This window comes from Paenibacillus sp. LS-5 (assembly GCF_056121505.1).
The window spans coordinates 288358-346028 of the sequence record NZ_JBWAVA010000004.1; the positions used below are offsets into that span (position 1 = coordinate 288358).

Below are 57671 nucleotides of genomic sequence, written 5' to 3' on the forward strand. Positions count from 1 at the left end.
CCCCGAGGTTTCAGTCAATCCCTTGAACAAGGTGCCTCCCAAGCGAAGATATGAATCTGCCTGTTCCTGGGAAGAGGCTATCAGTTCGTCTTTGCTTGTAAGTAATTGGATGTAAGAATCCATTCCCAGGTTAACCTTCTTCAGATGCTTGTCCAATTCTCCTGTATTGATATCGGCAACAGCCATATATCCCGCTGCCCCTGAATCATCAGCGATGGATTTGGCTAAATGAAACACACCCGAAGTATTCCCCTTCTTCAGCCCTTCCGTAATCCACAAACTCTGCGGCTTCTCCTTCAGCTGCTTGAACCAGGAAGCTTTCCGGATCCCATCCATAAAAGCCTCATCCTTAGTTCCCGCCGCGGACACTGGAAGTTTCTCATTCAAAGGGATCAGATACACGGCCTGTACTCCAGTGACGGAATTCATCCAACGGTTCAATTCACTATTGATCTGTTCCGCCTGATTCTGCAGTCCTTCCTTGCTGTCAACGGTCGCAATCCCCTGGTTAACTGCATCCTGAATATCCCTACTGTAAAAAAGCTGACTCAGGCTGTCTTCAAAACGCATCATGATGACATCCAGCTTCTCAGCGGTTTGCTCGACGGTCTGTTGATTGGACGTCAAAGCATTGTTCTCAATGGTTTGTTTGGCAACAGAGTACGAGATGTACCCCAGAGATAATACAATCCCCATCGTCGCAATGAAAAACACGAGAAAGAGCCGCACCCCTAGCGACTTGGAGGGGCGCAGCCGAGTTAGAAATCCTTTACTGCCTGCTGCTGGTTTAACCACAAAAATCACCGCCAGATCTACAATATTCTTGTACGGTTTCCCGTTACAAGGTCATGAAGGTCTGTAACGTCCGATCAGAAAGATATGGAAGATACTCATGACCGTATTCATGATATACTAATAGATCTTTTGCTGCTGTGATTTTATTGTATGCGGCAAATTGTGTCGAAGGTGGACAGATTGTATCCACCAGTCCGGTTACCCATAGCACTTTAGCACGGATCCGGTCTGCCAGATTCTGAATGTCGATGTATCCGAGACGGTTAAAAACCTCTTCCTCCCGCTCATGATGCGGATCAAAAAAGCGGAAATAATAATTAATTTCCTCATAAGCGGAAGTTGTAATATCCAGCTCCCATGCCCGTTTGTAATCGGAAAGGAATGGATAGACCGGCACGGCCAGCTTAATCCTCGGTTCAAGGGCAGCACAGGCTACGGTAAGCCCGCCGCCTTGGGACAGGCCGAATGCGCCCACCCGCTCCGGGTCTACTTCCGGCATATTCATCAGAATCCGTGCCGATTGAGCGGTATCCAGAAATACGTTCCGGTAATACAGCTTGTCCGGATTCGGATCATCGATCCCACGGATGATGTGGCCGCGGATTGTTGTACCCTGAACCGTAAGGTTGTCTTCGGACAAGCCGCCCTGTCCGCGGCAATCCATAGCAAGTACACTGATGCCATGCGCCGCATAGGTGACCTTCTCCATCCAATCACCGCTATCGCAAGAATAGCCGTGGAACATAACCACACCAGGCCCTTTCGCCTGCTCCGTCTTTTTGGGTCTCACATATTTGCAGTGCACTTTGGCACCGCCTACTCCGGTAAAATACAGATGAAAACACTCCGCTAGCTCACTGGTGAATTCCGCAGGCACCAGTTCATAATCCAGAGTCTGGGCATCGAGGTCAGCCAGGGCACGATCCCAGAATGAATCGAAATCAGCAGGCTTCGGGCTGGAGCCTTCATAGGCTTTTAGTTGGGGCAGGGATCTTTCGGATGTCATAAGAAATCCTCCTTAGGGTTGGATTGAATTGTGTTGGCAAAAAGTGAGTGGAGGGGCGTGGGGAGTGTACGGCGTAACTGCGGGGAATGTTGGTTCCGATCGCTGTTGTTCCCGGATTTCCTGATTTGTACCGCTAGGCGGTAGAAATCCGGGAACTGCATATGCTTTCGAAGCGAGCTTTCCTTCGGAAAGCTTTCAGGCGAACGCTCCGCTTCTCCACTCAACATTCCCCTCCGTTACTCCCCACTCCCCCTCTCCACCACAGGGTTTGCAAGAACAAGTTAAATCCAATAAGTCGGATTTAACCTTTAAAAGCAAAACTTTAAGAGCAAAACTTTAAGACCTAAACCTTAGATCAAAACAAAATGAAAAACCCATTAAGCATGGGTTTTTAAGATCGTGCAGCAACGTGGCGGCCACGGAGGTGGCCGCCACTGGCTGCAAAGGCGTAGCTGCAAAGGCAATGTTTAGATCTTGCCCAAACCAGCATCGTCGCCGACTTCCTCATGGGTGTCGATCACATAGTTGACGATTTCTTCAACTGTGGTATAGGCAACACCTACATAGGTGTCAGCTGCGCCATAGTAAATGGCAATACGGCCGGTTTCAGCATCATTCAGGGTGGCGCAAGGGAAGAGCACGTTGTTCACGAAACCTCTTTCTTCGTACCATTCTTCCGGTGTAAGCACGAAGTTCTTGGAGCGGTATTTGACCTTGGATGGCTCATCCTTGTCCAAGATAACAGCACCCATGCTGTATACGAGACCGTTGCAGGTTCCGGTCACGCCGTGATAGAACATCAGCCAGCCTTCTGAAGTCTCGATCGGTGCTGGGCCGCCGCCGATTTTGGTGCTCTGCCACCAGCCCTGTCCGCCTTTGGTCATGACATGGCGGTGTTTGCCCCAATATACAAAGTCAGGGCTTTCGCTAAGGAATACATCACCAAAAGGTGTATGGCCGCTGTCGCTCGGACGGGACAGCATCACGAAGTTGCCGTTGATTTTTTTAGGGAACAGCACGCCATTGCGGTTGAACGGCAGGAACGGATTTTCCAGGCTGGTGAAGGTCTTGAAATCCTGGGTTTTGGCCACGCCGATCGCAGCTCCGTAGAAATCTGTGCACCAGATGATGTAATAAGTGTCTTCGACCTTAACGAGACGGGGATCATAGGCATAACGAGGCATATACGGATTGCCTGCTTCGTCGGTAAATTGAATCGGAGCATCATCGATTTTCCAATCCAGCCCGTCTACACTGTGGCCCATACGCAGATGAGGGCGGGTGGTGTTGTCTTCTACACGGAATACGCCCAGAAAACTTCCTTCATAGGCAATAACCGCACTGTTGAAAATACGGGCTACCCCTTTAGCAGGATTGCGTTTGATCACCGGGTTATCGCTGTGTCTCCATACCGGATTGTCATTGCCAGCCGGTCTGTCCTGCCAGGGTATATTCGGAATATTCTGACTTGCAATCAATTTAACTTCTTTCATAATGTAAATTCCCTCCAATAGCCTGTACAGGCTTTATTTTACCGACCCTTGGGCAAAACCGTTGTAAATATACTTCTGCAAAGCTATGAAAGCGATCAGGGTAGGAATAATAGCGATCATAATGGCGGCGCAGATAACCTCCCACTGTGAACCATACGGGCCTTTGAATTTGAACAGCGCGGTGGATACCACCTGCAGGCTGCTTTTTGGCATATAAAGGAAAGGAGTGTAGAAGTCATTGTAGATGTTCACGCCCTTTACAATAATCACAGTTACAATGGCCGGGCTCAGCAGCGGAAGAATAATTCTCCAGTAAATCGTCCAGTACGAGGCTCCGTCCAGCATTGCAGACTCATCGAGTGATTCGGAAATAGAGTCCAGGAATTGCATGAATATATAGACGGCGATAATATCCGTACCCAGGTACATCAGAATAGGTGCCCAGCGGGTGTTGAATAAATCCAGCGAGTTGATGATCTGGAAGGTGGCTACTTGAGTCGTAACTCCGGGAATCAGCGTTGCGAGCAGAAAAGCACCCATCAGCAGCTTGCTGCCTCTGAACCGGAACCGCGCCAGAATGTATGCCATCATCGAACCGGTAAGTGTAGCACCGGCAATAGATATGACTACTATAATAAGAGTATTCAAGAAGCCCAGGAGCATATTCCCGTCCACAAAAGCTTTGGTATAGTTGGCGAAATTCAGCCAGTTTTCCGGCAGGGTCAGCGGACCTGTTGACGCATATTCTTTATTCGTTTTTAATGAAGCAAAAAAGACGACGGCGATCGGAATCAGGGCCATCAGCGCTCCCAAAATCAAAGTGAGGTATTTGAAGAAAGAGGCTACGTTGTATTTTAGAGTATGCATAGTTCTTACTTCTCCTCCTTAATCAGAACACGCTGCAGAATGGTGACAAGAACAACAATACCCAGGAGCACTACGGCCATGGCCGAAGCAAGACCCAGCTTACTGTATTTGAAGGCCACATCGACGGTCTGGATGACAAATGTGCCGCTGCCATTGGAACCGCCGGTCATGACATACGGAATTTCGAATACACCGATCGCTCCGCTTACCGCGAGGATCAGATTGAGCTGCAGAATACGTTTGATGCTTGGAATAATAATGTGCCGGAACTGGTGCCAGCGGTTGGCCCCGTCAATTTCCGATGCTTCATAAATATCACTGCCGATGGAGGAAATCGCTCCAAGGAAGATAATAAAGTTCATCCCCATGTATCTCCATACCGATGCAAAGGCGAGGGAGATATTGATCAGATGGGGATTCAGCAGCCACTTCTGCTGCCAGGCTCCAAGTCCAACGAGATCAAGGATGGTATTCAGGGTGCCTTCCGGCTTGAAGAAAAACAGAAAAATAAATCCAATGGCTACACCATTCAAGAGTGTCGGAAAGAACAGGATTCCTTTGAACCAGTTCTTCATCCGGACATTAAAGCTTAGGATTGTGGCAAAATACAGCGCCAGCCCCATTTGGACGAAGGTGGCAAAGAAATAATACAAGCTTACTTTGAACACGGCAAAATACTCCGGTTTGGTAAAAATCGTCTTGTAGTTATCAAAGCCGATATACTCCATGTCTTTGCTTAGACCATTCCAGCTTGTGAAGCTGTATTGGAACATTTTGAATACAGGCAAATATGAGAACGTCAGCAACAGAACTACCGGTACTAGTGAGAATAAAAATATGATCAATATCCGCTGATTTTTATAACTTAAGTTGGACAATCTCTCCACACCTCCTAAGAAGACTGCTTATCACTCCAAATCCTTCTCCATACTCGCAAAAGTGAAGGGGAAAATGCCGCTAGGGCATCTCCCCGTTCTCTGCAATCTTTCTTCACTGCTGCGCTAATACCATACTTACTTAGTTGCCGTTACTTTGGCTCTTGCAGCTTTCCATTTATCATTCAGGTCTTTCATAATGTCATCATAGGAATCTTTTCTGTTGCCAATTGCCGCTTCGATAATCACTTTCTTGAAGTCAGGCTGCCAGAGGCCGATTTCAGCTTCTTTGTCGATGGCATCAACCCAGCCCTCTTCACCGGCTTTTGCAGGGGCAAGCGTATCAAAGGTTACATCAGTGCCATCAAATTGTTTCAGGATTTCCGGAAGCTCAGCACCTTTAACTGGGCTCATACCGCCACCTTCAGTGGTAGGATAGCCGGATTCGTTGATGAACCAGTCTACCCAGGCTCTAGCTGCCTCTTTGTTTTTACTGTGAATGCTGATACCCAGATTGTAGTCATCTGAGAGCGGAACCAGAATCTTGTCTGCGTTGGTCGGGAAAGGCATGAAGCCTACATCGTCAGGGTTGGTTGCCAGCCCTTTGATCTGGCCGATAGCCCAAGATCCAAGCATCATAGTACCGATTTTACCGTTAGCCAGGTCAGCCTTGGAAGATTCCCAGTCTGTAGTCGTAGGATCTTCTTCAATCAGACCATTCTTGGCAGCGTCATACATAACTTTGTACAAGTCGTAGTGCGGCTGGCCTTGAACGAAGTTATCATCCGATGCCACTTGGCCGATATTCACATAATCACGATCGCCGGCTACGGTAGCCAGATCCGCTTCCCACTGGGTCAGAGTCCAACCGGCAGCATAGTTCGTGTAGAGAGGAACTGCATCCGTCTTGTCCTTGATACTCTTCAGCGCAGCAGAGAACTGGTCAAAGGTTCTTGGAACCTCAGTAATTCCGGCATCCTTGAATACTTGTTTGTTGTAGATGACACCGGAGAAGTTAACCGTAATCGGAATACCGTAAGAAATACCGTCAACAGTACGTTCTTCCAGCCCGGTATATTGCTTCTCCAGATCGGACATTTTACCCAGCGGTTCAAAAAAGTCCGGCAGGTCTTTAATAGCGACACTTGTAGGCAGCAGCAGAACATCGCCGTAATCATTTGTGCTCATGCGGATCTTAATCTGATCTTCATAGCTGGACAGTGCTTCGAAGTTTACTTTGACATTCGGATACTTCTCATTAAATTTGGCTGCATAGTCTTTGAATACGGTATCAACAATATCCGTTCTTTGCGTGATTACCGTGATATCTCCTTTGATATCCTTGGCTGCGTCACCTTCTGGAGATGCTGTTGCCTCAGTATTGGTTCCGGTGTTGCCTGCATTGGTTGCTGCGGCATTATCCGTATTATTGTTGTTCGATGAACAGCCTGCGAACAAACCCGCCATTAGTGTCAATGCTGCCAGACTAGTAACTGCTTTGGTTGTCTTCATTGTCTTTTGACCCCTCTCTTCATTTCGAACCTTAAAACTAATAATAACTAAACACTAACAACATTCATCACAAATCAACGATTATATTCCAGAAAAATCTACTGATCCTCTATTTCGTATGAAAAGTGGTGATGTTATCGCTTACAAACACATTATAAATCGTTTCCAACCGCAAAACGATGGTTTCAATTGCTTTTTCTGGTCTTCAATTTGTTATTTTTGTTTTTTATATTTCCTATTTGTTATCTATCTATATATAAAAAGGCAAACCCCTCATTACACGGAGTCTGCCTTCATATGAAACTATTTATTTATTATCTGCAGCGGCTCTTATAATCCTTTGGCGTCATGCCGCACATTTTTTTGAATAGCTTGTTGAAATAAACCGGATCACTGTAACCAACCTTTTCGGCAATTTCGTAGTTTTTCAAATCAGGCTGACCGAGCAGCAGCTCCTTGGCCTTGGCGATACGGATGCCTATCAGGTAATCTGTTATGGTCTGACCTGTCTTGTATTTGAACAACCGGCTGATATAGCTCGCGTTCATCCCCACGGTCTCTGCCAGTCGCTCCAGTTCAAAGTTATGACCGTATTCCTTCTCCAGAATGCTTTTGGTCTGTTCAACCACATAATGTTCCCCACCCTCGGGGGCCAGAGGAGGTGCACCCTTCAGTTCTGCTTCTATAGAATGAATTTTCTTGTTCTCTTCCACACTTTTCAGCAAATCGTATAGCTGTGTTTTCTCAATAGGCTTAAGCAAATAATCAAGCACTCCGTGCCGCATGGCCCGACGGGCATATTCGAATTCACTGAACCCGCTTAATACCGCTATAGGGAGATGCTTCAGATGCCCTCTAACCTCTTCGATCAGCTTGAAACCATCCATTCTAGGCATCTTAATGTCTGTAATTAGAAGGTCTATATCCTCCTGGCTAAGCTCCCGGATCTGATTCCACGCCTCCAGCCCGTTACCATGGGAACCGATAACTTCAACTTCCAAATCCATTCTGGAAGTAATCTTCTCAAGCCCACGGCGAATTACTTCCTCATCGTCCGCAATCATGACCCTGATCACCACCAATCGCCTCCAGTTCGTTGCTGCCACAAATGATTGCGGTATCATTATCAATTATAAGCCTCATTTATCACTTCGCATATGTGCTCAAATGTACTTTTATAGTCTTAAGTTTACTTTGCCCATTTTACCCTTGAAATCATAACCGAAAAGGGTTATAACTGAATTGTATTATTGTTATTATTTAATAACAAATTTACAATAACAATATAACAAAATACTTAAATGTTTCGTTCCCTTTATTCCTACTATTCTGACAAAGCGAGGTAGCTGAGATGTCACTGCAGAATGAATATGTCGGAGGCGTTACCTGGGGTTTCATGGGCAGGCGCGGGACCTGGGCAAATCAAGAGGCTGAAGCTTCAATGGAGCTTATGAAATCGGTCACCGGAGCGAACTGGACAGCCATCGCTTTCAGTGCGATTCAAGCCACTCCGCAATCTACGGAAATTCCTTATTGGGAGAAACCCACAGTTACTGACGATGAGGTTCTATGGGCGATCCACAAGGCAAAGTCGCTTGGTCTGAAGGTATGCCTGAAACCGATTGTGAATTGTGCAGACGGTACTTGGCGCGCGCACATCAATTTTTTTGACAGGGATGTTCCCTGCGAGCCCAAATGGTCGGAATGGTTCAGCTCTTATACTGCCTTTATTATGCATTTTGCCGCGATCGCAGAAGAAAGCGGTTGCGAGATGTTCTGCATCGGCTGCGAGCTCGTGATGTCTGACAGACGGGCCGCAGAGTGGCGAGCCTTGATTGCAGAAGTACGCACAGTGTACAGCGGAGTTCTTACCTATAATTGCGACAAATATCAAGAGGACAATGTGACCTGGTGGGATGCCCTGGATGTGATATCTTCCAGCGGCTATTACCCCGAGCTAGACTGGGAAGCACAGCTGGACCGGATTGAGGCGGTGGTGAAGCGATATGGCAAGCCCTTCTTCTTCATGGAAGCAGGCTGCCCCAGCCGCACCGGAAGTGCCGCGATTCCAAACGACTGGTCGCTGAAGGGCGAACCGAGCGAGGAGGAACAAAAGCGCTTCTATGAGGCCATGTTCCGCAGCTGCGAGCGCCGAGAATGGGTACAGGGCTTTATGCTCTGGGATTGGCCGGCACGACTGTATCCACTGGACGCCGCAGCAGAGAACGATGACTACTGCATGTACGGGAAATCTGCAGCAGATGTCATTAAGAAGTACTACGGTTCCAAGACTACTGCGATTAAGGAGTGAACAACCGATGAATAATTCAACTCAAGTATGGCTGAAAGAGCTGGAGGATGAACTGAAGGACAATATTTTACGCTTCTGGATGGAGCACACCCTGGATGAAGCGAATGGCGGCTTTGTCGGAGAGATCGACAACCAGATGAATGTGATTGAAGGTGCCGAGAAAAGTCTTGTGCTCAATGCGCGGATTCTATGGACGTTTGCGAGCGCTTACCGCTTCTATGGCACAGCTGAGTATTTAAAGATGGCTGAACGTGCCTTCGACTATTTGAACCGGCATTTCTTGGATCAGGAATACGGCGGTTTGTTCTGGATGGTGGATGCATATGGAGTACCCTCCCAGCCGAAAAAGCAAATCTATGGCCATTCTTTTGCCATATACGCACTTGCTGAATTTCATCATGCCACAGGGCGCGCTGATGCGCTGCAGCAGGCGATTGATCTGTTCCATATCGTAGAGAAATACGGCTATGATCCTATTTATAAAGGCTACATTGAAGCATTGTCCCGTGAATGGCAAATGACAGATAATCTCAGTCTCAGCTCGAAGGATATGAACGAGAAAAAGTCCATGAATACCCATCTGCATGTGCTGGAAGGCTATACCGGCCTGTACCGGGTATGGAAATCGGAAGAGCTGAAGCTCAAGCTGACCGAACTGATTGAAACTATGCTTGAGCATATCATCGATGCGGACGGCAAGCATTTCCACCTGTTCCTGGACGAAGAGTGGCATGTGAAATCCGAGAGCATATCATTTGGCCATGACATCGAAGGCAGTTGGCTGCTGGTCGAAGCCGCAGAGGTGCTGGGAGATGAAGAGCTGATTCAGCGCGTGCGCAAGGTGGCCATTTCTATGGCCGATGCCGTGCTTGCCGAGGGCATTGCCGAGGATGGCGGAATCTGGAATGAAGCAGACAAGAACGGATTTATTGATAAGTCTGAGGAGTCCAGAGACTGGTGGCCGCAGGCTGAAGCCATTGTGGGCTTTTATAATGCATATCAACTGACTGGGGATCCACGGTTCCTGCAAGCTGCCGAGAACGCTTGGGCTTTCACTGACAAATATTTGGTTGACCACCAACTTGGCGAATGGTATTGGGGGATTGACGAAGCGCTGCAGCCTCTGCCACACGCACCCAAGGTCAGTGCCTGGAAATGTCCTTATCATAACAGCAGAGCCTGTTTTGAGATGATTGAACGGCTTAGCTTGACATCTACTCTAAAGGAGACAAAATAATGAACACAAACTTTCAAGAACGCAAACAGAAGCTCACGGAGCGTTATGAGGTCCTGATTGGCCGCAAAAATGAAAAGGTTCCCTATGGTAACGGTACTTATGACCGCTACAAGTATCCTTTGCTCACTGCTGAACACGCACCGCTGATCTGGCGCTACGACTTCAATCCGGAGACCAACCCCTATTTTGCAGAAAGAATCGGAGTTAATGGTATCTTCAACCCAGGAGCCATTGAGCTGAACGGGAAGTTCTATATCGTTGCCCGTGTCGAAGGCAATGACCGCAAATCCTTCTTCGCTGTAGCCGAGAGTGACAGCGGCGTGGACGGCTTCCGCTTCTGGGATCACCCCGTGGTGCTGCCTGAAACGGAAGATCCGGACATCAATGTCTATGACATGCGTCTCGTGAAGCATGCGGACGGATGGATTTACGGCTTGTTCTGCACCGAACGCAAAGACCCCGATGCCCCTCATGGCGATCTGTCCAGCGCCGTTGCCCAATGCGGAATTACCCGGACTAAGGATCTGAAGACCTGGGAACGTCTTGCTGACCTGAAGACCGGCTCCGCACAGCAACGCAATGTAGTATTGCACCCGGAATTTGTGGATGGCAAATATGCCTTTTACACCCGTCCGCAGGATGGATTCATCGACGCAGGTTCAGGCGGCGGTATTGGCTGGGGATTGTCGGAGACTATCGAGAATGCAGTAATTACGAGTGAATCCATTATGGATCAGCGTTATTACCACACCATCAAAGAAGTGAAGAACGGCCAAGGCCCAGCGCCAATCAAAACACCACGCGGCTGGCTGCATATTGCCCACGGTGTCCGCAACACCGCCGCAGGACTGCGCTACGTGCTGTATGCCTTCCTATCCGATCTGGAAGAGCCTAATAAAGTTACGCATGCACCAGGCGGACATTTCATCGCTCCTGATGGTGAAGAGCGCGTTGGCGATGTATCCAACGTTGTATTCTGCAATGGCGTGATCGCACGGGATAACGGGGACATCTACATTTATTACGCATCCTCCGATACCCGCATCCACGTAGCTACTACTACGGTTGACCAAATGCTGGATTATGTACTGAATACACCTGAAGACCCGCTCCGCTCTTATGCATGCGTGCAGCAGCGGATTGCGATGATTGACCGGAATCTTAATATGAACCTTGAAGCTTAGCAATTCCGGGTGTTAAACGTAACTGCGGGGAATGTTTGGACTTCCGGCCGCTGTTGTCCGCAGATTTCTTGATTATTTACCGTGTATCACGGTTGAAATCCGCAGACAGCTTATGCTTCCGATGCCAGCTTTCCTACGGAAAGCTCTCAGGCGGTCGCTGTTGCTCCTTCAGTTCCAAACTTCCCCTCCGTTACTTCACCCTTAATGTACCTTCTCAAGTTCTTTTATAGAGAGTAAGCAGAATTAAAGGCGGCCTTAGTGATATCCACTGGGGCCGCCTTTGATTTTAAAGAATAGTTCGCAAGAATCATATCCTTGAGCAGATGTCCTCAGCCATCAACCATTCTATACCTTAGCCCTAACAATATAATGTTCTACCGTAGTCGGCAGGCCTTGGGCAGTCTGATGGTGAGCGAAGATCCGACTGATCTCAGGCAGACTGCTCTCCATAACCATTTCATGGACTGCAGACGTTTGTCCGAAGCAGCGAAGGCGTACGATATCTATCGGCTCATGCAGATACTGTGTACTGACGACCGTCTCGATTTCAGACGCAGAAAATCCGCTTGTATCAAGCTGCTGCTTGATCTTGTCCAGCACTGGAGTGCCTTCCTGCCGTGAGCCAAACAGCCCGGGAAACAGCAATGACAATTCAGGAGACAACCGGTCGCCGGGGTGGAGAGCGATGATCTGTCCCCCTTTTCTAATAATTCTGGCGAGTTCAGGGTATGCGGATGTGGGCCCTTTACGGTTATATGCACAATCGAACTCATCCTGCTCAAAAGGGAGCCTATGTTTGGTGTTAGCCGTAACAAAGGACACATTGGAAAGGGCAGTACTGCTCGCGGTATGTATGAAATCGGCAGTGACATCAAGCCCGACGATGTGCTGCACCACAGGGCTCCACTTGATCGTAAAATCGCCATGGCCGCAACCGACATCGAGCACTTTTTTGCCCGGAACCAGTCCGGCCACCTCCTGTGCAAACATCTGCTCCGCATCCGGTCCCATAATCGTCGAATTCCAGGGATAAGCGTATCTCCCAGTGAGACTACCCAGCCCGGCATACCACTGGAACGAATGCGGCACAATCCAATCCTTATGCATTGTAGGGTCTATGAACACTGAACGCCTCCTACTCCCGAGGTCCCGCCACCGAATCCCGGTGGACAATATCGGCGGAGATCAGAATTTTCTCCAGAGGAGCTGAAGGGTTATGGATACGGCTTAGCAGCTTCTCTACTGCGGCCCGGCCCATAGCTTCCTTTGGCACATGCACCGTTGTCAGTGGTGGAACACCGCGAAGAGCATCCTCGATATTATCAAAACCCGTGACTGAAATGTCACCCGGGATTGCCATCCCGTCTTCCCTCAGCACATCACAGACGGTCAGTGCCGTGAAGTCGTTGGCACAGATAAGAGCGGTCGGCAGGGTTTTGGCTTTTTTGCGTTTCGTCATCCAGAGCTTGAATTCATCACGGAACGAGCCGTCATCCATACCCTCCAACAGCAGCATCTCGTCGTCACCGGCTGGTGTTCTCATATCATTCTCTTCAAGGGCACTGCGGACGCCGATCCAGCGGTCACGGAAGCTCCGGGAATACCGGATATTGCCGACAAAATGAAACAGCGTATGTCCAATGCCCATCAGATGGTTGCTAAGACGCGTCATGGAATCAATGTTGTTGGCGAATACGGTATCGCTGGGAATAAGCGGGTCTTCATGATCAATAAGCACCATCGGTAGGCCGATGCGGTGCACCTCAAGCAGAAGTGAAGTGGAAATCTGCCCTACCCCCACCAGACCGAGCAGACCGTTCGGATTAAGAATGTTGATGAAGTTATCGGCGCGGTGCTCCGAGACAATAACCATGCCTAGCCCTTCCTGATCAAGAGCCAGCGCGATACCATCGATGATTTTCCCCCAATAGAGGGAATCCTGGGTCTGCGCCCGGATATTCGGCATCAGTACGAGCACAGATTGCTTGCCCCGCTCATTGCCGGATGCCGGAGACGGACGTTTCACATTTTGCACATAAGCATTCTTCTGGGTAAAATACCCCAGCTGAGACGCGGCTTGAATAACCCGCTCCCGGGTGGTCTCATTAACGCCGCCTTTGCCCGAGAGCGATTTGGAGACTACGAACTTGGATACACCGAGGTGATCGGCGATTTTTTGCATGGTCACTTTTTTTGCCATAGGAAATTCCTCCAGATTATCTTGATTGCACAGCTGCTGCCTGCGGCCCGGGAGAAGCCTGCTGGCCTGCCCGTGCTTCTTTCCATTTCTTATTGAGTTCATCAAAAGCCTTCTGTAAATCCGGTGCTGCAATTAACTCCTGCATATAATCTCCTGACCAAAAGGACAGCTTCGCCCGGTTCGACATGTCAATAAAGGCGTCAGATTGTACAGTTGCCTCAATCAACTTGGGATGATAGGAGAGAAACTCACTGTATTGCGGCATGGAGGGCTCCTCCGAGCTATTAGCGGGCAGAAATCCCGAGTTGGTCGTATAGGATGTTTCTTGTACAAAAAACTTCACCCAGGCCATTGCAAGTTCCTTGTTATCGCTGTATTTGCTGACTCCTATGAACCAATCGGGATTCAGCAGGGCATTGTGAACCGGTTGATTATCATAAGGGAACGGGAAAAACCCAATATCCTCAGTCTTCGCTCCGGCATCTATAATCTGGCGGATCGTCCAGTTGCCCTGAAAATACATACCTGCTTCCCCTTTGGCCAGCATGGTCTTAGAGATCTCCCAGTTGTTCGAGAAAAGCTGATCCTCCACATATCCTTTGGCCAGCAGGGTCCTGGAAATCTCAAGCGCCCGCCCCCATTCATTCCCGATCTTCCAAGGATTGTTCTCGTGCACCATATTGTTCAAGTAATCAGGATTGCCTGACATATAATTAACCAGGTTGTCGCCCCAATCCCGCAACGGCCAGACGGCACCATAATTCATGTATAGCGGGATAATGCCTGCCTGCTTCAGCTTGGCGCTGGCTGCATAGAATTCATCAAGCGTTTGCGGTACCTTCTCAATCCCTGCCTTTATAAAAGCCTGCTTATTGTAGACAATCCCGCTCGTAGTGGTCCCGGTAGATAACCCGTATCTTTTGCCATCATACGTGGCGAAGGTTGTGAACTTCTCCTGTGCAGCCAATTCCGCGGTTAGCGGTTCAAAAAAAAGTCCCAGCTCTTTCGCCGGCAGATTCACGGGAAGCAGCAGCACATCGCCCGCGTCCTTAGTGGACAGACGGACCAGAATGTCCGTGGCATAATTGGACAAACCCTCAAATTCCACCTTGGCCTCCGGATATTTCTTTTTGAACTTATCGGCGTAACCTTTGAACGTCCCATTCTCAATCAGATCGATCCGGTTCGTCAGCATTACGATCGTACCGGACAATTCAGACGGACTCTCGCTTCCCGCCGGAGATGTTGAAGGCACAACCTGCGGATTGCCCCGGCCTTCACAGCCGGCAGACAGCAGAAACAACAACAGGATGATATGCATAGGCCAACGTAATTTCATCCGTTTCAAGCGGACTCCTCCTCTATTCTCTTCCCTTCATTTCCTGACCTAACGGGCTCAGTAGCGGCAGTGATAAAATCACATCCGTCCCTTCTCCCGGCTCACTAAAGACCTCAATACCATAGGCCGCTCCATAATGAAGCTGAATCCGCTGATGAACATTTTTCATCCCGATGCCCCCATTGATGCTTTTTTTCGGAGGCATTTCATGCTTCAGGCTGTCATTCAGCTTATCGAGTGTGGACTGCTCCATCCCGCAGCCGTCATCCCGGATATGGAACAAAAGCTTCTGCTCTGTAACTTCACACTTAATGCTCAGATGCATTTGAGCTTTGGTATCATCCAATCCATGGTAAGCGGCATTCTCAATAATCGGCTGAAAAACCAGCTTAATCATGGAGTAATTGTCCAGCGTCCCAGGAACATCAATCTGCAATACGAACCTGCCGGGATAACGGCAGCCCAGCAGTTCGACATAATTGCGGACATACAGCAGTTCTTGCTTCATAGTCGTTATTCCGGACAACTCACTGGTGCTATAGCGCAGGAGCTTGCCTAGAATGGAGATCATATCCGCGGCCTCTACATCATCATTGATCTCTGCAGTCATACGGATGGATTCCAGCGTATTGTATATAAAATGGGGGTTGATCTGACTCTGTAGCGCTTGCAGCTCAGCCTCTTTCTTCTGTTCCTCAATCCGGTATATATCCTGAATCAGCTGCCGGATACGGGCCAGCATACGGTTGAATTGATGGCCCAGCAGGCCAATCTCATCCCGGCGTTTAACACGGAAGGTCACATCCAGATCGCCGTTCTGCACCTTTTTCATCAGCTGGATCATTTGGGTCAGCGGTTTGGTCAAGGCAAATGAGAGGATAATCGAAATAATCAGCGCCAACACAATAATTATAAGAGTAGCGGCAAAGGTAGCATTACGGGTCAATTTCACCCCGCGTGTCAGCTCATCCACAGGAATTGAAATGATAACCTTCCAGTTAGTCTTGGAGGAGCTTGAATAAATATTAAGCCGTTCCTTGCCTGATACGGTGTCATAGAAACTCCCGGCATTGCCAGAAGCCTGACGAAACAGGCTCGTATGGGAAATATCAGTCGTCAACAATCTCTGGTCGCTGTCAAAAATCACTTTGCCGTCCTCATCGACAATGATGGATTTGCCATGAGTTACGGTATCCAGCTCGGCCACCTGATTTTCCAGATTGCTGATGTTGGCTTCGACTGCAATCAGTCCAATCGGATTCCACAGCCCGTCGACAATTTTGCGGACTACAGTAAATGCATAACGGGTACTCTGCAGATTGCTGGTATAGGCTTGGGTACCAAAGAGCAGCGCTTCACCGCTAGAGTCCTTGGCCTGATCGCTCCAAAACTTGTAGCTTTGCTTCAGATCCAGACGGACACCGCCATCCTTGGCAGAATAATATCCATTGCCGTAGCCGTCAAAAATATATACCGAATTGGTTCCCCGTTTAATATTGTTAATGAAGGAGATATTCCCTTCAACCCCCCGCTGAATCGACAGCAGCAGATCGTAGTCACCGGGAGCAACCTGTGTGCCGTTCCCTTTGCTTACCATCATCTGTTTTTGTTCATAATACCGGTTCGAACGGATCAAATTCTGCTTGATATCGTTTACATAGGCAGGCATGGAAGAAATCCGTTTCATATCCTCTATGTAGTCATCAATGGAGTCCATCATCTGGTCAATCAGCTTCTCTGAATAGGCAACGGTGTTCGCCTGAATCGATTCCGAGTAGCTCTTGAAGCTGATTACACTGATGAAAGAAAGGGGAAGAGTGATAATAATCAGGAAGACCAGGAGCAGCTTGCGTTCCATGCTCATGTCCCCCACAAAGGACCACCAGGTGTGACTGCGTTTTACGTTCATACGGCCCTTCTCCTTATTCCAGCTTTTCCTAACATTTTAAGAAAAAATAACAGTTACCTAACAAAATAATTATACTTGTTAGTTCCGTGATGTACAAGGAATTTACATTCCCAAACTATGAATATCGTGCAAAAAAAAAAACATCCCGCTGCCAATGGATGGCTCCGCGGGATGCTTGTTTTACTAGCATGGCGAACTTATAATTCTCTATTTAATCGTAAACAAGGAAAGCTTGTCTTTCAGCTGGGTGGAGACACTTTCCAGTTTGCCGGACAGTGCAACGAGCTGATCGCTGACATTCTGCTGTTCATTACTTAGGGAAGCAACCTCTTCCGAAGTGGCTGAGGATTGCTGTGCCACTGCACTTACATTGCCCATGGCATCCGACAAGACGCCCTGGGAATGATTCAGGCTGTCAATGGCTCCGGTAACCGACTCCAGACTAGAAATAAAGTCTCCCATTTGCCCTTGAACGGATACGAAGATATCGCTGGTGCTCTTCACCGAACTCATCTGCTGTTTAAAGAGCGGCGCAACCTCAGACAATACTGCTACTGTCTCATTCATCTCGGTAATAATCTTATCCGTAATACCAGCTACGACAGCAATGGACTGCTTGGATTGGTCGGCCAACTGCCGGACCTCATCAGCAACAACCATAAATCCGCGCCCCGCTTCACCTGCTCTTGCTGCCTCGATCGTGGCATTGAGTGACAGGATGTTCGTCTGCTGGGTGATATTCTTCATTACATCCAGTACCTTGATGACCGAGAATACTGTTTCTTTCAGATTGTTGACCCGGTCTACCAGTGCAGTAGTCATCTCTCCGGTGCGGCTGGTCTGCGTCAGCAGCTCTTCCAGCTGCTTAGCACCTAGGCCACTGGCTTCTCCCACTCCGCGGGCGGCTTCATCCATCTCGGCGTTAGCTGCGATGACGTTCTGCATTTGAGTTCCAATCAGATCCGTAAGCTCATTGCCGCGCTCAGCTTCTTGGGCCAGACTTCCTGCACCACCGGCAATCTCTTCAGTAGCTGCCGCGATTTCCTTCGCGGAAATCGCCGTCTTGCGGGAGGCATCCCCAAGCTCACCGGCAGTCTCCAGCACTTCACGGGCAGTGTCCGTTGTCTGGGCTACAAGTTCGGTAATCCGTCCCATCATCATATTAAAGGACGCAGACAATTCACCGATTTCATCCTTGGATACATATTCGGTGCGTACGCTCAGGTCACCCTTTGCACCTTCGACCATAAGATCCTTCAAACGGGCCAGCGGCCGGGCAATCATCCGTACCATTGCAATACCCACCAGAACAGCGAGTACCGCTGCTGCCGCTGCGGCTGCAAAGGTTGTGAACAGGATTGGAGTAGCTGCCTTCACCAGTTCACCGGTAGGGACAATACCTGTCAGCTTCCAGTCCGCTTTGACCATAGGTTTGTAGACAGCCAAAACATCTTCGCCTTTTGCATCCGTAGCTTCCTGACTCTTACTGTTGGTCTTGCTCTCTTTAATAAATTTAAGCTCCGATACCTTACCATCCTCTTCAGCATTGGAAGAAGCCACTACCGTTCCATCCGGTGCAACGAGCTGAATCCGCGAGCCGTCTCCGAGTGTAACGCTCTTGAATGCTTCTTCAAGCAGTGTATTCTTGAGTTCAAGCAAAATCACATATCCCGAATTGGCTCCAAGGTTTTTAAGCGATCGGAACATCGCAATATTCTTCCCGTTTCCTCCTGTTACAGAAGTAGGGAACCAATAGTTCTGGGCCGCTTTTTCCTCTGCGGTATAATAGCTTTTGTAACTCTCCGTATTAGCAACCCCTGTTTTGAACCATTCCTGATCTCTGATATTATCCAGCTTCACGCCGGAGCTTCCGCTTGAAACAATATCAAAGTCCGTGGAAGTCGGAATCAGTGTAATCGCAACAATATTAGAGTCCGTAGTCGTCTGGCTGGATAGCTTTTTACTGATGGCATCCGTTGCCACAAACTTGTCATAACTGTTCTCTGCAGCCATGAGATCCCGCAGATTAATCTGCATTTGTGGATCAAAAAAGAGCTGCATAGCAAGATTCTCATATTGCTTGAGTGTAATATCAAGCTTCTCCGAGGTCTGGATAATCGTCTGGCGGTTAGCTTCTGACACGTTATCCTTAATAGTGTTCTTAGCTTTATTGTAGGACAACAGTCCTAGAGCCAATACAACTACTACAATTGACGACAAAAAGATCAAGAACAGTTTGACCCCAACGGACTTATTAGGATTAACTCTCTTGGCCTGACGTATCGTAGTATGCAGCATTCCTTTAACCGTAAGATCGGAGCCTATACGTTTTTTGATTGACACCGGTTCTTTGGTTGTTTCCTGTCCTGCATCCGTCTGATTTGTCTCAGATTTCTGGACGGTCGACGGCAATTTTTTGTTAGGCTTATTCTTTTTTGTGAATTTCATCTTTTTCTCTTTCTGCATTTCGCCATTACTCTCCTGTTTAGGAGCAACCATCATAATCACCTGCCAATTAGTTTAGAAGACCCATGTAAGCGTTCGCTATAAGTTATATCGGCAGTGTGGGTATTTTTGCTTAGTTTTCTTTAGAAATTACCATAGAATCTTTATATATTTTAGTCATTTTCCATTTAATGCTATAAATCAAAAAGGAATGCCCCTCATCAGAGGTGCATTCCCGCAGAATACTCTAAAAATACTATTTCTTTTTACGCATCATGTCGAAATATGCAACAGGCTGATCCACCTTCATGCGTATCCGCTGGAGCGGATGGCGCGCAGCATCAAGCGGCTGGCCTTCTTCGTCCCACAGCTCGCCTACCGTTTGTTTGAAGAACGTATTGTCAGGCCCGAAGAACTCTACTTCCTGACCCGGCTTGAAGTGGTTGCGCTGCTGAATCAGCGCAGTTCCGCTGGCCGCATCGTACTCCAGCACCAGTCCGGCAAAGTCATAAGGAGCCGCTTTTTCCTCTGGCTCATAAATATGATCCTCATGATCCGGCGTATCGTAGAAGAATCCGGTATTCAGCGGACGGTTCGCCGCCTTCTGCAGCTCCTCCAGCCATTCCGGCTTCAGCACGTACCCTTCAGGGTCGGCCATATAGGCATCGATGGCTTTGCGGTAAGCATTGACGACCGTCGCCACGTAGTGGATGGACTTCATCCGGCCTTCGATCTTGAAGCTGTCAATGCCGACTTCGATCAGCTCGGGAATACTCTCCAGCATGCACAAATCCTTGGAACCCATCGAGAATGGGTTATCCTCCGGCTGATGCAGTGGAAGCTGGGTTACCCCCGGCTTAAGCGGCTGAGGAGAATGCTGCGCCTGGGCCTGATCTTCTTCGGATACCCAATCCCCTTCAGGGCGGGCATCCTCGAACAGATCGTATTTCCAGCGGCAGGACTGGCAGCAGCCCCCGCGGTTCGAATCACGGTCTGTAAAGTGGTTAGACAGCACACAACGGCCGGAGTAGGAGGAACACATTGCTCCATGGATGAAGCTCTCGATTTCAATATCGACATGCTGCTTAATCTCGGCGATTTCCTCCAGGCTCGTTTCACGGCCGAGCACGACACGCGGCAGTCCTTCTTCTTTCCAGAAAGAAACGGCATGCCAGTTGAGTGTGGACTGCTGGGTACTCAGATGCACTTCAAGACCCGGCACCAGACGGCGTGCGGTATCCACTATGGCAGGATCTGCCACGATAATGGCAGCAATTCCCGCTTCATATAGATTACGCAGGTATTCTTCAATCCCCGCGATATCTTCATTATGGGCATAAATATTCGTAGCTACAAAAACCTTGGCACCGTATTTTTTGGCAAATTCCACACCTTCGCGCATCTCTTCAAAGCTGAAGTTATCCGCTCCCGAGCGCAGGCCGTATTTCTGTCCTCCAATATATACTGCATCCGCACCATAGTGTACGGCGAATTTCAATTTCTCCAGATTACCCGCCGGAGCTAGGAGCTCCGGTTTGTCCAGACGGTAACGTTTGCCTTTGTATTGCGGCTTGGTCATGGTTCCCATTCCTGTTCTCCCCTCCATTGTCTCATCAGTTAAAACAGCTTAAAAAGCTTACATTTTGATGTTGAACGCAGCTGCGGGAAATGTTTGGACTTCCGGCCGCTGTTAGGTTTGGATTTCCCGAACTTAACCGCTGGCCGGGGTAGAAATCCAAACCTAAAGGCGGACGCTACCGCTCCTACAGTTCCAAACTTCCCCTCCACTGCTGCACCTTAATGTTGCTTAATGATCTATTTTAAAAAGCTGAGTCATTGCTTTTTTATTATATTTTAATATACCTGTTCCTTGTAGAAAAATCCGAAGGACAATTCGCGCTCAGGATCTTGCAGCGCACGGATGCCATCCATCCAATCCTCCTGGAAGGCATAGCCTTCAGGATTAGCAGCGTACAGGTCAATCGCACGGCGGTACGCCTTGACGACAGCTTCGTTGTAGGCAACCGGCTTCAGCAGCCCTTCAATCTTCAGGCTGTGCACACCGGCCTTCAGCAGAAAATGCAGATCTTCCAGGATGCAAATATCATCGGAGCTCATAATATGCGTCCCGTTCTCATCCTCGTATATCGGAAACTTTTCATTGGGGCGCTCAGCTTCGATCAGGAACAATCCCCGCTCCTTACCCAGGCTTCCGCCATCACTCGGACGGCCCTGGTGAGACATGTAGCTTGCAACCAACTTGCGCTTGGAGTGATAAATATTCGTCATGCCATGCACCTGCACCTGGGCTTCAACTTCCAGGAGCGGTACCATTTCGGTCATTTCATCCATATTCAGCTCACGCGCCAGAACAACCCGCGAAGCACCCTTACGCCCCCAGTAATTGGCTGTGGCATAGTTAGTTGAAGTCATTTCCGCATTCCAGTGCAGCTTCAGTCCCGCTGCCTCGGATTTCACTGCAGCGAGCACGGCTGGATCACCAAATTCGATGCCATCTACACCCAGTTCCGCAATGGCTTTTATATACGCGGGAAGCTCATCCAGCAGCCGGTTGGACATTAGGCCACCCAGGCCAGCATACACTTTGCAGCCTCTTGCATGAGCCAGCTTGATCACCTTCGCAGTATCCTCCAGCGAGAAATGGCCAGCCAGACGCATGCCAAAGCGGTCATCACCAATCAACAGCGCGTCCGCACCGGCCTCCAGCAGCACAGCCGCTTCTTCCAAGGAAGCGGCTGTCGCCAGAAGCTCCGTTTTGTTATTCATGTTGCACCCTCCTAAAAGCTTTGTAAGAACTAAATTTACGTAGCAAACTAATTTAAGGGGATTCGCTCCCTCTAAATTCGTTGTAATGGATCATTTGGTGCAATTAAAGGGATTCGTACCCTCTAATTATCTCGGTTTGGTACTTAATGATAACACGATAAAGATTAGAGGGCATATTTCCCGCTAATCTTAAGAATGTGAGGATTGAAATGAATTTAGCGGCAGTAATTCCCGCTAAGTAAATAAATAAATTCATATTAACCGGATGTAGCACTTTTCTGCACCACTGCTCACTGCACCAAAGCGCACCACTCGTGTATCAAAGTGTCACGATCTGCCGCACTAAAACTCACTGCACCACTGATAATTCTACCTGTTTCTCACTGGTTTTGTTCACTTTTTTTGATATTGGCTAAATGTTCCTTATACGTCTTGCCGAATAAATGGCCCTGCGAGCCATCTTTTTTGGTTACGTAGAAATAATAATCGGAAGCTTCTGGGGTCAGGGCAGCCTGAATAGATGCAAGGCCAGGGTTGCTGATGGGTCCAGGCGGCAGACCCTCGTTAGAATACGTATTATAAGGACTATCTACCTTCAGATCCTTCTCATATAGACGTTCCTTCTGTTTGTCCAGCAGGTACTGAACCGTTGCATCAATCTCCAGCTTCTGTCCCTTATCCAGCCTGTTATAGATGACTCCGGCCACAATCGGACGTTCCTTGTCTACTACAACCTCACGCTCAACAAGCGAAGCCACCGTCAGCAGCTCATGCAGAGAGAGTCCTCGTTCGTCCAGTTTGCTTTGCCAACCTTCAATGCTGTCCAGCTTCTTCTCAAGCTGCTCCAGCATCGCTTCTACAACCTGCTCCGGAGTGCTCCCCTTTACAAGCTCATACGTCTCCGGAAACAAATAACCCTCCAGGCGATGGCGAAGCTTGCTGTCTTCGGGAATACCAAGTCGGCCTACGGCTTCAAGACCCGCACCCGAATCTATAATTTTCAGGAATACTTCGGGTTTCTGATTCCAGGCTGCAGCGAGCTTATCGGCAACCTGCTTGGCCGTATACCCCTCAGGTATCGTAAAGGAAACTGTTTCCTTTTTCACCACATCCCCTGCATTCAGGCGGGCAATCAATGAATCATACGTGTCCCCTGGACTGGCGGTATAGGTGCCTGCCTTAAAGCTTGACCCTTCTTTGACCCACTTCAGGTAGCCTTTAAAAAATAATCCTTTGCGTATGATACCATTTTGTTCGAGCAGATCAGCAATTTCCGAGCTACCCATTCCCTTCTCTATCGTAAAAGTTACCGGGGGGCCTGCCGGCTTCACCGGCTGCATGCCATTCCAGATGTACCAGGCTCCTCCGCCGCCGATTACAGCGAGCAAAAGGATGATTAGAGCCAAGGTGCGGATTGCAGCTTTCAAATGTCACTCCTCACTTTCCGACTATAAAGTATAAAATTGTACTGTCTCAAATTCAACATATATTTTTAGATAAGTATATTTTCCTTCGATCTCAAGCAAAAAGAGCGCGGGAAAATCCCGCCCTCTTCCGTGCCAAGCCTTGCTATAGCGTACATATGGAAGTTTATTCGCTTTCGTCAGCGGGAAAAGTCAGCTCGTCGTACAGCTCGTTGACATTTTCCCATTCCTCATCATCCACGATGCTCTCCAGTTCGGGAAGTCCGTCAGGGGATACCACAATCCGCAGAATCTCCTGTTCGGCGTCTTTCCCGGAGCCGGCAAGCACCGCATATGCGCGGTCACCAACTTCAAATTCGGCAATAATATCGTAAACGGAAGATTTGCCGTGCTCGTCTTCCAGTTCTACTGTTTCTCCATATACTTCTGTAAGCTTTGAAGTCCAAACCACCTGATCAGCGGAAAACTCAGTCATTCTCCGCTCCTCCGTCGAGCTCATCTACCAGCGTATTGAAGGTTTCCTCCACAATAGCCCATTCCTCATCACTCTCGATCATAAAGAGTTGAAGATCGTCGCCGTCTTCTTCATAACGGAACGCATACACCTCATCGCTCTCTTCATCCTCGGAATCCAGCGGAACTACCATCATATACTTGGCATCTGAACCGTCGACTTCAAATTTCATAATGACCTCAAATTCCTCTTCATTACCTTCCTCATCAGGAATGTAGATAATTTCCGGTTCTTCTTCTTGGCCAATCTGCTCGTTTGTCACTCCAACACACCCCTCACCTTTTACTGTTAGCATCCAAAAAATTTTGCAAAATCAGGGCTGCAGCCATTTTGTCTACAATCCCTTTGCGTTTCTTCCGGCTGACGTCCCCATCAATCAGTATCCGCTCTGCAGATACCGTCGTCAGACGCTCATCCCAAAGGTGTACGGGCATTTCGAGCTCATCCCGAAGCCTACCGGCAAACTCGATGCAGATCTCACCGCGGGGTCCTACTGAGCCATTCATATTCTTCGGAAGGCCTACAACAATCTCTCCAATCTCATGTTCCTTGACCAGTTCGCGGATACGCTTGAACTCATTTCCGTCGCCGCGCCGCTCAATCGTCTCCAGAGCTTGTGCAGTCCATCCAAAAATATCACTTGTGGCAACTCCGATCCTACGGTCGCCGTAATCCAGACCTAGCTTCTTCATCATTTCGGATGATCCGCCCGATGATTAGCGAGGTAGAAACGAACCAGTTCCTCAATCAGCTCATCACGTTCTTTCCTCCGGACCAAACTTCTCGCATTGTTATGGCGCGGAATATAAGCCGGATCTCCAGAAATAAGATACCCTACGATCTGGTTGATGGGATGATACTCCTTCTCCACCAGCGCATCGTATACCGCGAGCAGTATTTCTTGGGAAGAGGCTTCCTTCTCATCGCCCTTTACATTGAATTTGACCGTTTTGTCCATGGAGTCCATTTGTGACACCTTCCTTCTGCAAAATCACCCGCTTCTTGGGCGGCTTCGCAAAGTTGCTGCTATACAGCTGACTTGCTGCCCTCATCATAACATATTCATGGCCCAACGAGGAAATCCTTCCCCCTTGGTAACGCTTTTTTTGGTATTTCGTCTACAAAAATAGAGATTTTTTTGGGTTTTAAGCTATTGCAGATGTTCGCCGAAAGTGAATATTGACAAAAAATATACATTTTTCAGCTTTGTGCGTATAAAGCAGCGGTACTGATATATTGCTCTCAGTACCGCTGCGGCAACTCTCATTTCCGATTTCATGTACATCCGTCACTTTAGCAGCTTAAGCCAGGGCAGCTACAAGCTCCTCAGCCTTCAGAAGAGCTTCAGCCAGCTTAGAAGCGTCCTTGCCTCCGGCTTGCGCCATATCTGGACGACCGCCGCCGCCGCCGCCGCATACCGCTGCGATTTCCTTCACTAGCTTGCCGGCGTGGAAGCCTTTCTGGACGAGAACCTGAGGTACGGATACAACAAAGTTGACTTTGTCGTCCATAGCGGCGCCCAGCACGAGCACTGCATCCGGCAGCTTGGATTTCAGTTCATCTGCAGTGGAGCGCAGCGCATCCATATTGCCTGCTTGAACGGCAACAGCGAGCAGCTGTGTACTGCCGCCTATGGTTTTTACATTACCGGTCAGTTCAGCAGCAAAGGTCGCACTCAGCTTGGATTGCAACGATTCATTCTCACGGGACAGCTCACGCACTTGGGCATGCAGTGCATCAATGCGTTTTGGCACATCGTTCAAGGAAGACTTCAGCAGTCCTGCCGATTGCTTCAAAAGATCCAGCTGGCTTTCAGTGAACTGGTACGCATAACGTCCGGTTACCGCCTCGATCCGGCGAACCCCGGAACCAATGCCGCTCTCACTGACCAGCTTGAAGATCCCGATCTGGGAGGTGTTGGAAACATGGATACCGCCGCACAGCTCAAGACTATAATCACCAACCTGAACCACGCGCACGATGTTGCCGTATTTTTCGCCGAAGAGCGCCATGGCACCCATAGCCTTGGCTTCATCAATCGGCTTGTTCTCAATAACTACATCCAGGCCGCGCCAGATTTGCGCATTCACCCGGTGTTCAATGTCGCTCAGCTCTTCCGGGGTAATTGCCCCAAAGTGCGAGAAGTCAAAACGCAGACGTGCGCCTTCTACTAAAGAACCGGCTTGATTCACATGGCCGCCAAGCACTTCTTTGAGTGCCTTGTGCAGCAGGTGAGTTGCTGTATGGTTCTTAACAATGTCCTCACGCTGCTCACGGTTCACTTCAGCGCGGATACTGTCGCCCACTCTCAGCTCCCCGGCTTCTACGGTTACCAGATGAACATGCTGGCCATGCGGAGCTTTGAAAAGTCCGGTTACCTTGGCTGTCACCGAACCTCCGGTCAGAAGACCGGTATCGCTGACCTGGCCGCCGCTTTCAGCATAGAATGGCGTTGATTCCAGAATAACCTGGCAATCGGTACCTTCACCAGCGATGTCCACCAACGTGCCATCAGCTACAATAGCCAATATTTTAGACTCCGCTACGGAGTCAGTATATCCAACAAATTCACTTTTAACCGTCAGCTCAGCCAGCGGTCCTCCTTGGATCTTCATGCTGCCTCCGTCCTGACGGGCAGCTCTGGCGCGGTCACGCTGCTCCTGCATAGCGATGTCGAAGCCTTCGCGGTCGACGGTGAGACCCTGCTCGGAGGCAAAATCCTCCGTCAGGTCAAACGGGAAGCCATACGTGTCATACAATTTGAATGCATCAGCACCGGCAATGGCAGTCAGACCGTCAGCCTTTGCTTTGGCGCTGATCTCGCCCAGAATAGCCAGACCGTCGGACAACGTTTCATGGAACCGTTCTTCCTCGGTACGGATGATTTTGGCGATGTATTCGCGGTTTTCGACAACGGATGGATAGTAGACACCCATCACTTCGCCCACGGTCGCGGTAAGGTCGAACAGGAAAGGACGGTCCAGACCCAGTGTCTTGCCATAACGCACCGCGCGGCGGAGCAGACGGCGGATAATATATCCGCGACCTTCATTAGAAGGAAGCACGCCGTCGCCAACAGCAAACGTTACTGTGCGGATGTGGTCGGCGATTACTTTGAGGGCAATATCCTGTTCCAGGTTGTTCTTATAAGTTACACCCGCAAGCTTGGCTGTCTTTTGGATAATCGGCTGGAACAGATCGGTATCGAAGTTGGAGTCGACATCCTGCAGGATGGAAGCGAAGCGTTCCAGACCTGCTCCGGTATCAATGTTCTTGTTCGGAAGCGGCGTATAGCTGCCGTCTTTGTTGTGGTTGAACTGTGAGAACACCAGGTTCCACACTTCAAGCCAGCGTTCATTTTCCCCGCCCGGATACATTTCCGGATCGGACATGTCACTGCCGTAGGCTTCACCGCGGTCATAGAAGATTTCCGAACAAGGGCCGCAAGGACCTTCGCCGATATCCCAGAAGTTGTCGTCACCCAGCTTGATGATGCGCTCTGCAGGTAGCCCTACCTTTTCATTCCACAGCTTGAAGGCTTCTTCATCCTCTGCATATACCGTTACGGAAATGCGTTCCGGATCAAAGCCAATCCACTCTTTGCCGGTCAGGAACTCCCAAGCCCAGGTAATGGCTTCTTCCTTAAAGTAGTCGCCGATCGAGAAGTTGCCCAGCATTTCAAAAAACGTATGGTGGCGGCGTGTTTTACCTACATTCTCAATATCGTTGGTACGAATGCATTTTTGCGAGTTGGTCAGGCGGGGATTCTCAGGAATCTCCCGTCCGTCGAAATACGCCTTCAGCGGCGCCATCCCGGCGTTGATCCACAAAAGTGACGGGTCATTATGCGGCACGAGCGATGCGCTCGGCTCAATGCGGTGGCCTTTACTCTCAAAAAACTGCAGCCATTTGGAACGGATTTCACTTGCTTTCATCTTGTACAGCCCCTGTCTCAATGTTATTAAAAAACAAAAAAACGCCCCTGAATAAATTCAGGGACGATGATTATCGCGGTACCACCCTGGTTATCGCCATGATCCGTGAACTCACGGACAACTAGCAGACGATCGCCTTGTGCGGCTGTTAACGGGCGCCCCCGGCGGGATTTCCCCACACTCCGAAATCAGCTTTCCGCCGGCCTGTCTTCAAGGTTCTCACAGCCAATTGCGAATACTATCGCAAAGGAACCTCTTCTCTGACCAAGCCATTCTCCGGCGTACTTCATTTCATCAACGTTTTTTCCGATTTGCATTTTAACATTTCAAGTATAGCCAGCGCCCCTATTTCTGTCAATCTCAGGTACCTGATTTATTCTTCTGCATTCATTTTCTGCACGCGCTACCTGCTTGATACCCGTTCTTATTTGATTCTCGGATAAATTGGAATAGCCTAAAATAAATGTAGGTTTTTGGGGAACAGAGTTAATAAAATAATCAGATGCAGAATATATTTTAACTCCATACTGAAGAGCCTTCCCTGCAATCAATCTCTCCTCCACCGTTGTGTCCAGCTCAATGAGCAAGTGTAATCCGGCCTCGTCTCCAAATACCTTGACCCGTTTGCCGAATTCCTGATGTAAAGCGTCCACCAGACAAGCCCTGCGGGCGGCATATAGTTTGCCCATCCGGCTCACATGTTTGGCGTATTGTCCGGTTTGTATGAAATCTGCCAGCGCCTCCTGTTCCAGTGTAGGTGTCATCCGGTCCGTAATCCATTTGATCGCCAGAAAGGGCTCTATCAAGGAAGGGGGGAGAATGGCGTATCCAATGCGCAGCGCCGGAAACAGAATTTTGCTGAAGCTTCCTACATATACCACCCGGCCACAGGAATCCAGCCCTGCAAGTGCAGATACTTTTTGCCCGACATACCGGTATTCACTGTCATAATCGTCTTCAATAACGAGTGCTCCCGATCTTCTTGCCCATTCCAGAAGCTGAATTCTCCGGTTAAATGACATCGTCACACCCGTCGGGAACTGATGTGAAGGAGTTACGTAGAGAAGTTTGGGAGTTCTTGCTTCAATCTCCTGAACACATATTCCTTCTTGATCTACTCGTACAGGAATCACTTCCCCGCCTGAGTAGCTGAATATTTCCCTGAGCACATTATGGGTTGGGTCTTCAACCAGCACCTGATCCCCTTTGCTGAGACATAGCCTGGCAAGGATATCCAAAGCTTGCGTAGCTCCAGTTGTAATGACAATTTGCTCTGGCAGTGCGGGAATGGAACGGGTTGAACGCACCAATCGGGCAATCTCTTCTCTAAGTGTCAGGGAACCTTCTGCCGGTCCGTATGTAAGCATATCAGGCGTTGCCCTCCGGCATGCTTCAGTCAAAGACCGTTGCCAACGATCCATCGGGAAGACATCCCAAGCTGGCACACCATGACGAAAATCGTAAGGCACCGCTGATGCAGATTGTTCAACCGATACGAAATTCGGTGCTTTCGTTGCCACTTCACAAAGGTTGTTCACTTCAGTGCCGGGGTCTGTTTCTATACCTGCTGAAATTGCAGAAATGAATGTACCGGCTCCCTTCCTCATCTCCAGATACCCTTCTGCCTGCAGCTGCTCATAGGCTTGAAGAACAACGCTGCGGGATACTAGAATCTGCTCAGACAATAGCCGTGTTGAAGGAACCTGATCTCCGCTTCGCAAGCATCCGTTAGTAATAGCCTGTAGAATTTGCTCATAGACCTGTCTGGACAAGGATGTATCCAGTGTTTTATCGATTGTGATCAACAATTCGTATGCCAAGTAAAGCCCCTCCAACCCCTATGAGATATTTCTCTTTAAAATGGATTTAAGCCTCCGGGTCTAAAAACACCGAAGGCTTGATGTATATGGCTTTTTTCTATACTTCTTGGAGCTCAGGGCGTAACTGGAGCATGTCATATACTTGAGCAACATCCTTATCTCCCCGGCCAGAAAGACTGACCACAATGATAGCATCCTTGTTCATTGCTGGAGCAACCTTCATCGCATAGGCAACCGCGTGTGAGCTTTCCAGGGCCGGGATGATTCCCTCTGTCTTAGAAAGAGTCAAAAAGGCATCCAGCGCTTCTGCATCGGTAATGGAGACATATTCCGCCCGCTTAATATGCTTGTAATAACTATGTTCCGGACCCACACCAGGGTAATCCAGACCAGCTGCAATGGAGTGGCAGTTCTCGGCATCGTCCATGACATAACATCTGAAACCATGGATAACGTCCGGTTTGCCTGTGCAGAGTGGAGCCGCATGTATCCCGGTCTCGATCCCTTTTCCAGCCGGCTCTACGCCTACTATTGTGACACTGGGGTCATCTACGAAAGGATAAAACAAGCCTATCGCATTCGATCCCCCGCCCACACAGGCAGTGATCAGATCCGGAAGACGCTCTTCCTTCTTCAGAATCTGCTCTTTGGCCTCTCTTCCAATGATAGATTGGAAATGACGGACCATCAGCGGAAAAGGGTGAGGCCCAACCACAGATCCAATCAGATAGTAAGTATCTTCATAGTTCTGCGCGAAATCATCCAGCGCCTCATCCACAGCTTCCTTCAGGGTTCTGTTGCCGGACTTTGCAGCCACAACTTCCGCTCCCAGCATCCGCATGCGAAACACATTTAGAGCCTGGCGTTCAATATCCACCTCTCCCATATAAATGGTACAAGGGATATTAAACAAGGCACATACCGTGGCAGTGGCTACACCATGCTGTCCTGCGCCAGTCTCTGCTATGATTCTTTTGACTTTCATCCGGTGGGCAAGCAGGACCTGGCCAATGGTATTGTTAATCTTATGCGCTCCGGTGTGATTTAAATCTTCACGCTTAAGGTAGATTTTGGCCCCACCCAATTTATCCGTCAGCCGCTGAGCATAATAGAGCGGATTCGGTCTGCCCACATATTCATTCAGATAATAATGGAACTCTCGCTCGAATTCTTCGTCGTCCTTATATCGCTGAAAAGCTTCGTCAAGTTTATGGAGCGCTGCCTTCAGCGGTTCCGGTACATAACTTCCGCCAAACCTCTCCTGATCCTCTTCACCAAATACACCATCCGCAGTTACTTTGATAATACTCATAGAGTAACCTCCTATAGTTTTTGTGATGTGCAAAAAGAAGTTCTTACAAACTGGCTCTTCAATCTGTAGGGCACTGTGCAATCAAACACAACCTTGGTGGTCATGCCCGGCTTTGTAATCTGTGGAGACATGCCTGGGAATTGCGACGGGTCCAGATGGAAGCCATCAAGCCCCGGCAGAGTAATGATGTCAACATCAGCCTGAAAACGGGTAGTCATAGCCCACCACACTTCCTCTTCACTGAACAGGTTAACATCCTCATCTACCAGAACCACCTGTTTGATCATTCGGAATGACTGAAGGATCATCGTTCCGGCGAGTCTGACTGCGGAATCATCCTCTTCACTCTGTTTATGAAATTGAGCAAATAACAATAGTTGTCCTCCCCCGGCAGAACTGCAATAGGCATTCGTGATCCGGGGGGTCACATGACTGCGGACAAACTGCAGTACTCCGGCCTCCATCCCTACTGCCAATAGATTAGACTGTTCATACCCTGGACCAATCACGGTTTGAAATATGGGACTAGATGAGGAGGTGATGCCTGTAATCCTGACGACAGGCAGATGGGGATGCGCCTTCCCGTCATATCCCAGAAACTCCGGCATGGAATAGCCCCCGGGCTCTCCTTCAGGAGCGTATTCATGGGTGATTTCACCTTCCAATACATATTCCGCTTCGGACAAACAGTCTGCAGCAACAGATAAACAAGTGGAAACCTTAACAGGCTGTCTCCGTATACCGCCTGCAATAGCCAGTTCATTGAACCCTTTGGGGGCTACAGCACCCGTGCAGCAAGAGGCAATATATATAGCAGGGTCCAAACCGATGTTAATGGAGATTGGAAGCGGCACTCCCATTTCTTTTGCCGCCAGGTAGAAGCTCTCCAAATGGCGCCCGGGAACCATCCAGATCGTCAGTTCACTGCTGCTTTTCACCCATAAGCGATGAATGGAAATATTACTGTCACCCGTAAGAGGATGCTTTGCGACTACTAAGCCGAGTGTAATATAAGGCCCCGCATCCTTCACAGTCATTGTAGGAATAGGAAGCTTGGCCAGGTCAACGTCCGTATGAATCACTTGCTGACAGGGCGGTTCCTCACACTTTACAGGTTCAATAGGATGGTGTGCGGCATCCAGCAGGAAGTCTGCAATATATTGTTCATCTGCCCCCAGTAGGAGTGCACAACGTTTCCGGGTTCCAAATATTCCAACCAGCACCGGTTTGTTCACTGGCTTCACTTGTTCGAATATCACGGGTTTTCCCAGTCCTGTGGGCGAAGCGACAGGCACCCCACCTCCCTGCGCGGCGTACAGAGCAGCTAACTCATATTCAGCATCCACTGGCAGCTTATAACGCTGAGGTCCTTCACCCTGTTCATCCAAATATATAAGGGCCGATTGCAGATCATGAATGGCGGCGTTCAAACGGCAGGCTCGTCGGATTGCTCACGGTTGTGCAGATACTCAAGCTGCATATCCGTCAGAACGGTAATTAAAGTTCTGTAAGTAGCCACTGCAATCTGCGGTTCAAGACCTGCTTCCTCTGCAAGTTTGGCTACCTTATCCAGTACCTGCTGTACCCGGTCACAAGAGCGAACAGATTCTTCATCCGTTTTTAAAACCATGATTTTCTTAACGACCCGGGTTCTTTCAGCGAGCAAAGCTACAATCTGCCGGTCAATGATATCAATCTCTTGACGATGAAGTGAAAGGTTTTCTTGCAGCATATAGATTCCCCCTAGACAATTTGAGATGTAATTGAGCATGGCACATAGGTCGCAATGAAATTCTGAAAGATTTGAAATCCGCTTTCAGTACATACACTTTCCGGATGAAATTGAACGGATTCGATTGGAAACTCCCGATGCCGTAATCCCATAATATATCCATCATCTGCTGATTCTGCAGTCACTTCAAGACAATCCGGCAGCCCCTCCTGGCTCACAATCAAAGAATGATACCGCGTAGCCCGAAGCGGATGATGAAGGCCTGCGAAACAACCTTTGCCATCATGAATAATCTCGCTGGTTTTGCCATGCATGAGATGTTTCGCACCTATAACCTCGCCGCCAAAAGAAAGCCCAATGGCCTGATGTCCCAGACATACGCCAAGGATCGGAAGATATGCGCCATATTGCCTGATCAGCTCAACATAGCACGCGTCAGCCGGATGGCCCGGACCTGGACCCAGTACTACAAAATCTGGAGCCATACGCTCTACCAGACCGGGTCTTAATTGATCATTACGTACTACCTCCAGCTCCACTTCCGCTTTCATCAGATATTGGCAGATAATATATACAAAGCTATCATACGCGTCAACGACTAATGCTCTCATGCAGCACCTCCCTGCCTGTGATCGCCCAGAATAAGGCGCCCATTTTATGAAAAGTTTCACTCCATTCCTTCTCCGGCACAGAATCCGCAACCACTCCCGCAGAAGCCCGGATAGCATAGGAATGGGGTGCGCGATGAACCGCCGTCCGAATACAAAGAGCCATATTTACGTACCCGCTGAAATCAATAAACCCTACGGCTCCCGCATAAGCTCCACGACGCGTGGTTTCAAGCTCTTCTATAATTTCCATCGCCCGAATTTTCGGCGCTCCGGTCATTGTGCCTGCTGGAAAGGTGGCTGCTATAATGTCATACATGTCTTTGGAGTCCACTTGCGTACCGCTTACACTTGACACCAGATGGTTCACATGTGAGTACTTTTCGATCACCATCAGTTCCTCTACTTCCAGAGTCCCTGTCCGGCAGACCCGTCCAATATCATTACGGCATAAATCTACCAGCATAATGTGTTCTGCTACTTCCTTCTCATCCTTCTTCAAAGCCTCTATAAATCTCTCATTTTCTTCTGGAGTGGAACCCGTGGGACAAGTACCTGCAATCGGCCTCATCGAAATGTCTTGACTCTGTATTTTGATGTACAGCTCAGGACTAGCACCGATCAGAGTCATCTCTCCAAAGGAAGCCAGATACATATATGGCGAAGGATTACGGACCCTTAATCTCCGATATACGTCAACTGGGGTCATATGGCTCTCAATATTAATTTGATTACCTAGCTGAACTTGGTAGATATCTCCGGCTGAAATATACGAGAGAGCTTTCTTCACGTTATTTTGGTAGGCATGACGATCTATCGTGTATTCTACCGACAACGGCTCTATAACATCTGCTGACGTCTGGTTTACCTGCAAATCACCTTGATAAAACATATCGCAAATTTCCGCCTTGGAAATATAATCCCATCCATCGGCAGATTGGTTGAGAATTAGCCTGACCGACTTGTCGATCAAAGTATATTCAATTAACCCTTGATAAAGGGACAAGGCAAGATCCGGGACCGTTCCATCATTCGGAATATGACTCGGCAGACTTTCAACAGACCACGCCGTATCATAGCCCAAGTATCCAAAAAATCCGAAATAAAAAGCTTTTCCCTGTTCCGGAACGGAAATATTGAACCTGGACTGAACGAACCGCAAGAAATCCCATAATCCACTTCGTTCTTTCAAATGCAAAGCCCCGCCCTGAGAGATTAGCAGCCCTGCCTTCAGCGCACCCTGGCTTATCTGCTCAACAATGGACTCCATCCCCGTCAGTTGGATCTCTGTTGCAAATGCTGTAATGGTAAACAGGGGGTTAAACCCAATCAAAGTACTCTGTGCACTCTTGGATGGCCCGGATAAGGTTTCCAGAAAGTAGACATTCTGCTCGCCCAGCTGTTCCCGCAAAGATAAATAGGTCTCAAAGGGATCGTGAAACTCAATATCATGCACTTCAGTGTCTACTTGAATAGGATGCAAGATTCTTCACACTCCAATCTGATTTAGTCCATTTCATCCATAACAAACACTAGAGTCGGGCTGCCTTCCATCCCTTGTGACCGGTGCGGATCTCCATCAGGAATCACGAAGCCCATTCCAGGTCTGCAGGATACCTTCCGATCCTCGTAATGTATGGTGAATTCTCCCTGCAGTACATAACCCACATGCCCTTTCAGGCACCAGTGCTCTTCATTAAATCCCGGAGGAAGCTCTAGTAACCGCAGCCGCTTATTGCCGATATAACTGATTTTCACACGTCCGTTTGCACCCGGCTTTTCCCAACCTGTCCATTCCATGTTAGGAAAATCAATCCCTCCAAGAGCTTCCAGTTCCTTATTCGTCACAACCATCAACCTCACTTTTCATTATATGGATAACCTTATAGGGGTTATTCTCTTATACTAGCGGTGCCTGCAGACGCCGAAGCTCGTTCTCACATATTCTCCGCTCATTCTCTTCCTCACACTGCAGAAAGGAATGGTTCGTAATCTGCAAATAATGCTTCATGGCTGAGATCATATCAATCATCCGGTTGATCATTCTTCGGACAGAGTCCAGCCCCTCCAAATCACTGAATGCCTCATTAGCTTGTCCCGCATGCAGAAGAGCGGGGAAACCGCTCCCTACCATAATCATCCGATTCAGCAGAATATTGTTCACAATCTGGGAATGCACGTGCTGGTGATTGTAGCGCCGGCCAGTAATGATCGCTCCGCCTACTTTGTTTGTAAGGGGGCGTTCAAACCGGAGATAGCATACCCCTGAGCGTTCTATGAATATTTGCATGAGATGCCCCATCCCAAAGCCATGAACAGGAACCGCATAGATAATCCCTTCGGCCTTCTGCATCCTTTGCACAATATACTGCATGTCATCCGTCAGTTCGCAAGCGTTCTCCCGGTTATTGCAATCCCCGCAAGTTCCACAAGCAGAGATATTGAAGTCTCTTAAATTCAGTACAGAGAGATTTGCACCCCTTTGATTGGCAATTTGATTGCCATACTGAAGAATTTGGTCTGTATTCCCACCGATGCGGGTTGACCCGCATATTGCTAGCAGTTCTACCGGCTTAGTATCCATAGCTGAATAATCCTCCCACTATAAATAATCACAGAATTTTCACAATAACAGCCACGGTAACAGAAGCAATAATTACGCCAAACAAAGGAACCTTTCTTAGGAGTACAAGAATAATAGCGGCAATGCCCGCTGCAATCCCAACCATTGGGGCCTCTTCATCCACTTGAAAAATACCGGGAATGATTAATGCGCTGAGTACGGCCAAGGGGAGATTCTCCAGAAACCAGTTTGTCCGCTCTTCCATCTCCGGTTTCCTGACGAGCAGCAGCGGTGCAAACCGGAACAAGAAAGTAATCATGCCCATTCCCAGGATTAATAATATTGTCACAAGACTTCACTCCTGACCTTGTCTTCTTTGACAGGGAATATTCCACCTACGCATGCCCCAATGATCATGGCTACAACTACAGTTGCAGTTCCTAAGAGTGGCTGCAACAACCATGAGGAAGCAGCTGCTGTGATGCAGATCGCCAGGTTTCTTCTATCCCGCCGGATCTGGGGGATAACCAGTGCAATTAGCAAAGCGTACAGGGAAGTATTCAGCGCCGGCAGAATATCTGCGGGAATATATCCTGCGAGCAAGATTCCTGCATAAGTTGAGATTAGAGTGACGGCATATGGCGGGACCTCTAGCCCCAACAAGTAAGGAAGAGAATGATTACCTGAATCTTTCCGGTGTTTGTCTGACATCATGCTTACCGCATACACTTCTTCTGTTAGACCGAATCCAACAAGCCCCTTGTGCAAGGGGTTGGAATTCCGGTTCATCCTGGAGGAGAACGACATGCTGATAAAAAAGTATCGCAGGTTAATTACGAACGTAAGCAGTAAAATAATTGGTGCAGCGGTTCCCAATGCGAGCAGTTTGGCAGCTATAAACTGGCTTGCTCCGGCGTAGACCACAGCGGATAGAAGGAAGACCTCCAGGTCGCTTAAGGAAAGGGCTTTGCCAACCAAGCCGAAGGTAATACATGCCGGGATATATCCGATAACAATGGGAATGGAGTCAATGATACCCTTCTTCACTTGCTTCATAGGTTCTGTCACGATCCGAGAAAACCTCCCCAGTATGTAATTCAAAGGTATGCATCGGGGAATCTTTATGAATAAAAGCCCATTCAGATCGCCCTTCCCCGGTGAAAGGGTGCAGCAATTCATTTAAAAGGAACGTGGTTGCCTCTACCAGCACTCTAGCTTCTTTATGGACGGCTTCAATCGTAAACAGCATGCTTGAGGATTCCGTGGTGGTCTTAATATGGTCGCTCTGCCGCCAGTTCCAGCGCCGGGAATGGGCCCTTCCTGAATGATCCGCATAAATAATCTCACCGGCGGAAGGATTCTCATATTCTTCCACTTTCCCAATCGGCAAGAATTGCTCATTCCCCACAGCTCTTCTAATAACAAATTCTTGTACATCAGAGATATCACAGGAAGCTATGGGTGTGCGGCACTTCAAAGATATAGCATTGCATAAATTCACTAGCGTATTGATCCGTGCCAATGCCCCCTGTTCGACTACACGTCTTATGAGAGATTCTGCAGCGCAAGGGTATCTTGCGGGCTTGACACCAAATTGACTGTATACCTTACGCCAAGCAGCAATGGTGGGGATTTCGCTTACGGTATCTTTTTGCAGACCTGAGTTAATGATCTCCTGTTCCATATGAGTGAGCAGCGCATTCACTTCAGAATCCTTGTCTAAGTGTGCAATATGAGAAGTGGCGATCAGTCCAACATGTAAATCCGGGGCAATCTCAAAGACATCCTTTGAAAATTCAACCTTAAACGCTCTGCTGCTCTTATCTCTGCTAGTCTGGATTTGATTCATCTTGCTCCTCCTTCACTTTACTGCATTGCAGCGCTACATGGAATATTATACCTTATATTCACTTTATTTATAAATTACCAATTGTAAACCAATAGACCATACCAATTTTTACCTCATTATTATTTACAAACGCTTTCACAGAGGTGTATAATTTGTGTGTTTCATAGTTTCCCTGCCAGAAAATAAGGCGTTGTCTATTGTCGAGACGTAGCTCAGCTTGGTAGAGCGCTTGCTTCGGGAGTAAGAGGCCGCAGGTTCGAATCCTGTCGTCTCGATTACACAAAAAACAGCCAGTCACCGGAAAGATACCGGCGGTTGGCTGTTTTTTGTGTAAAGAATTCTTAGGTCTAAACGCTGTGCTTACAGCTTCCAAATGCGGTACACAAGGACTGCTGCTTCAGCACGGGTGAGCGGTTTGTTCGGAGCAAGCTTGCCGTTCTTGCCGTTCACGATTCCGTATTTCACCAAGGATGCCACACTCTCTTGGGCATAATCAGAGATTTGGTCCGCATCCGTATAAGCACTGAGTATTCCGGTGCCACTGCCCTTCTTGCCGGCAGCTGCCAGAGCACGGGAAGCGATCACCATCATATCCTGGCGAGAGATGGTATGATCCGGTTGGAAGGTGTTGTCTTCATAACCAGAGACGATGCCTAGCTCCTTCGCGGCAGCAAGCTCTTTGCTGTAATACGCGTCAGACGGAACATCGCGAAATACAGCTTGATCCTGGGCTACTCCTCTCAGCTCAAGGGCCCTCACAAGGAGCGCGATGAAGTCGCCTCTCTTCATAGAAGCTGCTGGAGAGAAGCTGCTCGGGGAGATGCCCTGGATAATATCACGTGCAGCTAGGGCGGACACTGCCTGCCGTGCCCAAGCTACGTTCCCCAAATCTTCAAAACCCATGGGCACATCCACTACAGCATAAGTACCAAATTGGGCGGTTTGAAAAATAAGCGCTCCACTTCCTGCGTCATATCGGCCATTAGGAATTGGGATCATGCTGCCATTATCAACGAGGTGCAGGGCCACCAGCGAATCCGGATGGCTAAGCTGTTCCCCTGTTAGTGTGTAGGGAATAGAAACCTTAACAGCCGCATTCGGGTTGTTCCATGTCATCACCTGACCGCCAGCAAGCACGTTCAGATCGATCACTGGACCACTGCCAATCTGATCCAGGGCTGCCGCAGGCAAACGGTCTTTGGAGACTTCTTTTACACGGATAGACACGTACTCCATGTTATCGGTTATGCTGGTCAGCATGTTGCTTGGAATCTCAAGGGTTGCCCGGTCTGTCTTCAGCAGTAGGACGAAGTTCTCCTGACCTTTCAAACTCGCAGCCGGCAGTTGTACTTCATACGATAGAGCATTAGCCTGCTTCGGTAAGTCGATAATAATCTGTTTCTTACCATTTGCCGCTGGAGCAGCTTGCTCAAGCGCTTGGTTCAAGACGTTGCCCGAGATCGCTGCCTTAGCCTCTCCACCCTCAGTCTTCACTTCAGGTTTAATCGTAACCACGCCGTCCTTGCTCGCAACGCTTCCTGTCCCTTTGTTGGTACCGACGGCTGCTGTTGCTGTTGGTACCGGTGTTGGGGCTGGTGTGGCTGCCGGCGTGGCTGCCGGTGTTACTGTTGGAGTCGGCTCTGAATTGGCAGGTTTACTGGATAAGGTCAGCAGACCATACACAGAGGTATCCTGATAGCCATTGCCGGTCGTATCATTCCATGCGGCAACACTTTGACGGGCGCCGTCCTTGGCATCATTGATCTGTACGTCAAATCCGATTTTCTTGTCATTGCTTGCTGTTATTGTTCTGAAAGGAATCTTCACTTCGACCGTGTAGTTGGTTCCGGCAACCTGGGTAGCGGATTGGAAACCTTCGGCGATGCTGGCCGGACTGAAGGTTGTTTCGTTGTCAAAATTCACTCGGAATTGTCCGTCATCGTCTTGATAAAACGTTGTTTTCCCGTTGTTTTCGTCCAGGAAGATTTCAACGGAATCCTGTTCCCATACGTTTGCACTGCTTTTGTCGAGCTGGGCATCGCTAACCTGGATTAATACGTACAGATTCTGATCATCCCAGAGGGTTCTGGCCACACCACTTGCACCCTGCCAAGCCATCTGGTACCGGTTAACCTGCATTGGAACTGCGTTGCTCCAGACCGCGTCCACGGTCCCGTCCACCACAGGTGTGGCATAGTTCGCGGTGGACTGGTAGGCATCCTTGGTATCTGGCTGATGCTCTCCCATGAATTTCACAGGATCAATAACGCCATAGTAAGCCGGCTTGGCTTGCAGGTTCTTATCGAACAACAGCGGATTGGATTCGGATCTCCAGCTCGTATGGTCATCCATTCCCCAGAAGGTCACGCGCCCGATATGGGTGGCATGCGCTTTGAAGATACCCATCAGTTGTGCGTAGAGATAACCTTGGGCATCCGCCAGCTTGTCAGAAAGTTGATGATTGCTGCCAGCCTGAATGTCCAGCTCAGTAATACTCACTTCTACGCCCAGGGAAATAAACTTCTCCAAGGTCAATTTAACATTCTCTGGGTTCGTATTCACATTGTAGTGCGCCTGCATGCCGATGCCGTCAATCAGGCGTTTTCCCGGATGTGTAAGCGCATATTTTACGTTGATATCCGAGACCATATTATAAATGGCCTGTGCCTTATTCTGATTATCTTCATTGTAGTCGTTGTAATACAGCTTGATATTCCAACTGGGATGTTCGTCCAGTACTTCTCTCGCCGCCAGAAAGGCCTGCTCCAAGTAGTCGGGTCCAATGGCATTATACCAAGGAGATTGACGGAGCGATCCTTTCCAATCGGAGGGATTCGCCGGGTTATCATTCATCGCTTCATTAACGACATCCCAGGAGATGACCCTGTCGCCAAAATGCTCCATGACGGTTCGGATATGGGTTCTCAAGTTAACCAATGCTTCGTCCCTTCCCAAAGGGATGGTGTTGCCTTCCGCATCCTTGCCTGTATTCATCCACACAGGAGACTGCTGATGCCATACCAGCACATGCCCATGCATCTGCATCCCTTCAGCCCGAACCTTATCTACCATGGCATCCGCTGTCTCAAAGGTGAATACCCCCTTTACCTGCTGCAGGGCATCCGGTTTCATGGCGTTGCCTGCGGTGGCCACATTGTGATGCATTGTTAGGAGCTCCAGCCGGACACCTTCCAGATCCTCGCTAGAGATCGCGTTGCCGATCAAGAAATCGTTTTGATAGGCATTTTTTACAGGAACCAGATCCTTCTGTATGGCAATGGGGCCTGTGCCGGTTTTCTCAAAGCTGATGTCGTCGATATAGAAGGACGCAGTTGCATTATTGGAGCTTTCGACATAGAGGGTCAAATACTCCCCGCCTACACTGTTATAGCGGTAGCTTCCCTCAAACTTTACCCAGCCGTCGCTGGTGCTGATGGTTTTGGGTGAAAGAGCCACATAATTGGCACTGCTGCCACTGCCGGTCTGTGTGGATAGCTGGAGCTGGGAGCTTGCGGGATCGATCAGCTTGACCCAGGCCGATATGGTATATTCGCTTCCCTTGTCTACATACTTCTCCACACGCAATGAAGGCCCGTTCCAGGTAGCAGATCTGTTCTCTACCTTTAAGGCATAAGAACCGCCCTGAGTATGGTTATCCTCCCCTGAGAGGGTCAGCTTCTCCGTCCCGGCTCTGCCCTCGAAGCCACCCGTAGTCTGGTCTTCAAAGGTAATGGTATTGAAAGGCAGCGCAGGATCTCTTGGCGGTTCTTCGCCCCCGCCCGAAGCTCTCTTTTCGGTAATCAAGAGGTCCCCGATGTAGAAAGAAACGACAGCTCCAGCTGTATTGGAATTCATGCGCAACGCCTGATCTTTACTGGTATCCACGGTAAATTCTTTAGTCAAAGTAACGGCTGAGCCTGCTTCATAAGGAGTTTCTGCATAATTCCCATAGCTGCTTACAGTTTGAAGTGCAGCATTTGCACCAACCAGTAGAGTTACCCCCTCATCTACATAGACGACAGCGGTCACTGTGTAGGTTTTTCCATTTACGAGTCCGAGACTGCTGAATTTGAAATCAGCCGCATCCCAGTTGTTCACCCTGTTGCTTACGTATAAAGCTGCTCCGTCCGCATTGCCGTCAAAAACCTTACCGGTGACAGCCGTCAGGCTTGCGCTACCCGATTGAACAGCCTGGCCTGCACCACCTGCAAAGGTTTCATGATAAACCGTTACGGTATCTTCTTGCTGCAGGGGTTCAGCTTTCACAACCGGAGCGAGCCAGCCGAACGGAATAAGCAGGATAGCCGCCAGAAAGGCTGGAAAGACCTGTTTGAACATTTTTCTCATGCGTTGCACTCCTCTGTATGGATTTGGGATGAATGAATTAAGCGCTTACAACTATGAAAGAAGACGCGCCCCCTTTCTCAACCCAAATCGTAGCATACAGAAAAAGAGGCGTCTTACTCAAAATTAAAGAATGTATCGTGGTTTTTTTAGATCATTCGCCATGGCTAGTCTGCAATAAGCTCCGTAACCTCTCTTCTCATACTCAGCGGAGTCTCCCGTGTCTGCTGGCCCATGCGGACCAGAAGCTGAATCGTCTCACCACCCGGGGCATACTCCTTGTGAATTCTTGTGTAAAGCTCTTTCATCTCAGGGTATTCCTCCAGCACCTGACTCAGCGGCTGCATCACCAGTCCTTGCTCATGACCTGCCAGTATCAGCCTGCTGTAGAACATGCCTGCCTTAACCTGGCTGGTGCGGCTATTGTCCTTGCTCAGAATCAGGGCATACGCCGGTGAGTGGTCCGCTGCTTCCCGGGCCGACTGAACGGCAAGCTTGGTGGATGCTTTCTCATTATTCATGGACGGAAAGAGGGTGATTAGTCCCTGAAGAAGATGTTTTTTCGCACCTGTGGTCCCTTGCCCTTCGAATGAGAACCCGTAGCGGTATTGATTCTTCTCATATTCATTGGAACGGAAGATGCGTGCCGATTCCTCATTCATCCGCGTAAGGCCGGTTTCAATAGCTGTGCCCTCTACTCCATAAGCTCCCAGCTTCTGAATGCTGGCTGAATCCGTCAGTATAGTTAGGCTTAAATCCTTATCGTCATTCGTCTGCTTCAGCTGTTCTATCTGCTCCGGCGTTAGCGGATCAGGCTTATAGGCCAAACGGTTCGTGTCCGGCAGAAACATGGAGTCGAACAGCAGATTCACTCTAGGCGCTGTCTTTACCAGTGTAATTTCCGCCACAGCCTTCTGCTTCATGCTCTCGCTTAAGTTCTGCTCATCATATTCCCCGTTAGGGAACAGCTTCATCTCCGCCTGATACCCAAGCTGCTCACTGGCAATCCTAAGGTATTCCAAAAAAGTACCCTGGGAGACCAGCGTCTGACGGGCGAATGGGTCTGATTCCAGTGCAAGTCCCGTATAATCTGTATATAAAGAGAGCTTAAGTGGATTGTGCTTGTCCAGGCGAATTGTCCAGGGCTGCATATTGTGTCCATTCGCTGCCAGGAGCCCGTACGCTGCCACTTGCAGGCGCGGATCTTCGAATTGGCTGGCATAATCCCGTTTCCAGGGGTCCAAATATTTCGCCTTCTTGAATGCACCGCTTGCCGTATATAACACCCCGACCAGTAACACGAACAGAACAACGACTGACAGCAGTACGATCATTGATCTTTGAGTACGCTTGCTCATAGCCATCTCCCTTATCTATCTATAATTTATGAACCTATTCCCATTCAGACGTAAGTGTCTTCCCGGTTACAATGACAAGACGCACATTTTCAAGGGTTCAGGACATGAATTGCCGCCTTCTATTCATACCGGTGTGCAATAAGTTCATTGATGTGCTACCGTTAAGAAGTGTGCTCCGGGAGACCGCTTCCGGTGAGTGAATTCACTATGCAAAGGAGAGTTATTCACCTATGAAAAGTATCGCTGTATTTTGCGGATCACGTGACGGAGCTTCTCCCGTCTACAAGGAAAGCGCCCATGCGCTGGGTCAAGCGCTTGCTGAACATGGCATCACCCTGATCTACGGCGGAGCCACTGTTGGCCTCATGGGCGAGGTGGCGGATGCCGCGCTGGGTGCCGGCGGTAACGTTATCGGGGTAATCCCCCATTTTCTCAAAGGCCGGGAAATCGAGCATAAACAGCTCACGGAACTGATCGTGGTGGATTCGATGCATGAACGCAAATTAAAAATGTCGGAGCTGGCCGAAGGATTCATTGCTTTACCGGGCGGGCCGGGGACGATGGAAGAATACTTTGAGATTTTTACGTGGGCACAATTGGGGCTGCATCAGAAGCCTTGCGGTATATTGAACATACAGCATTATTATGATCCGCTGATTTCCCTGTTTGACCAGATGGCCCGGGAGCAATTCATGCTGGACAAACACCGGACTATGTTTCTCACCGATACAACACCTAATGGGATTCTAGAGCAATTCGCTACCTACTCTCCTCCTTCTGTAAGGACTTATCTCACAGACGAACAGCGTACCTGATCGGGAATACTTTTTATGCAGCTAAAAAAGTAAGGGAGTGCATACAGCCATGAATATGGCTGTGCGCACTCCCTTTTTGGCGAACTGATATCCAGGCACCAGCTCTAGGCCAGCTTCACCAGACTGTAATTCTTCTTGCCCTTGCGGATGATGATAAAACGCCCGCCGATTGCATCTTCGGCAGTTACTTCCACCCCAAGATCGGTCACGCGCTCACCGTTCAGTGAAATCGCTCCCTTGGTGATATCTTCACGGGCCTGACGCTTGGACGGCTCAATCCCCAGATCGACCAGCCAATCCACGATATTCTTCGAATCCCTGCCAGATGTGAAGGTCGGCATTTCCTTAAATCCTTCCTCGATTTCCTCTGCCGTCAGGGAACGGATATCTCCGCTGAACAAGGCTGCGGTTATACGCTTCGCCTGTTCCAATAACTCCTCACCATGAACGAACCGGGTCATTTCTTCAGCCAATGCTTTCTGCGCTTCGCGCTTATGCGGTTCGGTCTGCACCTTCTCCTCCAGTGCGGCGATTTCCTCCTGGGTCAGGAAGGTGAAATATTTGAGGTATTTTACCACATCACGGTCATCGGCATTTGCCCAGAACTGATAGAACTCATATGGCGTTGTTTTTTTCGGATCAAGCCATATCGCGCCGCCTGCGCTTTTACCGAATTTGGTGCCGTCCGATTTGAGCATCAGAGGGATTGTAAGGCCGAATACCTTGGCGTCCGCACCTTCTTTTTTGCGGATCAGATCCAGGCCGCTTGTAATATTGCCCCATTGGTCGGAGCCGCCGACCTGCAGCTGCACATCCTCATGCTGGTACAAATGCAGGTAGTCGAGCGACTGCAGAATCTGGTAGGAGAATTCCGTGAACGAAATCCCGCTGTCCAGACGGCTCGATACCACATCTTTGGCGAGCATAGTGTTGATGCTGAAGTTTTTGCCATAATCTCTTAGAAATTCGATGACGTTAATCTTGTGGGTCCAGTCATAGTTGTTGACCATACGCACCTGATTGTCGCTATCGGTCACAAACAGCTTCTTCATCTGTGCTGTCAGTGCATTCACATTCGCCTGTATTTGTTCCATGGTCTGCAGGGTACGCTCACTCTGGCGGCCGCTGGGATCACCGATGGTTCCCGTTGCCCCGCCAATCAATATGACCGGACGGTGTCCGGCAAGCTGGAAGCGTTTCAGCACCATGAAGGGAATCAAATGGCCGATATGCATACTGTCGCCCGTTGGATCCACACCGCAGTAGAGTGAAACTGCCTTCGTGTTCGTTAATTCCCGCAGTCCTTCTGCATCGGTCTGCTGATTGATGGCATCGCGCCATTCCAGTTCATCAATAATGTTCAAGCTGATACAGCCCCTTTGTTATGATTTTGGTATTTGTGGGAGATCAGGAAGCAACAAAAAAATCGCCCCCTTGTCTATTCAGACACAGGGACGATTATCATTAACCGTGTTACCACCCAAATTGCGCAGTCCGCCTGACGGCAGGGTCTGCACCACTCACAGCGAGGTATCGTTCGCTTGATCTCCGCTTGGCATTACCCAAGATACTCCAGAGTGTAATTCGCAGTCCATGTGTGTGCCAGGGTTCCATCCCCCCCGGCTTTCTGTAACAGGGACAAAGGCTGCTACTGTCTCGTTCATCGCATATCAGTTATAAGATTACTGAAAGTATAGTCAATTCAAAATTTGTTGTCAATGCAGGCAGGCATGTCCTCTATAAAATTAAATTTTTGTTATCATTTTTACATAACTATTCCCAAACAAACCTCTATATGTTATGTTGGATATATATGGATATTGGGGGTGGTCTGAGCCAGGTACCTCATACACTTCGGGGAGTATGCAGAATTAGATGGCAATTCAAATCCGCAAAGGAGGAACTATCCATGAAACTGAGTAAGCATTTTTCGTTCCGCAGCTTTAGTGTTTTGGCTCTAACGTGTGTCCTCATCCTCTCCCTCTCGCTCCCCCAGAAGCAGGCAGCAGCCGCGGGAACTTCCGTCAAGGGTTTTCATGTAAGCGGTACCAAATTGATTGATGCCACAGGCAGCCCCTTTGTTATGAGAGGGATAAATCATGCGCACACATGGTATAAAAACGACCTGGCAACAGCCATTCCTGCCATAGCAGCCACCGGCGCAAATGTAGTGCGGATCGTGCTCTCTGATGGGGGCCAGTGGTCTCTCGACAGCCTCTCCGATGTACAAGCTATACTTGCCCTCTGTGATCAGTACAAGCTGACAGCCATGCTCGAGGTACATGACGCAACCGGCTCGGATAATGCTTCTACACTGAATGCGGCCGTCAACTACTGGATCAGCATCAAGGATGCGCTAATCGGTAAGGAAGACCGGGTTATCGTCAATATTGCCAATGAATGGTTCGGCTCCTGGGGCACGCCGGCCTGGGCCAGCGGTTATCAGTCCGCCATTCCAGCCCTTCGGGCTGCAGGCATCAAGAATACGCTGGTCGTGGATGCCGCAGGCTGGGGACAGTACCCATCCTCTATTTTCACTAGCGGGAACGCTGTGTTCAATTCCGATCCGCTGGCTAACACGATTTTTTCCATTCATATGTATGAATATGCCGGAGGATCAGCAACAACAGTAAAGAGCAATATTGACAACGCCCTGGCCATTGGGGTGCCGGTCATCGTCGGAGAGTTCGGCTGGAAGCATACCGGCGGAGATGTCGATGAAGCGACCATCATGAGTTACGCGCAGGAAAAGGGTGTAGGCTGGTTAGCGTGGTCCTGGTATGGAAACGGCGGTGGGGTCGAATATCTCGATCTGGCCAGCAGTCCTGCCGGCAGCCTCTCGGATTGGGGGAAATCCGTTGTGAACGGTGCCTATGGCCTGAAGGCAACCTCTGTGCTCAACAAAATCTATACCACACCCGGTTACGTGCCTGTTCCGGACAACGGAACAACACCTGCACCTTCAGCTACCGTGACACCGACTGCAACACCAACACCAACGCCGACAGCAACACCGACAGCAACATCAATACCAACAGCAACACCGACACCGACACCCACTGCCACTGCAACTTCAACTCCAACAGTTGCGCCAACAGCGGCCCCAACAGGTCTTGCACTCTATTACCGCACCGCTGATACGAATGCAACGGACAACCAGATCAAACCCCATTTCAATATCAAGAATAACGGTACCTCCGCCGTCAGCTTAAGCGGACTGAAAATCCGTTATTATTTCACCAAAGACGGGTCACAGACGCTGAATGGTGCGGTTGATTGGGCACAACTGGGTGCTGCCAACATCACCCTTGCCTTTGGAACAGCAAATGCCGCAGGTGCTGATTCCTATGTTGAAGTCGGCTTTACCCCGGGAGCAGGCCTTCTGCCGGCTGGAGGGCAGACCGGAGATATTCAACTGCGGTTATTCAAAAGCGACTGGAGTAATTTTAGCGAAGCAGATGATTATTCGTTTGATCCCGCCAAAACGGCTTACAGCACCTGGAATCATGTAACCCTATATCAAAATGGCATCCTCGTATCAGGCTTACAGCCTTAAGCACGGTTATTACAATCTGAATCCAACCGAAAGGGGAGTACCGGCAGCCGCATCGCGGTCCGCAGTACTCCCCTTTGCTTATGGCTTCCCTGACAGCGGGACGTGACAGAAGCGCTCCTCCGATTCTTCAAATAAGCAACGGCTGGTGTATAATGCAAGAAGCATCTCTGACATTCACTGGTGTAGTGATACATAAGGTTAACCATTTCCAATACTACAACTCAGCGGACCCTGCCATTCAAGAGTCCCTGCCGAAAAGAGGTTGTCATCATGACATTATCTGCTTATTCCACCTATGATGCGCTGGGTCTTGCCGCGCTGGTCCGGGCACGGGAGGTGTCGCCGCGTGAGCTGGTTGAGGCGGCTTTCGCCAGGCTGGACGAGGTCAATCCCCTGCTCAATGCCGTTGTCCGCACCCGCCGGGAGGCGGCTTTGAAGGAGGCCGATGCCATGCCGGCAGCTGATCCGTCCCGGCCATTTGCCGGTGTCCCCTTTCTGCTGAAGGATATTTCCCAGGCGATTGGCGGCGAGCCGCTGACCTCTGGCGCTCTGCTCCTGAAGGATAACATTGCCAAACGCGATTCGAACTATGTCGCCCGTATCCGCAGCGGCGGGTTTATTCCGCTTGGTCACACGAATACTCCGGAATTCGGGCTAAAAAACATCACCGAACCCCTCCTGCACGGGCCTGCCCGGAATCCCTGGAGCACGGACCGCTCTCCCGGAGGCTCCAGCGGCGGAGCTGCCGCTGCGGTGGCCTCCGGAATCGTGCCGGCTGCGGGTGCCAGCGACGGAGGCGGCTCGATCCGCATCCCGGCCTCCTTCACCGGCCTGTTCGGTCTGAAGCCTACCCGTGGCCGTACGCCGGTAGGACCGGGAGTCGGCCGCCAATGGCAGGGCGCCTCCATCGATTTTGCGCTGACACGTTCCGTGCGTGACAGCGCAGCCATGCTGGATCTGCTGCAGATTGTGCAGCCGGAAGCCGCATTTCAGACGCCGCTGTACCCCGGCGTCTATCTGGACGACCTGATGAAGCCCTCACAGCGCAAGCTGCGGATCGCATTTACAACAGCCTCCCCTGTTGGAACGCCAGTCACCGGAGAGGCTGCGGCGGCGGTATTAAAAACCGTAAAATGGCTCCAGGACGAAGGCCATGAGGTCGAAGAGAAGCTGAGTCCGGTGAACGGTGTGCGTCTGATGGAAAATTATTATACGATGAACGCCGGAGAAGTGGCAGCGATGTTCCTGTCACTGGAAACCGGGATGGGGCGCAGCATTGCGGCACATGAAGTGGATATCGTAACCTGGGTGCTGGGCGAAGCCGGTAAAAAGGTCTCCGCCGCTGAATTCGTGCACAGCCTGAATGAATGGGATGTAGCCGCTGCGCAAATGGCGGGTCTGCTGAGCCGCTATGACCTGTATATCACACCTGCGAACGCAGACTCGGCCCCTAAGATAGGGGAGCTTACTCAGCAGCCGGAGGAAATAGAAGCTTTGCTGCAAATAAGCGAGCTGCCGAAGGAAGCGCAGCGGCGGATGATCTACGAGATGTTCGAGCCCAGTCTGACGTATACGCCTTTCACACAGCTGGCCAATCTCACAGGTCAGCCGGCAATGAGCGTCCCCTTGCACCTTACGCCCGCTGGCCTGCCCATTGGAGTTCAGGTTATGGCTTCCAAGGGCCGCGAGGATCTGCTGCTGCAGCTGGCCGCCCAATTGGAGCAGTCAGAACTCTGGGTCGGTATGCAAGGGAACCCTATGTTTCCTTGACATTGAACCAACCATTCTGCTGTATTTCGTACAATGCATTTCCCGGTTTCGGCCCCAAGGGGCCTTTTCCACGGAAATCCGTTACACAGAATACAGCAGTTTCTGTTTGGCGACACCCTTCGGCTACTCCGGAACCTCTTCATGAATTGCAGCATTAAATTTCCGCAAAAGCTCGCCAAAAATCACACGTTCCCCATCGCTCCAGCTGCTGAGCATTTTTCCGATAATGTCCTGCCGGGCCTTCTTATTCTCATTCAGCACTTCCTCTCCCTCATCCGTCATTTCCAGCGAATACGCCCGCCCGTCTTCCGGATCGGGAATACGCTTAACATACCCTTTTTGCTCCAGCGCTGCCGCCTGTCTGCTGACCGTAGATATATCCAGGTGGAATTCATCGGACAAAGCCTTCACGCCAGCCGAGCCGTGGGAGGCTATTTGATGCAGCAACAGATAAGCGGAGCGGTCCAGATTACCGACTTTTTTATAGGTGGTCATTGATACGAGGCGGCGGACCATAACGGCCATCTCCAGCTCTATGATATCTATTGAATTTTCCATGACAGTATTGTCCTTTCGTATACAACATGCATAGTATGATCATTGACATTACCATTCCCACTTGTATAATACAAGTATATACTTTCATCATACAAGTTATTTGACGGAATAGCAGGCTGTGGAGGGAAATTATGAAAGCTCATGAGTTTATGGTCAGACAAGTATACAAAGTAAAGGAAGGCGACACGGTCCGCACCTTTATTGAACGATGCATTCAGTTCCGGATCAGCGGCATGCCGGTAGTGAATGACAGAAATGAAATTGTCGCTTATTTAAGCGATGGGGATATCATGCGGTATATCGGCAAACATGAGGATCTTATCGTCGATTCTTTTTTTCAGATCAATGTATTTGTCGGGGATAATGAAGAGTTTGAGGAGCGGACTCGCAGACTGCTGAACCTGAATGTCATGAATATCGCCAAGAAGAAGGTCATCAGCGTTCCCTGGGACGAAGATATTGAGAGAATCGCTACTATTCTCGGCAAAAAACAGATTAAAAAGGTACCTGTGGAGCGAGATCATGTGCTTGTCGGCATTATCAGCCGCGGTGATGTGATTCGCCACACCTTTAAAACCCTGCTCTGACCCGTATTCTTCCATTATCAGATGCTCCGCAGCCGTTTTCCGGCCGTGGAGCCTTTTTTATTTATGTGATAGAAGTTGCGGGCCCCCCCTTTTTATGTCATTCTGTTATCAAGTTTAATCGGAATTATCCCCCTAATCTGATCGGGATATCTATTAATAAGGAGAGACCTTTGTGCTGCCTATTCATGAACTTATTCCCAGTCCCAGAGCCAAGGATATGTATATGTCCGTCAGAAAAAAAGGGACTGTATCCAAACAAACGCTGCTGGAAGAAAGCGGCCTGACCGTCAGTACCTTAACCCGTATCCTCGATGAACTGCTTGCCCAAAGCCTGCTGCTGGAGGTAGGTTACGGGGAGTCGACGGGGGGCAGACGGCCTACACTATATGAGACCAATCCCGCTTACGGTTATGTATTTGGCCTGGAAATTTCCCGGACACATTCCAGGCTTGTGCTTACGAATCTCCATTTGGCACTGCTGGATGAATATACTTGGCCCATGGATGAGGATCTTACACCTGAACGCTTGATGAATTCCGTATATACCCAGGTGCTGAGCATGCTGGAGCAGGCCTCCATTGACATCAGCCGGGTCATCGGACTTGGGATCGGAGCCGTTGGCCCCTTGGACCGCAAGGAGGGAACCATTCTGACACCAGCCGGATTCGTCGCCCCCGGCTGGTCGCAGGTGCGCATCAAAGAACGGCTGGAACAGCTTCTTGATATTCCAGTGTATCTGGATAATGGAGCTAACACTGCGCTTCTCGGCGAATATTGGGCGGGTGGCGACCGGCGGCAGCATCAGCTGCTTTATCTTCATGCCGGCATCGGCCTGCGCTCGGCTATTATGAATGAGGGCCGGATTCTATACGGCGTCACTGACACCGAAGGAGCGGTCGGGCAGATGATCATCGAGACTGCTGGCCTTCCCTCCAGCGTACCTGGAGGCAATTACGGGGCCTGGGAATCCTACGTGTCCATCCGTACACTGGAAATGCAGGCCCGTGGGGAGTGGAACCGCGGCAGAGCCACTCTGCTCCGCGAACTGGCAAACCGCCCGAAGCATGTGGAATTCTCGCATTTAATTGAAGCCCTGCAGGCCGGTGATTCCGTGGTTAACGAAATCTTCAGGCAAGCAGCGGTGTATTGCGGCATTGGCCTGGCCAATCTGATCAACATTCTCCATCCGGAGGAGGTCATTCTTGGCGGCCCTTTATTCTCATACGCAGATGTTTTCTATCAGGAGGCCACACGGACCGCCCTCGAAAAAACCTACTACCGCGAGCAGTATAAGGTCCGCTTCACCAAAGGCAGCCTGAGTGACAACGCAGTGGCTGCAGGGGCGGCTGCCCTGATCCTCAATCAGCTTACGTCTTGAACAGGTACATAAAGAAACAGCGACAGCCTGGACCGTATAACGAAGTCCCAGACTGCCGCTATTTTATTACACAATAGTTCTTCGTCAGTATTCGACTAGCCGCTATCATGAATCTTGCGTGTCCCGGCCGGCTTTAACATGTTTAAGCTGGGCAACAATAATGACGCTGATAATGACCAGAAGGAACCATGAACTGATCTTACTGAAGCTAACCAGATGCCAGGCCTCATGCTGGTTAGGATATTTCCATGCACTAAAGAATGTCGCTATATTTTCAGCTAACCAGATAAAAAAACCTACAATAAAAAAAGCTAGTGTCAGTGGCATTCGGTAAGTAATGTTCTGCACCCGGTAGATGATCCATGTTCTCCAGAAGACAACAACCACAAGCGCCGTCAGCCACCAGCGAAGATCCGGTAGAAAATGATGTGTAAAAAAGTTCAGATAAATAGCCCCTCCCAATAGCCCCGCAAAGCTAAGTCCCGGCCAGCCGGTCATATCCATCTTTAGTCTTCTCCATACCTGACACATGTAGCTTGCCACACTGGCATACATAAATCCGCTATAGAGCGGTACACCGAGTAACTTTGTGAATCCAGGTTCAGGATATGACCACGATCCCATTCTCACCTTATACATTTCCAGCAATAATCCAATAACATGAAATATACAGATCACTTTAATTTCATCGAGTGTCTCAAGTCCACTGCGGTACATAAGATACTGTACTGCAAGCAGTACTAGAAGAACGGCATCATAACGGTAAATGAAAGGTACCTCCGCTACGCTGGAAAGAGCCAAGGTTCCAAAGATCGCAACCGGAAATATACAGCTCATCGCCTGATGATAGCCAAAATGCAGTAGTTGTATGATTGGTTTCAACAATGGTAGCTCCTCTTTTAACACACAAACCGCATAACATCCTCACTAGAATCCTGATAATCCTCCAGTGTGCGTCCCGTTTATATTAATATATTCAGATTGACCCGGAATATCACCCGGCCTTATCATACGTTCAAAATACCGCTCTTTGCAACAATGCTCAGCCATTCACCAGCAATCAGGTCATGACCGGAGTGCGTTAACAGAATGTCAGGTTCTCATTTAAACAGGAATCCGTTTCAGCACGCAAGCCTAATTTCCCTGTTCCAGAAGTCCGAAACTTTTTGCAACATTTTTGCCGGAACTACGTTTATAGAGGTACAAAGCCCGTTTGAGAAAATCAGCGGAGGGTAATTAGGTATATAGACGTATACCGTGTCATATTCTTATCAAGGGGGAATTTTTACATGTTCAAAAGAAAATCGGTTGTTTTGTTTCCTGCTTTGGTCCTCCTGTTCCTTTCCCTCGTGACTACGGCTAGTACGGTAGGTACACACGCAGAAGCGCATAGCGGATCTAAAAGTCAGGAATTGACGGTTTATATACATGAGCTTAAGACCAAAGACGGACATACGACCATGACCGCCGACCAGATCGAATGGTACGAAGGTGCTGAAGCGGACCGTATCTTTGCTGAACGTGAGCCTGAATCCGCGGCAGAGCTGGGCGGCGCACTGGACGGTTATTATATTGTAAATGACAGTGACTCGCTTACTTCGTATCCCGTTGCTGATAATGCTGCGGTAACGATGCAGATTTACGATCATACCGGGAACCTAGAAGATTTGGATATCCGATGGAATGAAAGCATCACGCTTCATAAGTTCTTGGCCGAATTCGCCAAAAAGGACGTCTTTGACCTAAGTCAATCCCCATATCACATTACGATTCAGGATGGCAGGGTAACCTCAATCGTACAGCAATATACTCCATAACTTTTACGGCTATATACCACAAAGAGCATCGTCCATAGGGCGGTGCTCTTTGTGGTATGCAGTAACGCATGGATCAGCTTCACACCATTTCCTGCACATCGTATAAAATCCTGTTGACTTTGAGCCGCTCCCCCTTTACATTAATATTAACTTCAGTACATTTTTTTACCACGGTTAATATTTATCAAGGAGGTTATTTCATGCTTCATACACTGGCTAAAAGTCTGGAAACTGTAACGTTTAAGCTGTGGTTGCTGTTTCTGTTAGGGTCACAAGCTATTTATGCCATTATGCTAAGCTATTCTATTCCACACATAAGCCAAGAAGCTGATGGCCTTTTGATCTTTGATATGAACTCTTTAGGATATGATTATGAATATGCGCATAATTTTCTATCTCAGTTATCGGAAAAAGGCTATACCCTGTATCTGCATATTCAGTTACCCCTCGATATTTTGTTTCCTATCCTCAATTGCTTAACTGGATTATCTACTTTCATTTTGCTGATTCGTCTATATCATAAGGTGAAGCATACGTCAGCAGTACCAGTATATTCTCTTTGTTCAAAAGCCGCATTATCCCTCCCTGTGGTTGCCATGTTATGTGATTACCTGGAAAACCTCATGATCTTCATGATGCTTTCGTACAAAGCGGCAGTTCCAACAATTCTCGTATATGTTGCAAGTACCTTCACAATCATCAAAAGCTTCGCAACTTCAATATTTTATATGGTGCTTGTTGCTATCTTACTAGTAAACTGTGTAGCCTGGATTAGAAGCAGGATCAGGAAGGAGCAAAGAGATGGAGAGTTTCGGAATTAGAGAAAAAAAGGCTGCTCTTTTGAAGGTATCCATACTGGAAGAGATGCTTCGTCTGCTAACAACAAAAAGTATTAATGACTTAACCCTTGAAGAGTTGTGTTCTAACATCAATACGACTAAAGTAACCTTTTTTAAAAACTTCAGCTACAAGGAACAGGTGTTGGATTACTTTATTTGTAAGTGGCTTTATGATAGGAGTTTTGATATTCACTGCAAAAGGGATCACGGAGAAGCCGGATTATATAGAGTCTTTCAATCGATTTGTGATGATACGGTTCCCGGTAAAAAAATCATGATCTCACTCATTCAATATTATAGTAAGCTTACAGAAAGACCACCCGCTATCGAGCCTGCACCTTATGAGTATTACCTGTTTAATAAGGAAGCATTTGGCCAAAAGGTAAAGCCACTAAGCCTACAGCAGGTTTTTATCTACCATCTTTCGGAGATACCCGCGATTCATCCTTCTCAGTACAATGAGTTCGTAAGTCATTTATTCGCTTTAATGTATGGTGTGCCCATCCAAACACATATTATGGAACTGGATGATATGTACCCTTTCTATGAGGCCGGTATTAAGAGGATTATAGGAGGATAATGTGATTTTCTGGAATGTCTTATTGTATGTTGAATGTACAAAGAAACCGCTCCTCTGGAATGGTTGGGTAGTCCCCCCATTTACCAAAAAAGTGGTTTCTTTTTTTTCATTTTTTAAGAATGCAGATACACGTCCCCCTGTCTTAGAAGCAGGTGAATGAGCTAATCCGATTCAAATCGATACCATAGTATCCCCAGAAGAAACCGAACCATCTGAACCCTGCAATAGAATTACGCCCAACAAATACCGGATAGAACCAGAATTGCTCGCCGTTGTTCAGCCAAATGTATGTGTTGCGGAACAGGCAGCGTCTGATCCCGCCGGGGTCGACGGCATATGTGGCAGCCTGCATTTGCGGTACGAATTGCGGCGGCGGAGCCGTTGGAGCTTGAACGCCTCCCGGTGCACCTCCCGGAGTCCCTGAAGGTCCTCCAGGAAATCCGCCTGGAAACCCCGGTCCTCCCGGCACGCCAGGTCCACCCGGAAATCCCGGAAATCCTCCACCAGTTCCCGGCGTTGGAAAATATCCCATATATGATCGCTCCTTTCATTGAGTAGGCATTATCATCATATGCATTCGCGGAAAGGGCGCCTGGGCGGATACCATTAAAACATCTGAGAAAGAGAAATAATTTATGCGGCATTAACCGGAGGTGTATCCGTCCCCTTACGCCGGAAGAACGGTTTGCCCTTCGACCAATGGATGAACGGCTGCTCTATGACGTAATATGATATCGTAGCCGCCGCATATGAGATAGCGACGACAGATACACTGATGCCTAACCATCGCCACACGTCCTCAATCCCGGAATAGCGATAGTCCTTGATGCCGTACTTTTCGATTAACGTAATGAATAAATAATGCCAAATATACAGGCCGAACGAAATTTTTGCAGTAAACCGGAAAAAGCGGTTATCAAGCAAGCGTCCTAAGATCACACTGAACGGTGCCGACAGCAGCACGACCCCGAACAAAATGGCATAAGCCGGGAAGTAGTATGGCTGGTGCTGAAGGCTGAAGTCAAATTCGCCCTGGTGGCGCATACGCCAGATCAGCAAACCGGCAAGCCCCAATGCCACTGCTCCAACTGCGTCGAACAGCCCGAGCCTGCGGATCCGCTCCATTGCAGTGCCATGCTGCATGAATGCGGTTGTTACACCTGCAGCCAGGATGCCGATGGTGAAGTGGCCGAAGAATCCGATCGGATTGTAATTCGGCATCCAGAATTTCGCACCGCCAATTAGACCATAATCCCAGCCCCGGCCCTGTTCGCTTGGCGTAAACCATTGATGGACAAAGGAATTGGCGACAAGCACCAATCCAAATGCGACACACCAGAACAAGATCGCCTTTCCGAACGAACGCCGCTTGCCGAGCATAAACAATACAGCCATAAACAAAGGCATAAGCGCATAGCAAAATACCTCGAAGCTGATCGACCAGAAAGGCCCATTCAAGTCGGAGGGGAAAAACGTTGTATAATGGAAGCCTGACGTAAACGTAAAACCCGTTATGATTCGCCGCCACAAGAACTCCGCAGGAATATCCAGCCTCCATACAAGCAACAGGCAAACCAGGAATGAAACATAGAAGCCAGGCATAATTCTTGCAGCACGGCGCACTGCATAAGTGCGGATACTCGGATACGGCTCATTCTCTACGTAAGCGCTCCAAAAGGGAAACGAGAGCAAGAAACCGCTTAACAAGAAAAACAAGCTAACCCCGCTGTTCCCCAGTAAGAAAACCGACTGTACCTCTTGAAGCCAAGGCTTTTGTGCGGGCATCATTAGCCGTTGTGACAAATGATGCAGAATGACGGACAGGCAAGCGATCGCACGAATGCCATCCGCTCCTGTTAATCGGGTACTGCCTAACCGAATCTTGGACATCAGTTCAATTTCCCCTTTGTACAAATAATTCCCTGAGCGGGTGATCGCCCGCGTAGACAACGGCAATCACATCTGTGCACACACTACTCCCATTCCCAATAACGCCGCACATCGATTTCAGGTACTCCTATCTTTCAATACATCATAGGAAAATCCTTCAACGTTTGTATTATTCAGCAATAAAAATTAGGCGGACGTTGAAATAATCTGTTATGACTTTCGCACGGGTCTGATATATTTAAAATACCGTTCCGGATTAAAATAAAAGTAAATGATTCTGCCAGGGGATGGATCAAAGCAGTAACCGGTGCGTGCAAAATCAAACGTTGCCATTGTCTTTTCCATCCGTTCCTCCACACTACGATTTTCCTGTTCATAATCAAAAGCCCCATGTTCAAAAACAATATACTCAGCTTCGGGAACATCAATCATAAGCATTTGTGTGGGTACTTCGCCTTTATA

50 protein-coding genes and 1 tRNA gene (2 of these 51 only partly in view) are annotated in these 57671 nt (G+C 49.0%); 12 read left to right on the forward strand and 39 right to left on the reverse strand.

From position 1 onward, the window contains the following. From AC0MA3_RS08850 to AC0MA3_RS08880, 7 genes are all read right to left on the reverse strand, one after another. Window positions 1–795, reverse strand: the beginning of a protein-coding gene (locus tag AC0MA3_RS08850; protein WP_474655895.1) for a methyl-accepting chemotaxis protein. The gene continues 1272 nt to the left of window position 1, outside the view; the window shows 795 of its 2067 coding nt (coding positions 1–795); it begins with the start codon at window positions 793–795; its stop codon lies beyond the left edge, outside the window. Between the two features lie 43 nt (window positions 796–838). Then, a complete protein-coding gene (locus tag AC0MA3_RS08855) occupies window positions 839–1801 on the reverse strand; it encodes an acetylxylan esterase (protein WP_379160291.1) in 963 nt (320 codons plus the stop codon). A 467-nt stretch (window positions 1802–2268) separates the two neighbouring features. Next, window positions 2269–3294, reverse strand: a complete 1026-nt coding sequence (locus AC0MA3_RS08860) for a glycoside hydrolase family 130 protein (RefSeq protein ID WP_474655896.1) — start codon at window positions 3292–3294, stop codon at window positions 2269–2271. Window positions 3295–3327: 33 nt separating this feature from the next. Beyond that, window positions 3328–4161: a carbohydrate ABC transporter permease gene (locus tag AC0MA3_RS08865; RefSeq protein ID WP_474655897.1), complete on the reverse strand. Its 834-nt coding sequence runs from the start codon at window positions 4159–4161 to the stop codon at window positions 3328–3330. Window positions 4162–4166: 5 nt separating this feature from the next. After that, entirely contained in the window at window positions 4167–5048 is an 882-nt protein-coding gene (locus AC0MA3_RS08870) for a carbohydrate ABC transporter permease (RefSeq protein ID WP_379160281.1), read from the reverse strand. Window positions 5049–5174: 126 nt separating this feature from the next. Beyond that, the gene (locus tag AC0MA3_RS08875) at window positions 5175–6548 is read right to left on the reverse strand and encodes an ABC transporter substrate-binding protein (RefSeq protein WP_474655898.1); all 1374 of its coding nucleotides are present in this window, start codon (window positions 6546–6548) and stop codon (window positions 5175–5177) included. A 314-nt stretch (window positions 6549–6862) separates the two neighbouring features. Continuing rightward, entirely contained in the window at window positions 6863–7672 is an 810-nt protein-coding gene (locus AC0MA3_RS08880; protein ID WP_379160275.1) for a response regulator transcription factor, read from the reverse strand. A 227-nt stretch (window positions 7673–7899) separates the two neighbouring features. On the opposite strand from AC0MA3_RS08880, the gene AC0MA3_RS08885 reads away from it, so the two are divergent. From AC0MA3_RS08885 to AC0MA3_RS08895, 3 genes are read left to right on the forward strand one after another with little or no spacing between them, the layout of a single operon-like run. Next, the gene (locus AC0MA3_RS08885) at window positions 7900–8859 is read left to right on the forward strand and encodes a glycoside hydrolase family 113 (RefSeq protein ID WP_474655899.1); all 960 of its coding nucleotides are present in this window, start codon (window positions 7900–7902) and stop codon (window positions 8857–8859) included. Between the two features lie 7 nt (window positions 8860–8866). Further along, window positions 8867–10096, forward strand: a complete 1230-nt coding sequence (locus tag AC0MA3_RS08890) for an AGE family epimerase/isomerase (protein WP_474655900.1) — start codon at window positions 8867–8869, stop codon at window positions 10094–10096. Continuing rightward, window positions 10096–11280 (forward strand): glycoside hydrolase family 130 protein, encoded by a 1185-nt coding sequence (locus AC0MA3_RS08895; RefSeq protein ID WP_474655901.1) that lies wholly within the window; start codon window positions 10096–10098, stop codon window positions 11278–11280. Before AC0MA3_RS08890 ends, AC0MA3_RS08895 begins: the two co-directional genes overlap by 1 nt. Window positions 11281–11625: 345 nt before the next feature. On the opposite strand, the gene AC0MA3_RS08900 is transcribed toward AC0MA3_RS08895, so the two are convergent. From AC0MA3_RS08900 to AC0MA3_RS09015, 24 genes are all read right to left on the reverse strand, one after another. Further along, window positions 11626–12405, reverse strand: a complete 780-nt coding sequence (locus AC0MA3_RS08900) for a class I SAM-dependent methyltransferase (RefSeq protein ID WP_474655902.1) — start codon at window positions 12403–12405, stop codon at window positions 11626–11628. Window positions 12406–12415: 10 nt separating this feature from the next. Continuing rightward, window positions 12416–13480, reverse strand: a complete 1065-nt coding sequence (locus AC0MA3_RS08905) for a LacI family DNA-binding transcriptional regulator (protein WP_379160257.1) — start codon at window positions 13478–13480, stop codon at window positions 12416–12418. 16 nt (window positions 13481–13496) lie between these two features. After that, on the reverse strand, window positions 13497–14819 hold the full coding sequence (locus AC0MA3_RS08910; protein WP_474655993.1) for an ABC transporter substrate-binding protein: 1323 nt from the start codon (window positions 14817–14819) through the stop codon (window positions 13497–13499). A gap of 22 nt (window positions 14820–14841) precedes the next feature. Next, complete coding sequence (locus AC0MA3_RS08915; protein ID WP_474655903.1) at window positions 14842–16728, reverse strand: sensor histidine kinase; 1887 nt, start codon at window positions 16726–16728, stop codon at window positions 14842–14844. Between the two features lie 207 nt (window positions 16729–16935). Continuing rightward, window positions 16936–19194 carry a methyl-accepting chemotaxis protein gene (locus AC0MA3_RS08920; RefSeq protein ID WP_474655904.1) on the reverse strand — a complete coding sequence of 753 codons (2259 nt, stop codon included), beginning with the start codon at window positions 19192–19194 and terminating at the stop codon, window positions 16936–16938. Between the two features lie 235 nt (window positions 19195–19429). Beyond that, window positions 19430–20761: a peptidase U32 family protein gene (locus AC0MA3_RS08925; protein WP_474655905.1), complete on the reverse strand. Its 1332-nt coding sequence runs from the start codon at window positions 20759–20761 to the stop codon at window positions 19430–19432. 266 nt (window positions 20762–21027) lie between these two features. Then, entirely contained in the window at window positions 21028–21960 is a 933-nt protein-coding gene (locus tag AC0MA3_RS08930; RefSeq protein WP_474655906.1) for a peptidase U32 family protein, read from the reverse strand. 380 nt (window positions 21961–22340) lie between these two features. Next, on the reverse strand, window positions 22341–23387 hold the full coding sequence (gene mltG / locus AC0MA3_RS08935; protein ID WP_474655907.1) for an endolytic transglycosylase MltG: 1047 nt from the start codon (window positions 23385–23387) through the stop codon (window positions 22341–22343). A 163-nt stretch (window positions 23388–23550) separates the two neighbouring features. Further along, window positions 23551–23859, reverse strand: a complete 309-nt coding sequence (locus tag AC0MA3_RS08940) for a DUF1292 domain-containing protein (RefSeq protein WP_379160239.1) — start codon at window positions 23857–23859, stop codon at window positions 23551–23553. Further along, on the reverse strand, window positions 23852–24160 hold the full coding sequence (locus tag AC0MA3_RS08945; protein WP_379160236.1) for a DUF1292 domain-containing protein: 309 nt from the start codon (window positions 24158–24160) through the stop codon (window positions 23852–23854). The genes AC0MA3_RS08940 and AC0MA3_RS08945 overlap by 8 nt, the downstream gene beginning before the upstream one ends. 13 nt (window positions 24161–24173) lie before the next feature. Beyond that, window positions 24174–24590, reverse strand: coding sequence for a Holliday junction resolvase RuvX (gene ruvX, locus AC0MA3_RS08950; RefSeq protein WP_379160916.1), 417 nt, complete (start codon window positions 24588–24590; stop codon window positions 24174–24176). Next, window positions 24590–24865: an IreB family regulatory phosphoprotein gene (locus AC0MA3_RS08955; RefSeq protein WP_074084724.1), complete on the reverse strand. Its 276-nt coding sequence runs from the start codon at window positions 24863–24865 to the stop codon at window positions 24590–24592. The genes ruvX and AC0MA3_RS08955 overlap by 1 nt, the downstream gene beginning before the upstream one ends. 334 nt (window positions 24866–25199) lie before the next feature. Then, window positions 25200–27833 carry an alanine--tRNA ligase gene (gene alaS, locus AC0MA3_RS08960; RefSeq protein ID WP_474655908.1) on the reverse strand — a complete coding sequence of 878 codons (2634 nt, stop codon included), beginning with the start codon at window positions 27831–27833 and terminating at the stop codon, window positions 25200–25202. A gap of 326 nt (window positions 27834–28159) precedes the next feature. Then, window positions 28160–29653 carry a MocR-like pyridoxine biosynthesis transcription factor PdxR gene (pdxR, locus tag AC0MA3_RS08965; protein ID WP_474655909.1) on the reverse strand — a complete coding sequence of 498 codons (1494 nt, stop codon included), beginning with the start codon at window positions 29651–29653 and terminating at the stop codon, window positions 28160–28162. Window positions 29654–29750: 97 nt separating this feature from the next. Continuing rightward, window positions 29751–30965, reverse strand: coding sequence for a tryptophan synthase subunit beta (gene trpB / locus AC0MA3_RS08970; protein ID WP_474655910.1), 1215 nt, complete (start codon window positions 30963–30965; stop codon window positions 29751–29753). A gap of 11 nt (window positions 30966–30976) precedes the next feature. Beyond that, window positions 30977–32395 (reverse strand): UbiD family decarboxylase, encoded by a 1419-nt coding sequence (locus AC0MA3_RS08975; protein ID WP_474655911.1) that lies wholly within the window; start codon window positions 32393–32395, stop codon window positions 30977–30979. Further along, window positions 32392–32697: a chorismate mutase gene (locus tag AC0MA3_RS08980; protein WP_379160216.1), complete on the reverse strand. Its 306-nt coding sequence runs from the start codon at window positions 32695–32697 to the stop codon at window positions 32392–32394. Before AC0MA3_RS08980 ends, AC0MA3_RS08975 begins: the two co-directional genes overlap by 4 nt. Before the next feature lie 11 nt (window positions 32698–32708). Continuing rightward, window positions 32709–33308: an anthranilate synthase component II gene (locus AC0MA3_RS08985; protein ID WP_379160214.1), complete on the reverse strand. Its 600-nt coding sequence runs from the start codon at window positions 33306–33308 to the stop codon at window positions 32709–32711. After that, window positions 33289–34788, reverse strand: a complete 1500-nt coding sequence (locus tag AC0MA3_RS08990; RefSeq protein ID WP_474655912.1) for an anthranilate synthase component I family protein — start codon at window positions 34786–34788, stop codon at window positions 33289–33291. The genes AC0MA3_RS08985 and AC0MA3_RS08990 overlap by 20 nt, the downstream gene beginning before the upstream one ends. Window positions 34789–34811: 23 nt before the next feature. Continuing rightward, a complete protein-coding gene (locus tag AC0MA3_RS08995) occupies window positions 34812–35153 on the reverse strand; it encodes an AraC family ligand binding domain-containing protein (RefSeq protein WP_379160208.1) in 342 nt (113 codons plus the stop codon). Between the two features lie 52 nt (window positions 35154–35205). Further along, the gene (locus tag AC0MA3_RS09000; protein ID WP_474655913.1) at window positions 35206–35889 is read right to left on the reverse strand and encodes a flavodoxin family protein; all 684 of its coding nucleotides are present in this window, start codon (window positions 35887–35889) and stop codon (window positions 35206–35208) included. A 28-nt stretch (window positions 35890–35917) separates the two neighbouring features. Then, a complete protein-coding gene (locus AC0MA3_RS09005; protein ID WP_474655914.1) occupies window positions 35918–36217 on the reverse strand; it encodes an AzlD domain-containing protein in 300 nt (99 codons plus the stop codon). Beyond that, window positions 36214–36936: an AzlC family ABC transporter permease gene (locus AC0MA3_RS09010; RefSeq protein ID WP_379160198.1), complete on the reverse strand. Its 723-nt coding sequence runs from the start codon at window positions 36934–36936 to the stop codon at window positions 36214–36216. The genes AC0MA3_RS09005 and AC0MA3_RS09010 overlap by 4 nt, the downstream gene beginning before the upstream one ends. Beyond that, a complete protein-coding gene (locus tag AC0MA3_RS09015) occupies window positions 36896–37717 on the reverse strand; it encodes a B3/B4 domain-containing protein (protein ID WP_474655915.1) in 822 nt (273 codons plus the stop codon). The genes AC0MA3_RS09010 and AC0MA3_RS09015 overlap by 41 nt, the downstream gene beginning before the upstream one ends. A 201-nt stretch (window positions 37718–37918) precedes the next feature. Here AC0MA3_RS09015 and AC0MA3_RS09020 point away from each other — a divergent pair. Next, window positions 37919–37992: transfer RNA gene (locus AC0MA3_RS09020), tRNA-Pro, on the forward strand. 85 nt (window positions 37993–38077) lie between these two features. Here AC0MA3_RS09020 and AC0MA3_RS09025 read toward each other — a convergent pair. Both AC0MA3_RS09025 and AC0MA3_RS09030 read right to left on the reverse strand, forming a co-directional pair. Continuing rightward, window positions 38078–42064, reverse strand: coding sequence for a glycoside hydrolase family 10 protein (locus tag AC0MA3_RS09025; protein ID WP_474655916.1), 3987 nt, complete (start codon window positions 42062–42064; stop codon window positions 38078–38080). 164 nt (window positions 42065–42228) lie between these two features. Further along, complete coding sequence (locus AC0MA3_RS09030) at window positions 42229–43419, reverse strand: Acg family FMN-binding oxidoreductase (RefSeq protein WP_474655917.1); 1191 nt, start codon at window positions 43417–43419, stop codon at window positions 42229–42231. A gap of 230 nt (window positions 43420–43649) precedes the next feature. Here AC0MA3_RS09030 and AC0MA3_RS09035 point away from each other — a divergent pair, with 230 nt between their 5' ends. Next, window positions 43650–44234, forward strand: a complete 585-nt coding sequence (locus AC0MA3_RS09035; protein WP_474655918.1) for an LOG family protein — start codon at window positions 43650–43652, stop codon at window positions 44232–44234. Window positions 44235–44338: 104 nt separating this feature from the next. Here AC0MA3_RS09035 and tyrS read toward each other — a convergent pair whose 3' ends face one another. After that, the gene (tyrS, locus tag AC0MA3_RS09040) at window positions 44339–45598 is read right to left on the reverse strand and encodes a tyrosine--tRNA ligase (RefSeq protein WP_474655919.1); all 1260 of its coding nucleotides are present in this window, start codon (window positions 45596–45598) and stop codon (window positions 44339–44341) included. Window positions 45599–46143: 545 nt separating this feature from the next. Between tyrS and AC0MA3_RS09045 the strand changes: the two genes are divergently transcribed. Together AC0MA3_RS09045 and AC0MA3_RS09050 are read left to right on the forward strand one after the other, a co-directional pair. Continuing rightward, on the forward strand, window positions 46144–47790 hold the full coding sequence (locus AC0MA3_RS09045; RefSeq protein WP_474655920.1) for a cellulase family glycosylhydrolase: 1647 nt from the start codon (window positions 46144–46146) through the stop codon (window positions 47788–47790). Between the two features lie 270 nt (window positions 47791–48060). After that, on the forward strand, window positions 48061–49560 hold the full coding sequence (locus tag AC0MA3_RS09050) for an amidase (RefSeq protein ID WP_474655921.1): 1500 nt from the start codon (window positions 48061–48063) through the stop codon (window positions 49558–49560). A 123-nt stretch (window positions 49561–49683) separates the two neighbouring features. On the opposite strand, the gene AC0MA3_RS09055 is transcribed toward AC0MA3_RS09050, so the two are convergent. Beyond that, window positions 49684–50118: a MarR family winged helix-turn-helix transcriptional regulator gene (locus AC0MA3_RS09055; protein ID WP_379160173.1), complete on the reverse strand. Its 435-nt coding sequence runs from the start codon at window positions 50116–50118 to the stop codon at window positions 49684–49686. Between the two features lie 131 nt (window positions 50119–50249). Here AC0MA3_RS09055 and AC0MA3_RS09060 point away from each other — a divergent pair, with 131 nt between their 5' ends. Both AC0MA3_RS09060 and AC0MA3_RS09065 read left to right on the forward strand, forming a co-directional pair. Next, entirely contained in the window at window positions 50250–50705 is a 456-nt protein-coding gene (locus AC0MA3_RS09060; protein ID WP_379160170.1) for a CBS domain-containing protein, read from the forward strand. A 172-nt stretch (window positions 50706–50877) separates the two neighbouring features. Beyond that, window positions 50878–52083 (forward strand): ROK family protein, encoded by a 1206-nt coding sequence (locus AC0MA3_RS09065; RefSeq protein WP_474655922.1) that lies wholly within the window; start codon window positions 50878–50880, stop codon window positions 52081–52083. A gap of 105 nt (window positions 52084–52188) precedes the next feature. Here the strand turns inward: AC0MA3_RS09065 and AC0MA3_RS09070 are convergent, their stop codons facing one another. After that, window positions 52189–52965, reverse strand: coding sequence for a DUF817 domain-containing protein (locus AC0MA3_RS09070; RefSeq protein WP_379160164.1), 777 nt, complete (start codon window positions 52963–52965; stop codon window positions 52189–52191). Between the two features lie 407 nt (window positions 52966–53372). Here AC0MA3_RS09070 and AC0MA3_RS09075 point away from each other — a divergent pair, with 407 nt between their 5' ends. The 3 genes from AC0MA3_RS09075 to AC0MA3_RS09085 all read left to right on the forward strand — a co-directional run bounded on the left by AC0MA3_RS09075 (window position 53373) and on the right by AC0MA3_RS09085 (window position 55319). Continuing rightward, window positions 53373–53900, forward strand: a complete 528-nt coding sequence (locus AC0MA3_RS09075; RefSeq protein ID WP_474655923.1) for a hypothetical protein — start codon at window positions 53373–53375, stop codon at window positions 53898–53900. Between the two features lie 200 nt (window positions 53901–54100). After that, window positions 54101–54721 carry a hypothetical protein gene (locus tag AC0MA3_RS09080; protein WP_474655924.1) on the forward strand — a complete coding sequence of 207 codons (621 nt, stop codon included), beginning with the start codon at window positions 54101–54103 and terminating at the stop codon, window positions 54719–54721. Then, entirely contained in the window at window positions 54702–55319 is a 618-nt protein-coding gene (locus AC0MA3_RS09085) for a hypothetical protein (RefSeq protein ID WP_474655925.1), read from the forward strand. Before AC0MA3_RS09080 ends, AC0MA3_RS09085 begins: the two co-directional genes overlap by 20 nt. Before the next feature lie 142 nt (window positions 55320–55461). Here the strand turns inward: AC0MA3_RS09085 and AC0MA3_RS09090 are convergent, their stop codons facing one another. The 3 genes from AC0MA3_RS09090 to AC0MA3_RS09100 all read right to left on the reverse strand — a co-directional run. After that, entirely contained in the window at window positions 55462–55851 is a 390-nt protein-coding gene (locus AC0MA3_RS09090) for a collagen-like protein (protein WP_474655926.1), read from the reverse strand. Between the two features lie 101 nt (window positions 55852–55952). Beyond that, window positions 55953–57209, reverse strand: a complete 1257-nt coding sequence (locus tag AC0MA3_RS09095; RefSeq protein WP_474655927.1) for an acyltransferase family protein — start codon at window positions 57207–57209, stop codon at window positions 55953–55955. Window positions 57210–57419: 210 nt separating this feature from the next. Then, window positions 57420–57671 carry the 3' end of a helix-turn-helix transcriptional regulator gene (locus AC0MA3_RS09100; RefSeq protein ID WP_474655928.1) on the reverse strand. 717 nt of this gene lie beyond the right edge of the window, so 252 of the gene's 969 nt are visible here — the last part of the coding sequence; the start codon falls outside the window, past its right edge — the gene reads right to left on this strand; the stop codon is at window positions 57420–57422.

What these genes read in the sequence shown, in the direction of transcription:
- AC0MA3_RS08855 (WP_379160291.1), bottom strand. Translation starts at nt 1,801, where the DNA reads ATGACATCCGAAAGATCCCTGCCCCAACTAAAAGCCTATGAAGGCTCC.
- AC0MA3_RS08860 (WP_474655896.1), bottom strand. Translation starts at nt 3,294, where the DNA reads ATGAAAGAAGTTAAATTGATTGCAAGTCAGAATATTCCGAATATACCC.
- AC0MA3_RS08865 (WP_474655897.1), bottom strand. Translation starts at nt 4,161, where the DNA reads ATGCATACTCTAAAATACAACGTAGCCTCTTTCTTCAAATACCTCACT.
- AC0MA3_RS08875 (WP_474655898.1), bottom strand. Translation starts at nt 6,548, where the DNA reads ATGAAGACAACCAAAGCAGTTACTAGTCTGGCAGCATTGACACTAATG.
- AC0MA3_RS08880 (WP_379160275.1), bottom strand. Translation starts at nt 7,672, where the DNA reads ATGATACCGCAATCATTTGTGGCAGCAACGAACTGGAGGCGATTGGTG.
- AC0MA3_RS08885 (WP_474655899.1), top strand. Translation starts at nt 7,900, where the DNA reads ATGTCACTGCAGAATGAATATGTCGGAGGCGTTACCTGGGGTTTCATG.
- AC0MA3_RS08890 (WP_474655900.1), top strand. Translation starts at nt 8,867, where the DNA reads ATGAATAATTCAACTCAAGTATGGCTGAAAGAGCTGGAGGATGAACTG.
- AC0MA3_RS08895 (WP_474655901.1), top strand. Translation starts at nt 10,096, where the DNA reads ATGAACACAAACTTTCAAGAACGCAAACAGAAGCTCACGGAGCGTTAT.
- AC0MA3_RS08905 (WP_379160257.1), bottom strand. Translation starts at nt 13,480, where the DNA reads ATGGCAAAAAAAGTGACCATGCAAAAAATCGCCGATCACCTCGGTGTA.
- AC0MA3_RS08910 (WP_474655993.1), bottom strand. Translation starts at nt 14,819, where the DNA reads ATGAAATTACGTTGGCCTATGCATATCATCCTGTTGTTGTTTCTGCTG.
- AC0MA3_RS08915 (WP_474655903.1), bottom strand. Translation starts at nt 16,728, where the DNA reads ATGAACGTAAAACGCAGTCACACCTGGTGGTCCTTTGTGGGGGACATG.
- AC0MA3_RS08920 (WP_474655904.1), bottom strand. Translation starts at nt 19,194, where the DNA reads ATGCAGAAAGAGAAAAAGATGAAATTCACAAAAAAGAATAAGCCTAAC.
- AC0MA3_RS08925 (WP_474655905.1), bottom strand. Translation starts at nt 20,761, where the DNA reads ATGGGAACCATGACCAAGCCGCAATACAAAGGCAAACGTTACCGTCTG.
- AC0MA3_RS08930 (WP_474655906.1), bottom strand. Translation starts at nt 21,960, where the DNA reads ATGAATAACAAAACGGAGCTTCTGGCGACAGCCGCTTCCTTGGAAGAA.
- AC0MA3_RS08940 (WP_379160239.1), bottom strand. Translation starts at nt 23,859, where the DNA reads ATGACTGAGTTTTCCGCTGATCAGGTGGTTTGGACTTCAAAGCTTACA.
- ruvX (WP_379160916.1), bottom strand. Translation starts at nt 24,590, where the DNA reads ATGAAGAAGCTAGGTCTGGATTACGGCGACCGTAGGATCGGAGTTGCC.
- AC0MA3_RS08955 (WP_074084724.1), bottom strand. Translation starts at nt 24,865, where the DNA reads ATGGACTCCATGGACAAAACGGTCAAATTCAATGTAAAGGGCGATGAG.
- alaS (WP_474655908.1), bottom strand. Translation starts at nt 27,833, where the DNA reads ATGAAAGCAAGTGAAATCCGTTCCAAATGGCTGCAGTTTTTTGAGAGT.
- trpB (WP_474655910.1), bottom strand. Translation starts at nt 30,965, where the DNA reads ATGAGTATTATCAAAGTAACTGCGGATGGTGTATTTGGTGAAGAGGAT.
- AC0MA3_RS08980 (WP_379160216.1), bottom strand. Translation starts at nt 32,697, where the DNA reads ATGCTGCAAGAAAACCTTTCACTTCATCGTCAAGAGATTGATATCATT.
- AC0MA3_RS08985 (WP_379160214.1), bottom strand. Translation starts at nt 33,308, where the DNA reads ATGAGAGCATTAGTCGTTGACGCGTATGATAGCTTTGTATATATTATC.
- AC0MA3_RS09000 (WP_474655913.1), bottom strand. Translation starts at nt 35,889, where the DNA reads ATGGATACTAAGCCGGTAGAACTGCTAGCAATATGCGGGTCAACCCGC.
- AC0MA3_RS09015 (WP_474655915.1), bottom strand. Translation starts at nt 37,717, where the DNA reads ATGAATCAAATCCAGACTAGCAGAGATAAGAGCAGCAGAGCGTTTAAG.
- AC0MA3_RS09025 (WP_474655916.1), bottom strand. Translation starts at nt 42,064, where the DNA reads ATGAGAAAAATGTTCAAACAGGTCTTTCCAGCCTTTCTGGCGGCTATC.
- AC0MA3_RS09030 (WP_474655917.1), bottom strand. Translation starts at nt 43,419, where the DNA reads ATGAGCAAGCGTACTCAAAGATCAATGATCGTACTGCTGTCAGTCGTT.
- AC0MA3_RS09035 (WP_474655918.1), top strand. Translation starts at nt 43,650, where the DNA reads ATGAAAAGTATCGCTGTATTTTGCGGATCACGTGACGGAGCTTCTCCC.
- AC0MA3_RS09045 (WP_474655920.1), top strand. Translation starts at nt 46,144, where the DNA reads ATGAAACTGAGTAAGCATTTTTCGTTCCGCAGCTTTAGTGTTTTGGCT.
- AC0MA3_RS09050 (WP_474655921.1), top strand. Translation starts at nt 48,061, where the DNA reads ATGACATTATCTGCTTATTCCACCTATGATGCGCTGGGTCTTGCCGCG.
- AC0MA3_RS09055 (WP_379160173.1), bottom strand. Translation starts at nt 50,118, where the DNA reads ATGGAAAATTCAATAGATATCATAGAGCTGGAGATGGCCGTTATGGTC.
- AC0MA3_RS09060 (WP_379160170.1), top strand. Translation starts at nt 50,250, where the DNA reads ATGAAAGCTCATGAGTTTATGGTCAGACAAGTATACAAAGTAAAGGAA.
- AC0MA3_RS09075 (WP_474655923.1), top strand. Translation starts at nt 53,373, where the DNA reads ATGTTCAAAAGAAAATCGGTTGTTTTGTTTCCTGCTTTGGTCCTCCTG.
- AC0MA3_RS09080 (WP_474655924.1), top strand. Translation starts at nt 54,101, where the DNA reads ATGCTTCATACACTGGCTAAAAGTCTGGAAACTGTAACGTTTAAGCTG.
- AC0MA3_RS09085 (WP_474655925.1), top strand. Translation starts at nt 54,702, where the DNA reads ATGGAGAGTTTCGGAATTAGAGAAAAAAAGGCTGCTCTTTTGAAGGTA.
- AC0MA3_RS09090 (WP_474655926.1), bottom strand. Translation starts at nt 55,851, where the DNA reads ATGGGATATTTTCCAACGCCGGGAACTGGTGGAGGATTTCCGGGATTT.
- AC0MA3_RS09095 (WP_474655927.1), bottom strand. Translation starts at nt 57,209, where the DNA reads ATGTCCAAGATTCGGTTAGGCAGTACCCGATTAACAGGAGCGGATGGC.